Genomic DNA, 56,966 nt, shown 5'->3' on the forward strand with positions numbered 1-56,966 from the left:
GCGCGGCGCGCTTGCCCGGCATCGGCGGACGCCAGATCGTCGGACGCTTGCGGCGCGTGCCGTCGAGCGGCGCGGCGTCGCCGGTGCCCGAGCCGATGTTCGGTCCCGTGCCCGCGGCGAGGCCGCCGCCCAGTCCCTGGCCGATTCCCGGGCCGATTCCTGGGCCGATACCAGCGCCGACGCTTGAGCCGACGCCTGAGCCCATTCCTGCTCCGAGCCCTTGACCCAGTCCCTGGCTCAACCCCGCGCCGAGTCCGCCGCCGCCGAGGCTTGCGGGCATGCCGGTCGTTGGCGCGATGTCCGGGCTCGATTCGCGGCGGCTGCGGCGCGAGCGGCGTTCGCCGTTGTCATCGTCGTCGCGCGAGGGGCGGATGTTCAGGCCGAGGCCGAGCGAGATGTCGGCCCAGACGAGGAAATCGCGCCAGCGGAAATCGATGAGCCAGGGCAGGCTCACGATAAACAGCGCCGTCATGGCGAGCGGTGCGGCGACGTGGCCGATCAGCTTGCCGAGCCCGTCGGCGAGCGCGTGGCCGAGCGCATCGAAACCCACGATGTGCAGCAGCGACGCTTCGAGCGCGCAACTCGAGAGAAGCACGCAGAAAAAGCCGAGCCAGAGCCGGATCGTGCCGGGACCGCGCAGTCCCGCGCCGCCGGGCAGCACCGACTTCACGAGACGCCAGATCAGGGGGATGAACCAGACGGCCGACAAGCCGAACCAGCCAGGAACTACCGTGTGCATGCCAGAGATCAGTGATTAAAAGAGGTGCAACGTGTCGAGTGTTCGAGTGTAACCGCAAGGACCCCGCGCGCCGCAACGCGCGTTGTCGCCGCGCCGCAGTGGGCTTCGCGGCGGGCGTCTCGGCGAGCTTCACAGCGAGCTTCCCGGTGCGCTTCGCAGCGTGCCTGACGGCCAGCCGCGCCGCAAAAAAAGAGCCGCGCCGGGCGAGGGCGCGGCTGCCAGTCGATGCGGTCCGTCACTCGCCCTGCTTGGCGGGCTGCGCGCCCGAGGCCGGCGCGGCTGCCGCGCTGGCCGTGCTCGCGAAGGTCAGGCGGTCGCCGTTTTCCAGTACGAGCAGCAGCGCCTGCGGATCGCGCATCTGCACGCCGCTGCGCGCGACGTGCGAGAGCGCGTCGAGATAGGCGCCTTCGATTTCGCCGCCCGCGCCGACGCACGCCATGCGCGTGCCCGCGAGCTGGCCGAACGAGAGCAGGCCGTTCTTGAGGACGTAGCTGCCGGTGTAGCGGTTGCAGCCCGAGTAGCCGCTCGCGCGGCGCTGGCCGGTGGCGGTCGAGAGATCGAGCGTGACCGGACGCGCGCCGGGCGCGTTCGCGGCGGAGTTCGCCATTGCACCCGTGACCGCACCCGGCAGCGAGCGCAGCGAACCGTCGGCGTTCTTCCACTCGACGAGCTGCCAGTGCGAGTTGTCGAGCAGCTGCGTGGCGGCCGGATTGAACGGATCGGGCGGCGGCGCGGATGCGTCCTGGTGCACCGGCAGCTTGCACGCGGCCAGCAGCAGCGCGGCGGCCGTGGCGGCCGCGAGCGGCGCCGTGCGCGAAACGAGCGACGTGAGCGAAGCGCGCGAGGCGCGAGCCTGGCGCGCCGTGGAGCGTCCGGCAAGGCGGTGGCTCGATCGTTTGAGCATCGCGAAATTCCTGGTAAGCAGCGAGAAGGCGTAAGCGTAACGCACCCGCCCCGCACAAGCGAGCGCAAACCTCCAACTGGCGCGCCACGGATCTGTGTCCAGATGTATCTGCGCCGTGCCCGCGAAGTGTCCGCGATCCACGCGGCGATCTGTCCGCGTTCTATCCAGACGGCATCAGACGCCATGCGCGCGCGTGTTAACATCGGCGCTCTCTCGCATTCGTGCATCACCCGTGGCGCGCGCCGGGTCCGTCCGGCCGCCTCACCGTCATTCTCTGGAGACATCATGCAGACCGGCCCCCGCATCGGCACGCCGCTTTCCGCTTCCGCCACCCGCGTCATGCTGCTCGGCGCTGGCGAGCTTGGCAAAGAAGTGATCATCGCGCTGCAACGCCTGGGCGTGGAAGTGATCGCCGTCGACCGTTACGAGAACGCGCCCGGCCATCAGGTCGCGCACCGCGCGCACGTGATCGACATGGCCGATCCCAAGGCGCTGCGCGCGCTGATCGACGCCGAGCGTCCGCACCTGATCGTGCCGGAAATCGAGGCCATCGCCACCGATGCGCTCGCCGCCGTCGAAGCCGAGCGTGTCGCCGAGGTGATCCCGACCGCGCGCGCCGCGCAGCTCACCATGAACCGCGAGGGCATCCGCCGTCTCGCCGCCGAGGAACTGGGCCTCGCGACCTCGCCGTATGCGTTCGCCGACTCGCTCGACGAACTGAAGGCGGGCATCGCCAAGGTCGGTTATCCGTGCGTGGTGAAGCCGGTGATGTCGTCGTCGGGCAAGGGTCAGTCGGTGCTGCGCAGCGACGCCGATGTCGAGGCCGCCTGGCAATACGCACTCGCGGGCGGCCGCGTGAACCACGGCCGTGTGATCGTCGAGGGCTTCATCGACTTCGAATACGAGATCACGCAACTGACCGTGCGCGCCACCGATCCGTCGAGCGGCGAGGTGCAGACGTACTTCTGCGATCCGATCGGCCACAGGCAGGTCGACGGCGACTACGTGGAATCGTGGCAGCCGCAACCGATGAGCCCGAAGGCGCTCGAACGCTCGCGCGAGATTTCGCACAAGGTGACCGAGGCGCTGGGCGGGCGCGGCCTGTTCGGCGTCGAGCTGTTCGTGCGCGGCGACGACGTGTGGTTCTCGGAAGTGAGCCCGCGTCCGCATGACACGGGCCTCGTGACGCTCGCGTCGCAGCGCTTCTCCGAATTCGAACTCCACGCCCGCGCGATTCTCGGCCTGCCCGTCGATACGACGGCGCGCGGTCCGTCGGCGTCGGCGGTGATCTATGGCGGCATGGACGAGCGCGGCATCGCGTTCGAGGGCGTCGCGGATGCGCTGGCCGTGCCGGGCGCGGACCTGCGCCTGTTCGGCAAGCCGGAAAGCTTCACGAAGCGCCGCATGGGCGTGGCGCTCGCGACCGGCGTGGATCTCGAAGAAGCGCGTGCCCGCGCGCGTGCCGCCGCAGCGGCGGTGCGTCCGGTCAAGGGCTGAGCGGCGACTTCGGCTTGGGCCTGCGCTTCGGCGTGTCAGCATTGATCGAGGGTAAGCCCGTCACGCGCGGGACGTCCCATAATCGCCGGTCCTGCGCTGGGTAAGGCGGGCATCCGGCGGGCGGCGCAACGCGGCCCGGGTTATCGTGTCGGGCAACCGCGTAGAGGTCGGAACATGAAGTCGATGCTGGGCAAACGGGCGCGTCGTGCGGCCGTGCTGGTGAGTTTCGCGGTCTGCGGTCTGGCGCTGACGGGTTGCGGCGCGGTCGCCGCGCCGTGCCGCGTGGCGTCGGCGGGACTCAAGATCGTGCCGGTCGTCGGCCATCTGGCGGCGGCGCCCACCGACGCCTGCGCGGCCGTGATCGATCCGTGACGCCGCCGCGCGCCCGATTTCCGGCGCGCGCGGCGCGCTTCGCGGCAACTGCCGGAGAACCCGCAATGACAGCCGTTGGCGCAGCGCTTCGTTCGACGTTGTTTCCGAAGTTTTCTTGTTTCGCTCCCGCTCTTTTTCGCGCGCCGCTCGCGCTCGGTCTGGCCTGCGCCGCGCTGCACGCGAGCGCCGCGCCGCTCGAAGTGCGCGAAATCCAGACTCAGGCGCGCCACACGTTCAGCTACACCTGCGCGGACGGCACGACCTTCAAAGTGACCTACATCAACGGCACGAACGGCCAGAGCTTCGCGCTCGTGCCCGTCGAGGGCCGCCGGCTGCTGTTCGTCGGCGTGATCGCGGCCTCGGGTGTGAAGTACGTCGCCGACCGCTATACCTGGTGGACCAAAGGCCCGGGCGCCGATCTCTACGACGCCATGTCCGAGGCGAGTCCCAAGCCGCTGCTGAGCGGCTGCGCGACCATCATGCGCTGAGGCGGGCGCGCCGCATTCATCACGCCTTTGCCCGTCTAGCCGACGCATTCTCGCCCCCGGTAGTACCCTGTCGGGCGTAAAACCGGGCGAGCGCCTGCGCGCGCGCCGCACGCGAAATTCGAGCCGGTATCGCGCTGATATCGCGCTGATATCGAGCCGGTTTCAGGCAAACCGCAAGCGTAGCGAGGTGGCGATGAAAGCATCCGATCTGTTCGTGAAAGCATTGGAGGCGGAGGGCGTCGAATACGTGTTCGGCATCCCGGGCGAGGAAAATCTCGATCTGCTCGAATCGCTGCGGCGCTCGAAAATCCGCCTGATCGTCACACGCCACGAACAGGCCGCCGGTTTCATGGCCGCGACCTACGGACGGCTGACGGGGCGCACGGGCGTCTGTCTCGCGACGCTCGGCCCCGGGGCGACCAACTTCGTGACCGCCGCCGCCTACGCGCAGCTCGGCGGCATGCCGATGCTGATGGTCACCGGCCAGAAGCCGATCAAGTCGAGCAAGCAGGGCCACTTCCAGATCGTCGACGTGGTGCGCATGATGGAGCCGCTCACCAAGTACGCGCGCCAGATCGTTTCCATCGGCAATATTCCTGCGCTCGTGCGCGAGGCGTTCCGCCAGGCCGAGCAGGAGCGTCCGGGCGCGGTGCATCTCGAACTGCCCGAGGACGTCGCCGACGAAGAGGGTGACGGCAAGCCGATTCCCAAGAGCTTCAGCCGCCGCCCGGTCGCCGAGGAAAAAGCGGTCGCGCACGCGGTGGCGGCGATCTGCTCGGCGCGCCATCCGCTGCTGATGATCGGCGCGGGCGGCAACCGCAAGACCACGCGCAACGTGCTGCGCGAATTCGTCGACCAGACCGGCATCCCGTTCTTCACCACGCAGATGGGCAAGGGCGTGATCGACGAATCGCATCCGCTCTGGCTCGGCAACGCCACGCTGTCGGACGGCGACTTCGTGCATCGCGCGATCGAGCATGCCGACTGCATCATCAACGTCGGCCACGACGTGATCGAAAAGCCGCCGTTCTTCATGCGCAGCGCCGAGGAAAAGACCGTGATCCACGTGAACTTCCTGGGCGCGGAAGTCGATCCGGTCTATTTCCCGCAGATCGAGGTGGTCGGCGACATCGCCAATGCGGTGTGGCAGCTCAAGGAAAGTCTCAAGCCGCGCGAGCACGCGTGGGATTTCGCGCGCTTCGCGGAGATCAAGCGCCACTTCGACGCGCATCTCGCCAAAGGCCAGCACGACGCGCGCTTTCCGATGTATCCGGTGCGGCTCGTGCACGACGTCTACGGCGCGATGCCCGAGGACGGCATCCTGTGTCTCGACAACGGCATGTACAAGATCTGGTTCGCGCGCTACTACCGCGCCCGCGAGCCGAATTCGGTGCTGCTCGACAACGCGCTCGCGTCGATGGGCGCGGGGCTGCCCTCGGCGATCGCGACGCGCATCGTCCACCCCGAGCGCAAGGTCGTGGCCGTCTGCGGCGACGGCGGCTTCATGATGAATTCGCAGGAGCTGGAAACGGCGGTGCGCATGAAGCTCGATCTCGTCGTGCTGCTCTTGCGCGACGACGCCTTCGGCATGATCCGCTGGAAGCAGGAAAACATGAATTTCCCCGACTACGGCATGACGCTGCAGAACCCCGATTTCGTCGATTACGCGCGCAGCTACGGTGCGCACGGTCATCGCGTGACGGAAGCCGACCAGCTCAAGCCGCTGATGGAGCAATGTTTCGCGCAGCCGGGCGTGCACGTGATCGACGTGCCGATCGACTACTCGGACAACGAGCGCGTGCTCAATCGCGAGATCAAGCGTCTGAGCGCGCAGCTCTGAGCAATTCGCTGAGCCATTCGCTAAGCCATTCGTTGAGCCATTCGCGCGGGCGTGCGCATTGCGCGCCGTCCCGCATTGCCTGACTTCAGGCGCAGTGCAGGCGCGGCTGATCCGATGCGACCAGTCGTGACCCAATGGACCGCGCTTCCCCGGAGAACACGCCATGCTCAAGCCGACCTATCCGTACTATCTGGCGAACCAGGCCGTCGCCGCCAACACCGATCTCGACGTCACCGACAAATACAGCGGCGAAGTCGCCACGCGCGTCGCGCTCGCCGACGCGAAGGCGATCGATCAGGCCATCGCCGCCGCCGAAGCCGCCATGCCCGCCATGCGCGCGTTCCCGCCGTTCAAGCGCCAAGCCGTGATCGATCATTGCGTCGCGCGTTTTCGCGAGCGTTTCGACGAGCTGGCGATGGCGCTCTGCATCGAGGCCGGCAAGCCGATCAACGATGCGCGCGGCGAGGTCACGCGCCTGATCGACACCTTCCGCGTGGCCGCCGAGGAGAGCGTGCGCATCGACGGCGAGATTGTGAACCTGGAGATCGCGCCGCGCGCGAAGGGCTATCACGGCTACGTCAAACGCGTGCCGATCGGGCCGTGCTCGTTCATCTCGCCGTTCAACTTTCCGCTCAATCTGGCCGCCCACAAGGTCGCGCCCGCGCTGGCGGCGGGCGTGCCGTTCGTGCTCAAGCCCGCGAGCCGCACGCCGGTGGGCGCGCTGATCATCGGCGAGGTGCTGGCGGAAACCGATCTGCCGAAGGGCGCGTTTTCGATCCTGCCCGCGCACCGCGACGGCGCCGATCTGTTCACGACCGACGAGCGCTTCAAGCTGCTCTCGTTCACGGGCTCGCCGGGCGTGGGCTGGGATCTGAAGAAGAAGGCGGGCAAGAAGAAGGTGGTGCTGGAACTGGGCGGCAACGCGGCGGCCGTGGTCGACGCCGATCAGGGCGCGAAGCTCGATTACGTGGTGGACCGGCTGGCGTTCGGCGCGTATTACCAGTCGGGGCAGAGCTGTATCGGCGTGCAGCGCATTCTCGTGCACGCCTCGCTCTACGACGCGCTGCGCGAGAAGCTGATCGCCAAGGTCAAGACGCTCAAAATGGGCGATCCAAAGGACGAAAAAACCTTCGTCGGGCCGATGATCTCGGAGTCGGAGGCGAAACGCCTCGCGGGCTGGATGGAGCAGGCGGTGCTGGCGGGCGCGAAGATTCTCGCGGGCGGCCAGGTCGACGGCGCGATGTTCGAGGCCACGCTGCTCGAAGACGTGGGCCGCGGCACCGATCTGTATCGCAAGGAGGCGTTCGGGCCGGTGGCGATCCTCGAACGCTTCAAGGATTTCGGCCAGGCGCTCGACATCGTCAACGACAGCGACTTCGGGTTGCAGGCGGGCGTGTTCACCGACTCGCTGGCGAACGCACATCGCGCGTGGGACGAACTCGACGTGGGCGGCGTGGTGATCAACGATATTCCGTCATTTCGCGTCGATAACATGCCGTATGGCGGCGTGAAGGATTCGGGGCTGGGGCGCGAGGGCGTACGCTACGCGATCGAGGACATGACCGAATTGCGCCTGATGGTGATGCGCGAGACGTGGAAGGCCTGATGTCCGCGTGACGGATTGATGTAAAGGGTGGATGTAAAGGGCCGGATGCGGCGCGCCTGGCGCGCCGCGGACAATGCAGTGGTCAAAGCAGTGGTCAAAGCCGTGGCGCCCGTAGGCCAAGGTAAGCGCCGTTGGCAGAAGGCCGCCCCTGCGGCCATAGGGATTTATGCCAAGGTGCTACAATACCGGCCTTTCGCCGGATTGCGCCTGCAGGATTCGCAGGGGCAGCGCGGCGGGAACCCGAGGCGGCGCAGGTCTGCGCGCCCGGCACGCCGGCATGAACCGCCGGCATCGACTGAAACGGCCGCGCCCGAGCGCGCAGCCGGAAAGAGGGTACGAGCAAGCGTTCGAGCGGGATCGAGCGAATGGAACGGGTCGAGCGCGGTCAGAGCGCCAGCGCACCCCGCCACCGCCCCGCACGCCGCCGCCCCAGCGCTGCGAGCCGTCCGCCGGACGGCCCACGCGCTAGCGTGCTCCGCAGCCAGACCCGGCGCCAGGCGCCGTCAGGCGTACCCAGCAAGACCCACGCAACATCAGCAGTGATTATTTGAGGCGCGCCGCGCCTCGCGCGCATAGCGCCTTTATAGCGAAAGCCACCATGTCCGACACAGCCGTCACGCCCAGCACTGAGACCTTCGATCAGTTCGGCCTCGCGCCCGAGATCCTCAAGGCGATCCAGGAGCAGGGCTACACGACGCCCACGCCGATCCAGGCGCAGGCCATCCCCGTGGTCCTCACGGGCCGCGACGTGATGGGCGCCGCGCAAACCGGTACCGGCAAGACCGCGAGCTTCTCGCTGCCGATCCTCCAGCGTCTGCTGCCGCTCGCGAGCACGAGCGCATCGCCCGCCCGCCATCCGGTGCGCGCGCTGATCCTCACGCCCACGCGCGAGCTGGCCGACCAGGTCGCCAACAACGTGCGCACCTACGCGCAGCACACGCCGCTGCGCAGCGCGGTGGTGTTCGGCGGCGTCGACATGAATCCGCAATCGGACGAACTGCGCCGCGGCGTGGAAATCCTGATCGCGACGCCGGGCCGTCTGCTCGACCACGTCCAGCAGAAGACCACGAACCTCGGCCAGGTGCAGATGCTCGTGCTCGACGAAGCCGACCGCATGCTCGACATGGGCTTCCTGCCCGACCTCCAGCGCATCCTGAACCTGCTGCCGAAGGAGCGTCAGACGCTGCTGTTCTCGGCCACGTTCTCGCCGGAAATCAAGAAGCTCGCCGCGACCTATCTGCGCACGCCGCAGACCATCGAAGTCGCGCGCAGCAACTCGACGAACGCCAACGTCACGCAGATCGTCTATGAAGTCGCCGAAGGCGACAAGACCGGCGCGGTCGTGCAACTGATCCGCAGTCGCGGCCTCAAGCAGGTGATCGTGTTCTGCAACAGCAAGATCGGCGCGAGCCGTCTTGCGCGCCAGATCGAGAAGCAGGGCATCGTGGCCGCCGCGATTCACGGCGACCGCACGCAGAGCGAGCGCATGCAGGCGCTCGACGCCTTCAAGCGCGGCGAGATCGAGGCGCTGGTGGCCACCGACGTGGCCGCGCGCGGTCTGGACATCGCCGAACTGCCCGCCGTCATCAACTTCGACCTGCCGTTCAGCGCCGAAGACTACGTGCACCGCATCGGCCGTACGGGCCGCGCGGGCGCGACCGGCGACGCGCTGTCGCTGTGCTCGCCGAACGAAAAGAAGCAGCTCGCCGATATCGAAAAGCTGATCAAGCGTCCGCTGACCGTCGAGCATCTGACGGTCGATACGCCGGTTGCGCACCACGAGGGCGGCAGCCGCCGCCGCGAGCGCGACGGCCACGAAGGTCGCGAGGGCCGTGAAAGCCGCGAGGCGCGTGAAGGCCGCGAAAGCCGCGAAGGCCGTGGCGAGCGCGTTGGCCACCGCCGTCCGGGCGCGCACGAGCGTCCGCATCATCACCGTTCGTCGCAGCCCGTCGATGACTTCTTCCTGAAGCCCTACGAACCGTCGGCGGCCGCCCGCAGCAAGGCCGACGACAAGCCCGCGCCGTCCAACGCGTCGCAGAAGCAGTCGAAGCAGCCGCTCGCCGCGCTGCTCGGCGGCCTGGGCGCGGGATGGCGCAACAAGCCGACTTCGTCGTCGTCTTCGTAAGCTTTGCCCGGCGCTTGATCGACGTTTAATCGACGTTTGATCGGCGCATGAAAAAACGGCATGTCGTGTTGAGCGACATGCCGTTTTTGTTTGTGCGGCGCGTTTATTGCGCGCGTGAATGTTCCGGTAGTCGCGCGAGCCGCCGCTTCCAGGCGTCGATGGCGTCGGCCTGAAACGCTTCGAATGTCGTCGGCGCGGCGTCGTGCAGATCGAGCCCGAGATGGCGTGCCGCGCCCACCAGCGCCTCGATCGGACGCGCGACGTCGAGCGCCAGCGCGCCGGTCTGCTTCGAGAGCTTGTCGCCGTCCGCGTTGGTGACGACCGGCACGTGCAGATACGCGGGCGTCGGCACGCCGAGGCACTGCTGGAGCCAGATCTGGCGTGCCGTGGAGTCGAGCAGATCCGCGCCGCGCACGATGTGCGTGATGTGCTGATCGGCATCGTCGACGACGACCGCGAGCTGATACGCCCACTGGCCGTCGGCGCGCAGCAGCACGAAGTCGCCGACTTCGGTCGCGAGATCCTGGTGCTGCGGGCCTTGCCAGCGGTCGTCGAAGCGGATCAGCGCGGGATTCGCGCCCGCGTTATCGGCATCGTCGGCGGGAAGATCGGGCACGCGCAGCCGCCACGCGCGCGCGGGCTTGCCGTGCAGGCCGTCGCGGCAGGTGCCGGGATAGATCAGCGTGGTATTGCGCCGATGCGCGTGCAGTTGCGAATCGGCGATTTCCTTGCGCGTGCAGCCGCACGGATAGACGTGGCCGGACGCGATCAGCGCGTCGAGCGCCGCGCGATAGAGCGGAATGCGGCGGCTTTGCCACTCGGGCGGTTCGTCGGCGTGAAAACCGAAGCGTTCGAGCGTCGCCAGGATGTCTTCGGCCGCGCCCGGCACCGTGCGCGGCCCGTCGATGTCTTCGACGCGCACGAGCCACGTGCCGCCGTGTGCGCGCGCGTCGAGCCAGCTCGCGAGCGCCGAGACGAGCGAGCCCAGATGCAGCGGACCGGTGGGCGAGGGCGCGAAGCGCCCGCGATAGCCTTGCGGCGCCGCGCTCACGCGCTCGCGCACGTTACGCAGCTTGCACGCTGGCCGCGCGCTGCGGATGGCAGGCCGGGCAGCTCTTGCCCGCTTCGTAGAGCGGCGAGGCCTGTTCGTCGGGCGTGACCACGGCGCGGCAGGCGAAGCACTGCACGGTGTCGGTGGGTTCGAGCTGCGGGTTGAGCGCGGTGCGCTGGTCGAACACGAAGCAGTCGCCGGTGTAGTGCGCGCCGCCCACTTCCTCGAAGTACTTCAGGATGCCGCCTTCGAGCTGATAAACGTGGTCGATACCCACTTCCTTCATGTGGATCGCGGCCTTTTCGCAGCGGATACCGCCTGTGCAGAACGACACGACGGTCTTGCCTTCGAGGTCGGCGCGGTTCGCGGCGATGACTTCGGGGAATTCGCTGAACTTGTCGATGCGGTAATCGAGCGCGTTGTCGAAGGTGCCGACGTCGATTTCAAATGCATTGCGCGTGTCGAGCATGACGACCGGACGGCCTTCGTCGTCAAAGCCGCGGTCGAGCCATTGCTTGAGCACGACCGGCGCGACCGACGGTGCGCGGCCTTCCTCGGGACGGATGGCCGGCTTCTTCATCGTGATGATCTCGCGCTTGAGGCGCACGAGCATGCGGTTGAAGGGGCGCGTTTCCGAGAAGCTCTCCTTGAACGGCAGCGTCGCGAACTTGCCTTCGAACAGCGGATCGTTGTTGATGTAATCCATGAAGGCGCGCACGTTCGGCTCGTCGCCGGCGACGAACAGATTGATGCCTTCGGGCGCGAGCAGGATCGTGCCGCGCAGGTCGAGCGCCTTGCAGCGTTCAAGGATGAACGGGCGCCATTGCTCGGTCTTGTCGAGGGTCGCGAACTGATACGTAGAGAGATTGAGAATGCGCATGGCCAAACTGTAAAAGCAGGATCGGACGGGCCCGGCGGGTTGGCTCGACGCGGATTGGGGCGATTCCTGCGATTCGGGCGATGTCGTCCTTGAAAGACGAGGGCGCAGAACGGGGGAATCGGGGCGAGATCGGGTGAAAAAGCCGGGTCTCGCGAGGCGTCGGGCGCGGCGGGCGCAATCCGCTATTATCCCTCAATCGCGCGATGCGCCGCCCGTCCGATGTACGCACGCACCGGGGCCGTTGCCGCTTCGGCGTGATCTTGCGCAAAGCCGGCGCACAGCCCGCGCACAGCCTTATCCGAATGGCCAACGTGGTCCCGAAGCCGCCCGGCGCGGCAAAAATCGCGTGACCGTAGAGGTACAATCACGTCCATGTCAGATCCCCGCTTCGTCCATCTTCGCGTCCACTCCGAATTCTCGATTGCCGACGGCATCGTGCGCCTCGACGACCTCGTCAAGGCGGCGGCCAAGGACGGCCAGGGCGCGCTCGCGCTCACCGACCTCAGCAACGCTTTCGGCCTCGTCCGTTTCTATCAGGAAGCCCGCGGCAAAGGGGTCAAACCCATTGCGGGCTGCGACGTCTGGATCATGAATCCCGACGACCGCGACAAACCATCGCGCCTGCTGCTGCTCGTGAAGGACAAGCGCGGTTACCTGAATCTTTGCGAGCTGCTGTCCAAGGCGTGGCTCACGAATCAGTATCGCGGCCGCGCGGAAGTCGACGTCGCGTGGCTCGAAGCGGGCCTGGGCGAAGGGCTGCTGGCCATCTCGGGCGCGCAGCAGGGCGACGTGGGCCTCGCGCTCGCGGCGGGCAACGCCGAAAGCGCGAAGCGCCATGCGCAGCGCTGGGCGAAGCTGTTCCCGAACGCGTATTACATCGAACTGCAGCGCTGCGGCCAGCCGGGCGGCGAGCAATACGTCGAGCAGGCGGTGGGTATCGCCGCCGAATTGCAACTGCCGGTGGTCGCCACGCACCCCATGCAGTTCATGACCGACGAGGAATACACCGCGCACGAAGCGCGCGTGTGCATCTCGGAAGGCGACATCCTCGCGAATCCGCGCCGCCAGAAACGCTTCACGACCGATCAGCGTTTTCGCACCCAGGACGAAATGGCCGCGCTGTTCGCGGACATTCCCTCGGCCGTCGCGAACACCATCGAGATCGCGAAACGCTGCAATCTGACGCTCGAACTCGGCAAGCCCAAGCTGCCGCTGTTCCCCACGCCCGACGGCCTGTCGCTCGACGACTACCTCGTGCAGCTTTCCAAGGAAGGTCTGGAAACGCGCCTCGTGCAGCTGTATCCCGACGAAGCCGAGCGTGACAAAGAGCGCGCGCACTACTACGAGCGGCTGGATTTCGAGTGCGGGACCATCATCAAGATGGGTTTTCCGGGCTACTTCCTGATCGTCGCGGACTTCATCAACTGGGCGAAGAACAACGGCGTGCCGGTGGGCCCTGGCCGGGGTTCGGGCGCGGGCTCGCTCGTCGCTTACGCGCTCGGCATTACCGATCTGGACCCGCTGCGTTACAACCTGCTGTTCGAGCGTTTCCTGAACCCCGAACGCGTCTCGATGCCCGACTTCGACATCGACTTCTGCCAGCACGGGCGCGACCGCGTCATTCAGTACGTGAAGGACAAGTACGGCGCGGACGCGGTCTCGCAGATCGCCACGTTCGGCACGATGGCGGCGAAGGCGGCGGTGCGCGACATCGGCCGCGTGCTCGATCTCGGCTATATGTTCACCGACGGCGTGGCCAAGCTCATTCCGTTCAAGCCGGGCAAGCACGTCACCATCGCCGACGCGATGAAGGAAGAACCGCAGCTTCAGGAACGCTACGACAACGAAGACGAAGTCCATCAGCTGCTCGACCTCGCGCAGCTCGTGGAAGGCCTCACGCGTAACGTCGGCATGCACGCGGGCGGCGTGCTGATCGCGCCGGGCAAGCTCACCGACTTCTGCCCGCTCTACACCCAGGGCGACGAAAGCGGCGTCGTGAGCCAGTACGACAAGGACGACGTGGAAGCCGTCGGCCTCGTGAAGTTCGACTTTCTGGGCCTGACCACGCTCACGATTCTCGACTGGGCCGAGCGCTACATTCGCATGCTCGATCCCTCGAAGAAAGACTGGTCGCTCGCCCAGGTGCCGCTCGACGACGCGCCGTCGTTCCAGATCCTCAAGAAAGCGAATACGGTCGCCGTGTTCCAGCTGGAAAGCCGCGGCATGCAGGGCATGCTGAAGGACGCGCAGCCCGACCGCTTCGAGGACATCATCGCGCTCGTGGCCTTGTATCGTCCGGGCCCGATGGACCTGATCCCGAGCTTCTGCGCGCGTAAGCACGGCCGCGAAGTGGTGGAGTATCCCGATCCGCGCGTCGAACCGGTTCTGAAAGAGACCTACGGCATCATGGTCTATCAGGAACAGGTGATGCAGATGGCGCAGATCATCGGCGGCTACTCGCTTGGCGGCGCCGACTTGCTGCGCCGCGCGATGGGTAAGAAGAAGCCCGAGGAAATGGCCAAGCACCGCGAGATTTTCGCGGAAGGCGCGGCGAAGAACGGCCTCACGCGCGAGAAAGCCGACGAAACCTTCGACTTGATGGAAAAGTTCGCGGGCTACGGCTTCAACAAGTCGCACGCGGCCGCCTACGCACTGCTCGCGTATCACACGGCATGGCTGAAGGCGCACCATCCGGCGGAATTCATGGCGGCCAATATGTCGCTCGCCATGGACGACACTGACAAGGTGAAGATCCTCTTCGAGGACTGCCTCACGAACAAGATGGTCGTGCTGCCGCCCGACGTGAACGCTTCGGCGTATCGCTTCGAGCCGGTCGCGGACGCCCATGTGGCCGAAGGCAAGCGCTCGCGCACCATTCGCTACGGTCTGGGCGCGATCAAGGGCAGCGGCCAGAACGCCATCGAAGAAATCCTGCGCGCGCGTAAAGAGGGCGGTCTGTTCAAGGATCTGTTCGACTTCTGCGAGCGTATCGACCGCCGTCTGGTGAATCGCCGCACGATCGAAGCCATGATCCGCGCGGGCGCGTTCGACACCATTCACGCGAACCGCGCGCAGCTGCTCGCGTCGGTGCCGATGGCGATGGAAGCCGCCGAGCAGGCGAGCGCCAACGCCATGCAGGCGGGTCTGTTCGACATGGGCGACGCGCCGCTGGCCGCGCACGAACTCGTCGACGAACCGGCGTGGGGCGAGAAGCGCAAGCTCCAGGAAGAAAAGGGCGCGCTCGGCTTCTATCTGTCGGGCCACCTGTTCGACGCCTACAAGGACGAAGTGCGCCGCTTCGTGCGCCAGAAGATCGGCGAACTGAAGGAAGGGCGCGACAAGCTGGTGGCGGGCGTGATCGCCTCGCTGCGCACGCAGATGACCCAGCGCGGCAAGATGCTGATCGCGCTGCTCGACGACGGCACCGGCCAGTGCGAAGTGACGGTGTTCAACGAGCAGTTCGAGGCCCACAAGGCGCTGTTCAAGGAAGACGAGCTGCTGGTCGTGCAGGGCGGCGCGCGCAACGACGCGTTTACGGGCGGCATCCGCTTTACCGTCGATACCGTCATGGATCTGGAGCGCGCGCGCAGCCGCTACGCCCAGGCCGTGAAGGTGCAGATGAACGGCAACGCCAATGCGGGCGCGCTGCGTGCGGTGCTCGAAGCGCATCGCGCGAAGCCCGACGACTCGTTGCCCGCGCCGGTCGAGCAGGCGCGCGGCCGTGGCGGGCGCGAGGGCGGTGGATATGGCGGCGGTCGCGATCGCGACCGCGACCGTGTCCAGGCCGTGATCCCGAACGGGCTCGCGGTGCAGATCGTCTATCGCAACGAGCGTGCGGAAGGGGAAGTGCGTCTGGGCGACGCCTGGCGCGTGAAGCCCACCGACGACCTGCTCGTCGCCTTGCGCGGCGAGTTCGCGGACAGCTCGGTCGAAATCGTCTACTGAAGATTCACGCGGATGCGGTGCGCGGCGCGCGGTGTTTCGTCACCGCCGCGCCGCGCGCGCGATTGGCGTGTTGTAGCGCGTTTCAGCGCTTTTTCGCGACCTTGCCGTCGCGCGTGAGCAGCGCGAGTTTCGCGTAACGGTAGTACGTCGTTTCCGCGTTGTTGATGGCGAGCATCAGCCCTTCGGCGCCATCCAGAAAGCCCGCGCGGATCACCCACGTGCGGAAGAACGCCCAGAAGCCCTTGCCCAGCGCCTTCGCGAGCGACGAGCGCTTGCCGTTTTCGGCCATCGTCAGCGCGCCTGCCGTCGAATAGACGTTGGTCTTGTCGAGCGCTTCGTGCAGGTCGGGCATCGAAATATGGATGAACGGGCCGTCGAAGCGCCCAGTCGTGCCGTCGATTTCCAGATGCGTGTGCGTGCGCACGTCGGTGAAGCGCGCGCTGCCGCGGCGGAACAGGCGCACGATGCGATCGGGCCACCAGCCCGAGTGCTTCATGAAGCGGCCGCAGAAGCTCGAACGGCGCGGCGTGCTGAAGGCCGTGTGCGGGCTCCCTTGAGCGAGCAGCGTCTCGATTTCGGCGCGCAGCTCGGGGCTCAGGCGTTCGTCGGCGTCGAGGCAGATCACCCAGTCGCCACGGGCTTCGGCGAGCGCGCGGTTTTTCTGCGGGCCGTCGCCGGGCCAGTCGGTTTCGAACACGCGTGCGCCCAGCGCGCGGCAAATGTCGGGCGTGCCGTCCGTGCTGCCGGAATCGAACACGATGGTTTCCAGGGCGAGTCCGCGCACGGATTCGAGGCAGTCGCGAATGTCGTGCGCCTCGTTCATCGCGACCACGATCACGGAGAGCGTGGCGCGCGGCGTGCTGCTGCCGGCCTGGCTCGGATGGCTCGCGCGATTCGGGGAAAGTCCTTCGGACATGAAGATGACGCCTGTTCTGGAGAGATATCGAATGCGGCGCACCGTCCGGTGGCGGCCCGGCGCGCAGAGGTGCGTATTCTAGTCCATGTCCTGCGGGCGGCCAGGGGGCGCGCGGCCGGCATGGCCCGTGCGCGGCCTGCGGTCGCCACGCCACACCGGTCCGCCGCGCGCGTCGAGCCGCGGCGCCTAGCGTATACAATGCGATACCTTGTTGCCGCACCCGGGCCGAAGCCCACGCGCGGCGCGAGACGAGACCATATTTTCAGCATCCGCCTTTCCAGAGGATTCCTTGAGCGAGAAGCCAAAACAATCCACCCTCAGCAAGCCGATCGGTAACGGTGCGGCTTCGAATCCGGCATCGGTTGGCCGCCGGTTGTGGCCCTATCTTAAGCCGCTCTTCTGGGTCTCGATCGCCGCCATCCTCACGCTGGCGCTGGTGGCCGCGACCGAGGCCGGCATTCCCGCGCTGCTCAAGCCGCTGCTCGACCACGGCTTCGGCACCAAGGGCAGCCCGAGCGCGATGTGGATCGTGCCGGTCGCCATCATCGGGCTTGCGCTGGTGCGCGGCCTCGCGCAATACGCGTCGGGCTATCTGCTCCAGTACGTGTCGAACCGCATCCTGCTGGAACTGCGCCTCAAGATGTTCGAGCGCATGATCCACGCGAGCGTCGGCTTCTTCCAGCGCGAGACGGCCAGCACGGTCATCAACGCGATCGTGTTCGAGGTCAACCAGATCCTGAGCGTGCTGATGGGCGTGCTCGTGACGTCCGTGCGCGATTCGCTCACGGTGTTCTTCCTGCTCGGCTATCTGTTCATCCTCAACTGGCGTCTGACGCTGATCGTGGCCGTGCTGCTGCCCGCCATCGGCTGGCTGGTCAGCAAGATCAACCGCCGCCTGCGCCGCCTGAACCGCGAGCACCAGCTGTTGACCAACGAACTGTCCTACATCGTCGAAGAGACCGTGGGCGGCTACAAGGTCGTCAAGGTGCACAACGGCGAGCAGTACGAAATGAACCGTTTCGGCGAGATGAGCCGCCGCCTGCGCGGCTATCAGATGCGCATGACGGTGTCGGGCGGGCTCGCGCAGCCGCTCACGCAGTTCCTCGCGTCGATCGCGCTGGCCGTCGTGGTGACCATCGCCGTGGTGCAGGCCTCGCATGACCAGACCACGGTCGGCGGCTTCGTCGCGTTCGTCACATCGATGCTGCTCGTGATTTCGCCGCTCAAGCATCTGATCGACGTGAACCAGCCGCTGCAGCGCGGCATGACGGCCGCCGAGCTGATCTTCGGCCTGATCGACGAACCGGCCGAGCCGGAAGGCGGCGGCAAGCCGCTCGAACGCGCGCGCGGCGAAATCGAGTTCCGCGACGTGTCGTTCGCCTATGGGCCGGAAGGGCGTGCGATTCTCGAACACGTGCACTTCAGCGCGGCGCCGGGCGAGATGATCGCGCTGGCGGGTCCGTCGGGCAGCGGCAAGACCACGCTCGTGAATCTGCTGCCGCGCTTTTTCGATCCGAGCGGCGGTCAGATTCTGGTCGACGGCGTGCCGTTGCCGGAGTACGACATCCACGCGCTGCGCAGCCAGATCGCGATGGTGAGCCAGGACGTCACGCTGTTCAACGACACGGTCGCCAATAACGTCGCGTATGGCCAGAAGGCTGATCCCGCGCGCGTCGAGCACGCGCTGCGCGCCGCCAATCTGTGGGACACGATCGCCGCGCTGCCCGAAGGCATCGCCACGCTCGTGGGCGACAACGGCATGAAGCTCTCGGGCGGTCAGCGCCAGCGCCTCGCCATCGCGCGCGCGATCTACAAGGACGCGCCGATCCTGATTCTCGACGAAGCCACCTCGGCGCTCGACTCGGAGTCGGAACGCCACGTGCAGGCGGCGCTCGAAACGCTGATGAAGGGCCGCACGACGCTCGTGATCGCGCACCGTCTGTCGACCATCGAGCGCGCGGACCGCATCCTCGTGATGGAAGCGGGCCGTATCGTCGAGCGCGGCTCGCATCAGCAACTGCTGGAGCAGCGCGGCCTGTACGCGCATCTGCACAAGATCCAGTTCCAGCAGCACGCCGCGTAACGACGTCTCAAGGCTGCATCGAGGTAGTGTGAATCACCCGAAGGCACGCGAAGTTTGCGTGCCTTCGTCGTATTCGGATGCCTCTGCGTCATCGCGCGTCGCGTAGGGCGCGCAACGGGGCGAACCTCCGCGCACCGGTAGGGCGCGAAGCTGGCGCTATATAATCGCCGGCACCAGATTGCATTGAAAATCACGTCGGACGGGTCATGAAGGTCGGAATTTCCAGCAACGCGCTCAAGCACAGTGGCGGTCTCGAACGCTATGCGATGGATCTCGTGCGTGGTCTCGCCGCGCGCGACATGCGGCCCGCGTTCTTCGCGCGCAAGTTCGATCTGTCGGTGCCCGAATGCGCGCTCGTCGAGCGCTATCGCATCAACGTCGCCTTCCTGCCGGGCAAGCTGCGCGACGTGTGGTTTTCGTGGCGGCTCGCCGCGCTGCGCCGCCGCGCGGCCGTGGACGTGCTGATCGGCTGCAATCGGGTCGATTCGTCGGAGATCGCCATTTGCGGCGGCACGCATCGCGGCTTCCTGCGCGCGACCGGCCGGCCGATGCGCCGCTCCGATCGCCGTCAGATCGAGCTGGAGAGCCGCCAATATGCGCAATCGCGCGTGATCGTGGCGCACTCCGAGCTGATGCGCGACGAACTGCGCGAACTCTACGGCATCGATGACAGCAAGATCCGCGTGCTCTGTCCGCCCGTCGACGGCACGCGTTTTTCGCCCGTGGACGCCGCCGCGCGCGCCGCGCTGCGCAAGCAGTACGGTTTCGCCGAACACGAAACGGTGCTGCTGTTCCCGTCGAGCAGCCACGAGCGCAAGGGCCTGCCGCTGATCCAGTCGGTGGTCGAGGCGCTCGATCTGCCGGTCGTGGTGGCGGTGGCGGGGCGGCCGCCCGAGCGCGCCAGCGAGCGCGTGCGCTATATCGGTTACGTGAAGGATCTCGAGAACGCCTATCGCGCCGCCGACTATTCGATCCTCGCTTCGACCTACGAGCCGTTCGGCCTCGTCGGCATCGAGTCGGTGATGTGCGGCACGCCGGTGATCTTCTCGACCAACATCGGCTGCGCCGACGCCATCGCCGATTCCGCCAAGCAGCTTTTCGCGCCCGGCGACGCCGCCGGTTTGCGCCGCATCATCGAGTCGGCCGTCGCCGCGCGCGCGCCGCGCCTCGATGCGGCCCCGAGCGACGCCATCCTCTACGACGCCAGCGTGCCCGCGCACGTCGACGCGCTTCTCGCCCTCGCGGCGGACATCGTTTCCGCCCGATAGTTGCGCCCGTTTGGGTGTCGCGACCGCGTGTCGCGTCGTCCAAACGCCCGCCAGGCGGGGCTTCTCGCGACTTTTCCTGATTCTGGAAGGGTCTTCTGAAAGTACCGGGGTTAACCCTGGTCTTCTAGAGGACTAGGATGTGCACATCGGTCGCATGCACATACCGTCGCACGTCGGCCGTCTAGTCCAAACTGGAGGTCGTATCATGAAGTCCCTGATTCAAGCCGTTGCTGTTGCCGCCGCTCTCGTCGTTCCCGTCGCTTCGTTCGCGCAGCAAGCTCCCGTCACCCGCGCCCAGGTGCGCGCCGAACTCGTCCAGCTTCAGCAGGTCGGCTACCACGTCGGCGATGGCGATCAGGCTCACTATCCGCAAGCCATCCAGGCCGCCGAAGCCAAGGTTGCCGCGCTGAACGGCCAGAGCGCCTACGGCGGTGTGGCGAACGCGTCGCAATCGGGTGTGCGTGCCGCGACCGTGTCGCAGCAAGACTGGAACGCGATGTACTCGCGCTAAGCGCCAGCCCCGCAAGACAGAGAAGCAAGGAATACGCGTGATGCCGCTGGAGGGCGGCACAGCATGAGCTGACGCGGCGATGCGGGCCCGGCGTCCACGCCCTGTGACGGCGCCGGACGCATCGCAAGGAACCTCCACTATCGGCCCTGCCGATGGTTTAGCCCGGGCACGGATGGGTGCCCGGGCGCTTTTTCCCCGGGAGCGGCCGGCCGGTTTGCGAGGGCTTGGTGAGTTTCGTGAATCTGCGGCGGCCCGCGAGGCTGGCGCCGCGGGCGCTAGCGCCCCGGCATCTCGCCGATGAGGTCTGCGCCGCGCAGTTGCGCGAGCAACGAATGCGCCTCGTCGAGCGGATTCCCCGACATCGGATGAAAGGCAAAGCGCGGCGACTTCGCCAGCGTCGGAAAATGCTTGCGCGTGCTGCGCGCGTAGGCCGGATCGTAGTGTTCGGTCACGAGCGCCTCGGACAACGCCAGGCGGCTATCGTCGTCGAGCAGCTTGCACCACGATTCGATGCGCTCGCGCCCATGCAGCGGCGTGAGCCTGACCAACTGTTCCCGGAAGTACTCGCGTTCGTCGAGCAGATGCCCGTATTCCTCGAGCAGCAGCGCCACGCGTTCCTCGTGCGCCACGTCCACCACGACGCACGGCGCGCCATGCATGGTGTCGACGAGCGAAATGGGCAGCGTGATCGCGCCGATGCGCCGGCTCTCTGCTTCCACGAACACGGGCTGCGTGGCGTCGAAGCCGCGCAGCGTCTGCGCGAGCGTGGTGTCGAACCACTTCTGCGAAGGCTGTGCGCGCGAGGGCAACGCGCCGAGCAGCGAACCGCGATGCGCCGCGAGCGCTTCCAGATCGAGAATCTGCGCGCCGGCCCGGCCGAGCGCCTGCAGCAGACGCGTCTTGCCGCTGCCGGTCGGCCCCGTGAGCACGAGATAGCGGAACTGGGCGGGCAGGGCGTCGAGCGCTTCGAGCACGCTATGACGGTAGGACTTGTAGCCGCCTTCGAGTTGCCGCGCGCGCCAGCCGATCATGTTGAACATGGCCGTCATCGAGCCGGAGCGCTTGCCGCCGCGCCAGCAGTAGATGAGCGGGCGCCAGTTGCGCGGACGGTCGGCGAAGGTCGTGTCGAGATGATGCGCGATGTTGCGCGCGGCGAGCGCGGCACCCAGACGCGTGGCGTCGAACGGCGACTGCTTGTACAGCGTGCCGACGATCACGCGCTCCTCGTTGCTGAGCACGGGCGCGTTGATCGCGCCCGGCATGTGGTCCTCGGCAAATTCGAGCGGCGTGCGGACATCGACGACCTCTTCGAATTCGCCGAGCTGGGAAAGGGTGACGCGCTGGTGATTCAACTGCGGTGCTCCGGTGATGCGATGACTGCGTGCTGCGCTGCGGCTACATCAGCACGATATCGTACTGTTCCTGACTCAAATTCGATTCCACCTGCAACGACACCGGCTTGCCGATGAAATCGATCAGCATCGCGAGATGCTGCGACTCTTCTTCGAGAAACAGGTCGATCACCTGCTGCGACGCCACCACGCGGAACTCGCGCGGATTGAACTGACGCGACTCGCGCAGGATTTCACGCAGCACGTCGTAGCACACCGTGCGCGACGTCTTCACCTGACCCTTGCCCAGACACGTGGGGCACGGCTCGCACAGCACATGCGCGAGCGATTCGCGCGTGCGCTTGCGCGTCATTTCCACGAGACCGAGTTGCGAGAAACCGTTCACGGTCACGCGCGTGCGGTCGCGTGCGAGCGCCTTCTTGAGTTCGCCGAGTACCTGGTCGCGATGCTCCAGGTTCTCCATGTCGATGAAGTCGATGATGATCACGCCGCCCAGATTGCGCAGGCGCAGTTGCCGCGCGATCGTGTGCGCCGCTTCGAGATTGGTCTTGAAGATCGTGTCGTCGAAGTTGCGCGCGCCCACATAACCGCCCGTGTTCACGTCGATCGTCGTCATCGCCTCGGTCTGGTCGATCACGAGGTAGCCGCCCGACTTCAGGTCCACGCGGCGCGACAGCGCACGCTGGATTTCGGCCTCGATGTTGTAGAGGTCGAACAGCGGACGCTCGCCGGTGTAGTGATGCAGCTTCGGCAGCACGGCCGGCGTGAACTCGCCCGCGAATTCGCTGAGCTTCTGGAAGGTCTCGCGCGAATCGACCTGGATGCGCGTGGTCTCGTCGTTGACGAAGTCGCGCAGCACGCGCTGGCCGAGGTTCAGGTCCTGATAGAGCAGGCTCGTGGCAGGCAGGCGCTGCCCCTGCGCGAGAATGGTCGCCCACGTCTTGCGCAGATACGCGACGTCGGCGGCCAGTTCTTCACTCGTGGCGTCTTCGGCGATCGTGCGCACGATGTAGCCGCCTTTTTCATCGGCGGGCAGCACGGCCGTGAGGCGCGCGCGCACGGCTTCGCGTTCGGCTTCGCTCTCGATCTTCTGCGAGATGCCGATATGCGGCTCCTGCGGCAGATAGACGAGCGTGCGGCCCGCGATGCTCACTTGCGTCGAGAGGCGCGCGCCCTTGGTGCCGATCGGGTCTTTCACGACCTGCACCATCAGCGTCTGACCTTCGAACACGGTCTTTTCGATCGGCTGATGATGCGCGCTCGAATGCGTTTCACCGGCGATGCGCGGATGCCAGATATCGGCCACGTGCAGAAAGGCGGCGCGCTCCAGACCGATGTCGATAAAGGCCGACTGCATGCCGGGCAGCACGCGCACGACCTTGCCGAGATAGACATTGCCGACGCGCCCGCGCGACAGCGTGCGCTCGACGTGAAGCTCCTGTACTGCGCCCTGCTGGACCAGCGCGACGCGCGTCTCCTGTGGCGTAATGTTGATCAGGATTTCTTCGTTCATGATTGTTGTTTAAAAGTCGATGCTCGCGGCGCGCAGGAGGGCGGCCGTTTCGAACAGAGGCAAACCCATGATACCCGAATAGGAACCGTCGATTCGCTCGACAAATTCGGCCGCGCGGCCCTGAATGCCGTAGGCGCCGGCCTTGCCGAACGGCTCGCCGCTCGCCACATAGTGGGCGATCGCGGCGGGCAGGGCGGCCGCGAAACGCACATGCGAACGTGAGACCGCGACGGGCAGGCACACGCCTTCCGCGTTGACCACGGCCACGGCGGTGAGCACTTCGTGCTCGCGGCCTGCGAGGCGTTCGAGCATCGCGTAGGCGTCGGCGGCGTCGTGCGGCTTGCCGAGGATATGGCCGTCGATGCTGACGGTCGTGTCGGCGGTCAGGATCGGCGCGTGCGCATGCGCGCCCGCCACGAGCCGGGCGCGCGCGGCGTCGGCTTTCGCGGCGCACACGCGCTCGACGTAGACGGCGGCGCTTTCACCGGGCAGCACGGCTTCGAGCGCTTCGGCGTCTTCGTCGGGACGCGGCAGCAGCAATTCGAAACGCACGCCGAGCTGTTGCAGCAGCTCCTGGCGGCGCGGGCTCTGCGAGGCGAGATAGACGAACGGATAAGTCGCGGTGGTGGTCATCGGGGCGTCTTCACGGGGCGGAGTTCGGGTGGGAGCAGGCGTTGCGGCGTCGATGCGTGCGGCATCGCGCGGGGGCACGACGGGCGCGCTTCGGCATCCGCATGGGCTCCCGCGTTCGCTTACGCGTTGGTTCCCGCATGAGTTCCCGCATGAGTTCCCGATTGTGCCTGCTTCGAGCCTGCATTGCGCCAGCCATGATGACCGGCTGGCGGCCATCGAAGCAGCGGTCAATCGGCCATCAAGCCAGCATCAATCGGATTTCAGGCGGGTTTCAAGCGGGTTTCAAGCGCGTATTAAACGGGTTTCAAACGCGATGATAGGGGTGATTCTGCGTGATGGTCCACGCGCGGTAAAGCTGCTCGGCGAGCAGCACGCGCACCATCGCGTGCGGCAGGGTGAGGGAGGACAGGCGCAGCAGCGTGTCGGCGCGCGCCTTGAGCTGCGGATCGAGCCCGTCCGCGCCGCCGATCAGGAAGGCCACGTCGCGGCCGTCCTGCTGCCAGCCGGGCAGCGCCTGCGCAAGCTGCATCGTGGTCCAGTCCTTGCCGCGTTCGTCGAGCGCGACGATGCGCGCGTTCTTCGGCAGCGCCGCCTCGATGCGCGTGCGCTCGGCGGCCATCACGCTCTCGGCGGAGCGGCCCGACGAGCGCTGCTCGGGCTTCACCTCGCGCAACTCGATGCGCAGCTCGGGCGGCATGCGCTTCGTGTATTCCTCGAAGCCCTCGGCAATCCAGTCCGGCATCTTGTGGCCGACGGCGACGATATGCAGTTTCATCGTGCGGTGTTCGACGCGCCGCGCTTACTTCGCGCTCTTGCGGGCGGCCGTCTTGCGCGCGGTCTTCTTCGCGGCGACCGGCGCTTCGATTTCGTCTTCGTCCTCGTCGTCCATCGGCTCGCTCGGACGCGCGCCCACGAAGCCCGTATTGGTCCCGAGCTTCACGCGCACCGGCTTGTCGCCCCAGATCTCTTCGAGGTTGTAGTACTGGCGCAGCGCCGGTTGCAGGATGTGGACGATCGCGTCGCCGCAATCCACGAGCACCCATTCGCCGGTTTCTTCGCCTTCCGTGCTGACGATGTCGCCGCCGGCTTCCTTGACCTTCTCGCGCACGCTCGAAGCGAGTGCCTTGGTCTGGCGGTTCGACGTGCCGCTCGCCACGACCACGCGATCGAACAGCTCGGTCAGATGGCTCGTGTTGAAGACGCGGATGTCTTGTGCCTTGACGTCTTCAAGAGCGTCGATGATGGTGCGCTGAAGTTTGCGGATGTCCATATTTACCCGTGGTGCCTGTACAAATGATGTTGAAGAATATAGTCCCACACTGGCGCGGGAATCTTTTCGGCGATGTCGCCGGCGCGTTGCCGCGCCGCCACGCAGGCGGCGATATCGCGCCGGATTTCGGTCGCCGAGACGTCGAGTGCGAGCGTGTCGTCGATCAGCAGATGGCCGTTCGGCGTGCTCGCGAGCGTGGCTGCGCCGGCGCGGCGCGCGGCCACTTCGGCGGCCACGTCGGCGGGCAGCGCCGCGAAATCGAAGCCGGGGCGGCTCGCCACGCCCAGATGCGCGAGCGCGAACAGCTCGCGCCATTCGTGCCACGAATCCAGATGCAGCAGTTGATCCGCGCCCATCAGCAGCGTGAGCGCGGCCTGTGTGTTGCTGACGCCGTTCGCGTCGGACTTCGCACGCCAGCGGCGCAGCGTTTCGACCGTGTAGGTCGGGCCGTCGTGCTCGATCTCGTCGGTGTCGACCGTGACCGTCACGCCCGGCAGCGCGAGCGTGGCGGCGGCGGCGCGCGTCATCGCGAGCCGGTGCTCGGCGGGCGTCACGCCGGGCTTTTGCCACGGCTGGCCCGCGGGCAGCAGAATCAGCTCGGTCAGGCCGAGCACGCGCGCGAAATGGCGCGCGAGCGCCAGATGGCCCGCGTGGATCGGGTCGAAGGTGCCGCCGAGCAGGCCGACGCGCCGTGCGAGCGCGTGAGCCGGGGCGATGAACGCTTGCGTCACGGTGTCAGATCCAGTCGCGCACGGGCAGGAAGTCGGTGTAGAGGCGCGCTTCCGGCGTGCCCGCTTCCGGCTCCCAGTCGTAGCGCCAGCTCGCGCCGGGCGGCATCGACATCAGGATCGATTCGGTGCGGCCGCCGCTTTGCAGGCCGAAATGCGTGCCGCGGTCCCAGACGAGGTTGAATTCGACATAGCGGCCGCGCCGGTACGCCTGGAATTCGCGCTCGGCCTCGCCGTAGGGCAGGGTGCGGCGTTTTTCGATGATCGGCAGATACGCCTTCAGGAAGCCTTCGCCGACGCTCTTGAGCATCGCGAACGCCTGCTCGAAGCCGCCTTCGGCGTAGTCGTCGAAGAAGATGCCGCCCACGCCGCGCGCCTCGTTGCGGTGCTTCAGGAAGAAGTACTCGTCGCACCATTGCTTGAAGCGCGGATACAGATCCGCGCCGTAGGGCGCGAGCGCGTCGCGGCAGACGCGGTGGAAATGCTGCGCGTCTTCCTCGAAGCCGTAATACGGTGTCAGATCCATGCCGCCGCCGAACCAGAACACAGGCGCTTCGCCGGACTTGGTGGCCATCAGCAGGCGCACGTTCATGTGCACGGTCGGGCAGTACGGATTGCGCGGATGCAGCACGAGCGAGACGCCCATCGCCTCGAAGCCGCGTCCGGCGAGCTGCGAGCGCGCCGCCGTGGCCGAGGGCGGCAGCGCGTCGCCTTGCACGTCCGAGAAGCCGATGCCGCCGCGCTCGAAGAACTGGCCGTTCTCGATGATGCGCGTGCAGCCGCCGCCGCGCAGCTTTTCGCCGGGCGCGCGCTGCCAGGCGTCGGTCGCGAAGGGCGTGCCGTCGAAGGCGCCGAGCGTGTCGGCGATCTGCGTCTGCAGGCCCGCGAGCCAGGCGCGTACTGCCGCGCTATCGGGCGTGGCGCCGGTCTGGCCAGTCTGAATCGGTTCGTTCATCGGTGCTGAAGGGTGGTGCCGGCCTGGGGCCGGACAGTGCCGCGCCATGCCGCGCGGGTGTCTGGACGCTGCGTTGGCCAAGCCGCCAGGGCGGGGCCGCCGATAAGCGGCAGTGTAGCGCCGCCGCCGCCTGGCTTCGAGGCCCGTCCGCGCCGACGCCACAGGCGAAGAGGCAACGGACGTCGAAACGGCGGGGCCGACGGGACGACAGGCGCGGCGGCACGAAAGGGCCAGATAGCGCACGGGCGCCGCAAGGCGCCCGCCGTCGAGACGCGGCGCGCGAGCCGTGGCCCGCGCGCCGCGCGTGCTGCCTTACTGCTTGCGCCCTGCGGCGCGGTAGCCGATGTCGTGGCGATACTGCATGCCGTCGAACGAGATGCGGTTCACCGTCTCGTAGGCCACGTTCTGCGCGCTGCGCACCGAGTCGGCGAGGCCGACCACGCACAGCACCCGGCCGCCCGCCGTCACCAGCTTGCCGTCGACGAGCTGCGTGCCCGCGTGGAAGGTGACCGAGTCGTCGGTTTCCGCCGGGATTTCGCTGATGCGATCGCCCTTGCGCGGCGTTTCCGGGTAGTTGTACGCGGCCAGCACCACGCCCAGCGCGGTGCGGCGGTCCCATTCCAGCTCGACCTGATTGAGCGTGCCGGCGATGGCGTGCTCGACGACCTTCGAGAAGTCGCCCTTCAGGCGCGCCATGATCGGCTGCGTTTCCGGGTCGCCCATGCGGCAGTTGAATTCGAGCGTCTTCGGGTTGCCTTGCGCGTCGATCATCAGACCGGCGTACAGGAAGCCCGTGTAACGGATGCCTTCCTTCTCCATGCCCGCCACCGTCGGCAGGATGATTTCGCGCATCACGCGTGCGTGCAGCTGCGGCGTGACGATCGGCGCGGGCGAGTAGGCGCCCATGCCGCCCGTGTTCGGGCCCTGATCGCCGTCCTGCAGACGCTTGTGGTCCTGGCTCGACGCCAGCGCCAGCACGTGCTTGCCGTCGACCATGACGATGAAGCTCGCTTCCTCGCCCGCGAGGAATTCCTCGATCACGACGCGCGCGCCGGCGTCGCCGAGCTTGTTGTCGGCGAGCATCGAATCGATCGCCTGATGCGCTTCTTCCAGCGACATCGCCACGACCACGCCCTTGCCCGCAGCGAGGCCGTCGGCCTTGATGACGATGGGCGCGCCGTGCTGATCGACGTAGGCGTGCGCGGCCGTCGCGTCGGCGAAGGTCTCGTACGCGGCGGTCGGAATGTTGTGGCGCTTCATGAACGCCTTCGCGAAGTCCTTCGAGCTTTCGAGCTGAGCGGCTTCCTTGCTCGGGCCGAACACCTTCAGACCGCGCGAGCGGAAGACGTTGACGATGCCCGCGGCGAGCGGTGCTTCCGGGCCGACCACGGTGAGCGCCACCTGTTCGCGCTCGGCGAAATCGGCGAGCTCGTTGATGTCCGTGATGTCGACATTGGCGAGCCGCTCGTCCTGCGCGGTGCCGCCGTTGCCCGGTGCGACGTAGACGAGCTGCACGCGCGGCGACTGGGCGAGTTTCCACGCCAGCGCATGTTCGCGGCCGCCAGAACCGACGACGAGTAACTTCATGTAAATCCCCGAAAGACCAGAACCAGAAACAGTTGCGGCTGGCGCGACCTGCGCCAGCCGTGGAATTCGCGTGAGGGCGCGGGGCTGCCCGCGCCCGCGCCGATGCCGTTATTCGTCGGCGATCGACGCGTTGGTGTACACCTCCTGGACGTCGTCCAGGTTTTCGAGCGCGTCGAGCAGCTTCTGCATCTTCACGGCGTCGTCGCCGGTGAACTCGACTTCGGTCTGCGGCTTCATCGTGACTTCGGCCACTTCGGCCTTGAAGCCCGCGGCTTCCAGCGCGTCCTTGACCTTCTGGAAGTCGTTCGGCGGGCAGACCACTTCGATACTGCCGTCGTCGTTCGTCACGACGTCGTCGGCGCCCGCTTCGAGCGCGGCGTCCATCAGCTTGTCTTCGGGCGTGCCCGGCGCGAACACGAACTGGCCGATGTGATCGAACATGAACGACACCGAGCCGTCCGTGCCCATGTTGCCGCCGAACTTCGAGAATGCGTGGCGCACTTCCGCGACCGTGCGGGTGCGGTTGTCGGTCATGGTGTCGACGATGACCGCCGCGCCGCCGATGCCGTAGCCTTCGTAGCGGATTTCTTCGTAGTTCGCGCCGTCGACGCCACCCACGCCGCGCTGGATCGCGCGGTTGATGTTGTCCTTGGGCATGTTCGCGTCATAGGCCTTGTCGACGGCCAGACGCAGACGCGGGTTCGAGTCGATTTCGCCCCCGCCCATGCGCGCCGCCACCTGGATTTCCTTGATGAGCCGCGTCCAGACCTTGCCGCGCTTGGCATCAGCCGCGGCTTTCTTGTGTTTGATGTTGGCCCATTTCGAATGACCCGCCATACCTTTCTCCGTCGCACGCTCCGCGCGTGCATGGTGCTAGTGCAGTTGTCGTTGCTGCGTGTCGATGCCGCAGTGCTCAATGCTCAATACGATTGCCGGGCGCGGGCTCGCGCTGTCGAGCGGCGTGGCCGGTGTGCCCTTGAGTGTCTTGTCCGCCCTGGGTGGCTGGCGCCGAGGCGCCGATCGTTTCCGATCGTCCGGTTCAACGCGTTCGAGGCGTCCGGCGTGCACGGCTCACGCGTGCGGGACCGGCTTCCGGTGCGCGCGCTGGGGCGCATCGGGCGTGCATCGGTTCCGTCGCAGGTGGCGCCGCGTGCGGGACCGGCCGTGCTTCGGACCGTCGCGACCGTCAGGTGGATCTGAATTTTATCACGGCGGGACCCGTCGGCTTCGCCCGTCGCTGCGATTGCGCGCGTCGCGCGGGTCGTGATCGGCTGGCTGGGTGGAGCGGGTGAGGAATCGGCCGGGCCGGGCAGGGCGGATGGAAACGGGGTCAGGCGGGAAGCGCGGCAGGGAGCGAGGCGGGGAGTGCGGCAGGGCGGCCGGGCCCGGACGCGCGGTAACCGCCCGCGCGCCCGGCCCGGCCGCCCGGGTGCGTCTTAGTTCTTGGTGCCGAACAGGCGGTCGCCGGCGTCGCCGAGACCCGGGATGATGTACGCGTGGCTGTCGAGGTGCGAATCGAGCGAGGCCACGTAGAGCTTCACGTCCGGGTGCGCCTTCTGGAACACGTCGACGCCCTCGGGCGCGGCCACCAGCGCGAGGAACAGGATGCGCTCGCCGGGCACGCCGCGGCGCTTGAGCACGTCGATGGCATGCGCCGCCGAGTAGCCCGTGGCGACCATCGGATCGCAGAGGATGAAGGTGCGGTCTTCCAGATCCGGCAGGCGCACGAGGTATTCGACCGGACGGTGGTCGTCGGCGCGATAGACGCCGATATGGCCCACGCGCGCCGACGGCACCAGTTCGAGCAGGCCGTCGGACATGCCCACGCCCGCGCGCAGCACCGGCACGATCGCCAGCTTCTTGCCGGCGATGACCGGCGCGTCGACTTCGACGAGCGGCGTCTGCACGCGGCGCGACGCGACCGGCAGGTCGCGCGTGATTTCATAGCCCATCAGCAGCGTGATTTCGCGCAGCAGCTCGCGGAACGTGCGCGTGGACGTGTCCTTGTCGCGCATGTGGGTGAGCTTGTGCTGGATCAGCGGGTGATCGAGGATGAAGAGATTCGGAAAACGGCTGTCCTGTTTCATGGCGGGGCGCACAAGGCTGCAAGGGATATCGGGGGCGGCGGACGGCGGCATCCGGGGATCGGGCCCATCCGCGCTACAGCCGCAAGTATACGGGAACGGCGCGGGGAATCACGCGCGAATGCCTGGTCGCCGTCGCTCCGATGCGTGCTCGCCGCCTGGCCGCCGCACGGCCCCTGACGGTTCCCGACGGTTCCCGACCGCTCGCGCCAGCCGCCCGCCGACGCCCCGGATCGAAGCCGCGTCCCACGCGCGCGGCGCGATTCTTCTAGAATCGCAAAAATCGGACGCGGACATCGGCGCAGGTTTGCCGTCATGCCGCCGTCACGGATCGTTCATGCAGGCACGCAAAGAGGACACAAGAAGATGGACATGGGCATCGCAGGACGCAGCGCGCTGGTGTGCGCGGCGAGCAAGGGACTGGGGCGCGGCTGCGCCGAGGCGCTCGCCGCCGAAGGCGTGAACGTGACGATCGTCGCGCGCACGGCGCAGACGCTCGAGGAAACCGCCGCGCAGATCCGCGCCGCGACGGGCGTGGAGGTCAAGGCCGTGGCCTGCGACATCACCACCGAAGCGGGCCGCGCCGCCGCGCTGGCGGCGTGTCCGTCGCCGGATATTCTCGTGAACAATGCGGGCGGCCCGCCGGCGGGCGACTTCCGCAGCTACACGCACGAGCAGTGGATCGCCGCGCTCGAGGCGAACATGCTCACGCCGATCGCGCTGATCCAGGCCACCATCGACGGCATGAGCGCGCGCGGCTTCGGGCGCATCGTCAACATCACGAGTTCCTCGGTGAAGGCGCCGATCGACGTGCTCGGCCTGTCGAACGGCGCGCGCTCGGGGCTCACGGGCTTCGTCGCGGGCGTGGCGCGCCAGGTCGCGAGCACCGGCGTGACGATCAACAACCTGCTGCCGGGCGCGTTCGACACCGACCGCATCCGCGCGACCATCGTCGCCCAGTCGCAGAAGCAGAATCTCTCGCTCGACGAAGTGCGCGCGCGCCGCGTGAAGTCGATTCCGGTCGGCCGCTTCGGCACGCCCGACGAATTCGGCCGCGCCTGTGCGTTCCTGTGCAGCGTGCACGCGGGCTACATCACCGGACAGAACTGGCTGATCGACGGCGGCGCTTACCCAGGCACGTACTGAGCGGGCACGTAGTGAGTGAACGCGCTTCGTGCGCGTTCGACCCGCCGATCGACCCCGTAGCGACCTTTTCACCACCCCCAAGACGAACACCAAGGAGCAGAAGGCCATGCCCACCCGCGTCGCGCTGATCGCGCATGACCACAAGAAGGACGACATCGTCCGGCTGACCGGCGAATACGTCGACACGCTGCGCCGTTGCGCGCTGCTCGCCACCGGCACGACCGGCGGCCGCATCGAGGCGGCGCACGGCCTGAACGTCGAGCGCATGCTGTCCGGTCCGCACGGCGGCGACCTGCAGATCGGCTCGCAACTGGCCGAGGGCAAGGTCGACGTGGTGATCTTCCTGCGCGACCCGATGACCCCGCAGCCGCACGAACCCGACATCAACGCACTGGTGCGCGCCTGCGACGTGCACGACGTGCCGTGCGCGACCAACATCTCGACCGCGCGCATGATTCTCGACGTGCTCACGCTGCGCATGAAGGACGTGGTCTGAGCGGCGCGCCGCGCGCGCAGACTGAACAGATCGAATCCGACTTTTGCACGACTCAAGGAGACATGAGATGAGCAAGGCAATCCGATACGACAAGGCCGGCGGCCCCGACGTCATGAAGTGGGTGGACGTCGAAGTGGGCGAGCCGGGCGAGGGCGAGATCCGCGTGAAGCAGACCGCCTGCGGACTCAACTATATCGACGTGTATTTCCGCACCGGTCTCTATCCGCAGCCGCTGCCCGCCGGTCTGGGCATGGAAGCGGCGGGCGAGGTGACGGCGGTGGGCGCGGGCGTGACGAGCGTGAAGGTGGGCGAGCGCATCGCCTATGTCGCGCGTCCGCCGGGCGCGTATGCGCAGGAGCGCGTGCTGCGCGCCGATCAGGTGATTAGCGTGCCCGATTCGATCAGCGATGAGCAGGCCGCCTCGCTCATGCTGCAAGGCCTGACCGCGCAATACCTGCTGCGCCGCACGTATCGCGTGAAGGCCGGCGACACGATCCTGATCTCGGCGGCGGCGGGCGGCGTGGGCCTCATCGTCTGCCAGTGGGCGAAGGCGCTGGGCGCGACCGTGATCGGCACTGTGGGCTCGGACGAGAAGGCCGAGATCGCGAAGGCGCACGGCTGCGATCACCCGATCGTCTACACGCGCGAGGACTTCACGGCGCGCGTGCGCGAGATCACGAACGGCGCGGGCGTGCCTGTGGTCTACGACTCGATCGGCAAGGACACGTACACGAAGTCGCTCGACTGCCTCGCGCCGCTGGGCATGTTCGTGAGCTTCGGCAATGCGTCGGGGCCGCTGCCGCCGATCGATTCGTCGGAGTTCGCGGGACGCGGCTCGCTGTTCTTCACGCGTCCGACCTTGTTCACCTATATCGCCAAACGCGCCGACTATGAAGCGATGGCGGCCGAGCTGTTCGAGGTGGTCGCGTCGGGCAAGGTGAAGACGTCGATCAACCAGCGTTATGCGCTCCAGGACGTGGGCCAGGCGCACACCGATCTCGAAGCGCGCCGCACCACGGGCTCGACGATTCTGCTGCCGTAAAGACGCCGTTTAGTTCCGGCGTATTCAGCCTGAAACAAGGCGCGCATGCCCGCCATGCGCGCCTTTTTGTTTGCCTTTTACTTCCCGCCCGATTCGCCGCACCGGCCGCTGCGCCTTTGCCTGCAAGCCGGTGCGCGCGCATGCGCATACCGATGCGCCCCGCGTTTACGCGTTTTTTATACGCACGCCCCAAGCTTTGATCCGGATTTAACGCGATAAACCGTACCTTACCGCCATCCATCAATGGAGAACACGACAATGGATGTGCTGTATATCGGGGGGCTGGCGGCCTTCGCCGCGCTCATTTATGCATTGATCGCCGGCTGCGAGAAGCTCATGCAGTATCGCCGCGCCGATCAGGGCGTGAAGGGAGTGCGCTCATGAACTGGATTTTCTGGTTGTCGGGGGCGGCGACGCTGTTGCTGTTCGTCTATCTCGTCCATGCGCTGCTGCGCGCGGAGGATATCGAATGAACGCCAACAATCTGCTGCAAATGGGGCTGTTCATCGTCGTGCTGCTGGCGCTCGCAGTGCCGGTCGCGGGCTATATCACGCGCGTGCTCGACGGGCGCTCGCGCGTCGTGCGCCTGTTCGCGCCGGTGGAAAATCTGCTCTACCGCATCGCGGGCGTGGATGCCAGCGCGGAGATGAACTGGAAGCGCTATGCGTTCGCCACGATCTCGTTCAACGTGCTGGGCGTGGGTTTCCTCTACGTGCTGCTGCGCGTCCAGGGCTGGCTGCCGGGCAATCCGCAGGCGTTCAGCGCGATGACCGTGGATGGCGCGTTCAACACCGCCATCAGCTTCGTTACCAACACGAACTGGCAGGACTATTCGCCCGAGCAGACCGTGAGTTATCTCACGCAGATGCTCGGCCTCACGGTGCAGAACTTCCTTTCGGCGGCTACTGGCATCGTCGTGGTGGTCGCATTGATACGCGGGTTCGCGCGCCATTCGGTGCAGACCATCGGCAACTTCTGGGTCGATCTCACGCGCACGACGCTTTACATCCTCGTGCCGATGGCGGCGCTCATCGCGGCGCTGCTGATGAGCCAGGGCATGATCCAGAACTTCAAGTCGTATCAGGACGTGCCGACGCTGCAAACCACGACCTACGCCGCGCCGAAGCTCGATGCGCAGGGCAATCCGGTCAAGGACGCGAAGGGCAACGCCGTCACCGTCGATACGAAGGTGACGACGCAGACGCTCGCGATGGGCCCGGTCGCCTCGCAGGAAGCGATCAAGATGCTCGGCACCAACGGCGGCGGTTTCTTCAACGCCAACTCCGCGCATCCGTACGAGAACCCGACGCCGTTCTCGAACTTCGTCGAAATGTTGGCGATCCTGATCATTCCGGCCGCGCTGTGTCTCGTGTTCGGCAACATGGTGGCCGACCGCAGGCAGGGCGTGGCGGTGCTCGCGGTGATGACGATCGCGTTCGCCGTGGCGGTGGGCGTCGAATTGTCCGCGGAACAGAGCGGCAATCCGATGTTCGCGTCGCTCAACGTCGATCAGCAGGCGAGCGCCTTGCAGGCCGGCGGCAACATGGAAGGCAAGGAAACGCGCTTCGGCATCGCGCAGACGGGTCTCTTCGTCGTGACCACCACGGCGGCTTCGTGCGGCGCGGTGAATGCGATGCACGACTCGCTCACGCCGATCGGCGGCCTCGTGCCGATGCTCTTTATCCAGCTTGGCGAAGTGATCTTCGGCGGCGTGGGTTCGGGTCTCTACGGCATGCTCGTGTTCGCCTTGCTCGCGGTATTCGTGGCGGGCCTGATGATCGGCCGCACGCCCGAATACGTGGGCAAGAAGATCGAATCGTTCGAGATGAAGATGGTGTCGATCGTGATTCTGCTCACGCCGCTGCTGGTGCTGCTCGGCACCTCGATTGCCGTGCTCGCCGACGCGGGCAAGGCCGGCATCGCCAATCCGGGCGCGCACGGTTTCTCTGAAATCCTCTACGCGTTCAGCTCCGCCGCGAACAACAACGGCAGCGCGTTCGCGGGCCTGTCGGTCAACACGCCGTTCTACAACTGGCTGCTCGGCATCGCGATGTGGTTCGGCCGCTTCGGCACCATCGTGCCGGTGCTGGCGATCGCCGGTTCGCTCGCGAGCAAGAAGCGCATCGCCGTGACGGGCGGCACGCTGCCCACGCATGGCCCGCTGTTCGTCGTGCTGCTGCTCGGCTGCGTGCTGCTGGTGGGCGCGCTCACCTACGTGCCGGCGCTCGCGCTCGGTCCGGGTGTCGAGCATCTGATCATGCTCGGCGTGCATTGAACGGGGATCTTTCGAAATGACACAACATAGTGCAACACGGTCCATGTTCGATCCGGCGCTCGTGCGCCCGGCCATCGTGGACTCGTTCAGGAAACTCACGCCGCGCACCCAGTTGCGCAATCCGGTGATGTTCTGCGTCTACGTGGGCAGCGTGCTCACGACGATCCTCTGGATCGCGGCGCTGATGGGCCAGGCCGAGGCGCCCGCGGGCTTCATTCTCGCGGTCGCGTTGTGGCTCTGGTTCACGGTGCTGTTCGCGAACTTCGCCGAAGCGCTCGCCGAAGGCCGCTCGAAAGCGCAGGCCGCGTCGCTGCGCCAGGCCAAGCGCGACGTGATGGCGAAGAAGCTCAACGAACCGCATCCGAAGGCGCCGATCCGCATCACGACCGCCACCGATCTGCGCAAGGGCGACGTGGTGCTGGTCGAAACCGGCGACACGATTCCCGCCGACGGCGAGGTGATCGAAGGCGTGGCCTCGGTCGACGAATCGGCGATCACGGGCGAATCCGCGCCGGTGATCCGCGAGTCGGGCGGCGACTTTTCGTCGGTCACGGGCGGCACGCGCGTGCTCTCCGACTGGATCGTCGTGCGCGTGACCGCGAATCCGGGCGAGGCGTTTCTCGACCGCATGATCGCGATGGTCGAAGGTGCGAAGCGCCAGAAAACGCCGAACGAAATCGCGCTGACGATTCTGCTGGTCGCGCTGACCATCGTGCTGCTGCTCGCCACCGCGACGCTGCTGCCGTTCTCGATGTTCTCCGTCGAGGCCGCGAAGATGGGTCACGTGGTGACGATCACGGCGCTCACCGCGCTGCTCGTCTGCCTGATTCCGACGACCATCGGCGGGCTGCTTTCGGCGATCGGCGTGGCGGGCATGAGCCGCATGATGCAGGCCAACGTGATCGCCACGTCGGGCCGCGCCGTGGAAGCGGCCGGCGACGTCGACGTGCTGCTGCTCGACAAGACCGGCACGATCACGCTCGGCAACCGTCAGGCGTCGGCGTTCGTGGCCGCGCCGGGCGTGAACGAGGAAGCGCTCGCGGACGCCGCGCAGCTGGCCTCGCTCGCCGACGAAACGCCCGAGGGCCGCAGCATCGTCGTGCTCGCGAAGCAGCGCTTCAACATTCGCCAGCGCGACATGCACGCGCTCCAGGCCGCGTTCATCGCCTTCAGCGCGCAGACGCGCATGAGCGGCGTGGACCTGCCGGGCCGCGAAATCCGCAAGGGCGCCGCCGACGCGGTCAAGCACTACGTCGAGCAGCACGGCGGCCGCTTCCCGTCGGAAGTGAACACGGCCGTGGATGAAGTCGCGCGTCGCGGCAGCACGCCGCTCGTCGTGGCCGAGCATCAGGGCGACGAGGCGCGCGTGCTGGGCGTGATCGAGTTGAAGGACGTGGTGAAGGGCGGCATCAAGGAACGCTTCGCCGAGCTGCGCAAGATGGGCATCAAGACCGTGATGGTGACGGGCGACAACCGCCTGACCGCCGCCGCGATCGCCGCCGAAGCGGGCGTCGACGACTTCCTCGCGCAAGCCACGCCCGAGACCAAGCTCGCGACGATCCGCGAACATCAGGCCCAAGGCAAGCTCGTGGCGATGACCGGCGACGGCACCAACGACGCGCCCGCGCTCGCGCAGGCCGACGTGGCCGTGGCGATGAACACCGGCACGCAGGCCGCGAAGGAAGCGGGCAACATGGTCGATCTGGATTCGAATCCGACCAAGCTCATCGAGATCGTCGAGATCGGCAAGCAGATGCTGATGACGCGCGGTTCGCTCACGACCTTCTCGATCGCCAACGACGTCGCCAAGTACTTCGCGATCATTCCGGCCGCGTTCGCCACCACGTATCCGCAGCTGAACGCGCTCAACGTGATGCATCTCGCGACGCCCGCATCCGCGATTCTCTCGGCCGTGATCTTCAACGCGCTGATCATCGTGCTGCTGATTCCTCTCGCGCTCAAGGGCGTGAAGTACCGGCCGCTCGGCGCGGCGATCCTGCTGCGCCGCAATCTGCTGATCTACGGGCTCGGCGGGATTCTGGTGCCGTTCGTCGGCATCAAGCTGATCGACATGGTGCTCGCGGCGTTCGGCTGGGTTTGATCCGCGCCGGACACCCATGACGCTTCGCCAATGTCGCCAATGTCGCCAATGAACAGGAAGCCAAAATGAAATCGCAGTTTCGTCCTCTGATCGTGATCTTCGCCGTGCTCACGGCGATCACCGGGCTTGTCTATCCGGCCGTGATGACGGCGTTCGGGCAGGCCGTGTTCCACCGCCAGGTCAACGGCAGCCTCGTCGAAGCCGACGGCAAGGTGGTGGGCAGCGCGCTGATCGGCCAGCAGTTCGACGCGCCCCAGTACTTCTGGGGCCGTCTCTCGGCCACCGCGCCGATGCCGTACAACGCGCAGGGCTCGGGCGGCTCGAACCTCGGCCCGACCAACCCGGCGCTCGCCGATGAGGTCAAAGGCCGCATCGACGCGCTCAAGGCCGCGGGCAGCGACGTGTCGCAGCCGATTCCCGCCGACCTCGTGACTTCGTCGGGCAGCGGGCTCGATCCCGAGATTTCGCCCGCCGCCGCCGCGTACCAGGTCGCGCGCGTGGCGCAGGCGCGTCATCTCAGCGCGGGCGACGTGCAGGCGCTCGTGGACCGCTACACGAAGGGCCGTCAGTTCGGCCTGCTCGGCGAGCCGCGCGTGAACGTGCTGGAGCTTAACCTCGCGCTCGACGGTAAAGACGTAAGCTGAGCGCGCGAGCTGTCCGCGCGCCGCACGCCGCACCGCGCGGCGTGCGGTTTGCCATTTCGGCGCCACGGTGAGACGATCGGCGATGGCGTTCCGGCGCGCTCGCCGACGCGCATCGACGTGAGCCGAGCGCTAAAACACACCACGCGACACACCACGCGAAATCCGCATGAACCGTCCCGATCCCGACGAACTCCTCGACCGGCTGCAACGCGATGAAGAAAAACGCCGCCGCGGCAAGCTGAAGATTTTCTTCGGCGCGTCGGCGGGCGTCGGCAAGACCTACGCGATGCTGCAAGCCGCGCGCCGCCGCGCCGACGAAGGCGTGGACGTGGTGGTCGGCATCGTCGAAACGCATGGGCGCAGCGAAACCGCCGCGCTGACCCTCGGCCTCGACGTGATGCCGCGCCAGCACCTCGCGTATCGCGGCCGCATGCTCGACGAATTCGATCTCGACGCCGCGCTCGCACGCAAGCCGCAACTCGTGCTGGTCGACGAACTCGCGCATTCGAATGTGCCCGGCGCGCGCCATCTGAAGCGCTGGCAGGACGTCTACGAACTGCTCGACGCGGGCATCGACGTCTATACGACCGTCAACGTGCAGCACCTCGAAAGCCTCAACGACGTGGTGGGGCAGATCACCGGCATCCGCGTCTGGGAGACGGTGCCCGACCGCGTGTTCGACGGCGCCGACGAAGTCACGCTCGTCGACCTGCCCGCCGAGGAACTGCTCGACCGCATGCGCGACGGCAAGGTTTATTTGCCCGCGCAGGCCGAACGCGCGGTGCGCAACTTCTTCCGCAAGGGCAATCTGATCGCGCTGCGCGAACTGGCGCTGCGCCGCACGGCCGACCGCGTCGACGCGCAGATGCACGAATACCGCGCCGACCGCTCGATCCAGCACGTCTGGCAGGCGCGCGAGCGGCTGCTCGTCTGCATCGGGCCGGGACCGGAAGCGCCCGCGCTGGTGCGCGCGGCGGCGCGGCTGGCCGCGAGTCTCAAGGCCGACTGGATCGCCGTCTATGTGGAAACGCCGGCGCTTCAGCGCCTGTCCGACGCGATCCGCGAACGCACGCTCGGCGCGCTCAAGCTCGCCTCGGAACTGGGCGCGGAAACCGCGTCGCTCGCGGGCGAGGACGCCGCCGTCACGCTCGCGGGCTATGCGCGTCTGCGCAACGTCTCGAAGCTGGTGGCGGGCGCGTCGCTGCGCAGCGGGTTCTCGCGCTGGTGGCGCAGACCGTTCGGCGAGCGGCTCGCCGAAAAAGCCGGTGATGTCGATCTCACCCTGGTGCGCGCGAGCGGCAATGACGTCGACCGCCTGATCGGCCGTGGTGGTGGCGAAGGGCGCGACGGCCGTGATTCGGGCTCGCCCGCCGCGCGCGCGGCCAACGCGTGGCGCGCCGCCATCGCCGAGGGCGCCGCGCACCGCTCGCCGCCGCGCGCGTATGCGGCGGCGCTGGCGATCTGCGCGGGCATCACGCTGCTCGCGAACCAGTTGAACGACCGCATCGCGCTCGCGAATCTCGTGATGCTGTATCTGCTCGGCGTGATCTTCGCGGCCACGAAGCTCGGGCGCGGGCCGGGCGTCATGCTTTCTTTCGCGAGCGTGGCCGCCTACGACTTCTTCTTCGTGCCGCCGCGCCTGTCGTTCTCGGTCAGCGACACGCAATATCTGCTGACCTTCGTCGGCATGCTGCTGACCTCGCTCGTCATCAGCCATCTGACGTCAAGCCTGCGCCGCGAAGCGAGCGTCGCGCAGCGGCGCGAACAGCGCACCGGCGCGATGTACGCGATGGCGCGCGAACTGGCCGCCGCGCTCGCGACCGAGCAGATCGTCGCGATCGGCAGCCGCCACGTGAGCGAGGTGTTCAACGCGCGCGTGGCGATCCTCCTGCCCGATAGCGCCGACAAGGTGCAGCAGAAGATCGAGGACCCCGATCCGCAGATCATGCTCGACGCCGCGAGTCTCGATCTCGACGTGGGCCAGTGGGTCTACGACCAGCAAAAGCCCGCGGGCCACGGCACCGATACCTTGCCCGCGGCCGCCGCGCGCTATCTGCCGCTCCGGGCGCCGATGCGCACGCGCGGCGTGCTGGCCGTGGTCACGCGCGACGCGCGCGAACTGCAGGTGCCCGAGCAGCAGCGCATGCTCGACGCCTTCGCCGCGCAGATCGCGCTGGCGCTCGAACGCGTGCACTACGTGGAGATCGCGCGCGACGCGCTCGTCAACATGGAGTCCGAACGGTTGCGCAACTCGCTGCTCTCGGCGATTTCGCACGATCTGCGCACGCCGCTGACGACCATCGTCGGCTTTTCGTCGATGCTCGCGCAGACGCACGAGCCCGGCGCGCCCGGCGACACTCACAGCGCGCGCACCGGCGAGCTGATCGAGGCAATCCACGACGAGGCGCTGCGCATGACCGGCATCGTCACGAATCTGCTCGACATGGCGCGTTTGCAGGCGGGCAGTCTCAAGCTCAATCGGCAGTGGACGCTGCTGGAGGAAACCGTGGGCGCGGCGCTGGCCGCGTGCCGCCGCGTGCTGGCGCGCCATCCGGTGCAGGTGAAGCTGGAGGCGGGCTTGCCGCTGCTCCAGCTCGACGCCGTGCTGATGGAGCGGCTCTTTGCGAACCTGCTGGAAAACGCCGCGAAATACACGCCGCCCGACACGCCGCTGACGATCGCCGCGCGCCGCATCGAGGAGCACGGCCGGCCCTTCGTGCGCGTGAGCATCGACGACCGCGGGCCCGGCTTGCCGCCCGGCATGAACGAGCGCGTGTTCGAGAAGTTCACGCGCGGCGAGAAGGAGTCGGCGAAACCGGGCATCGGGCTCGGGCTCGCGATCTGCCGCGCGATCGTCGAAGCGCACGGCGGTACAATCGGCGCGGCCAATCGCGTCAATGCCGACGGTCATGTGGAAGGCGCGTCGTTCTGGTTCGCGCTGCCCGTGGAAGCGCCGCCGCCGCTGCCGAGCGACATCGCCGAGCCGGAAGAAGCCGAGGCGGAACATGACGCTCACGATGTCCGCGACGACGCTTCGGCGCCTTCAACCTTCGATCCGAAACCCGCATCGCATTCGAACCCGCATTCAAACCATGAGTGATCCGAGTCTTGCCGTTGTCCTGATCGAAGACGAAAAACAGATCCGCCGCTTCGTGCGTGCTTCGCTGGAAGGCGAGGGCATCACGGTCTACGACGCCGAAACGGGCAAGCAGGGGCTCGTCGAGGCGGCCACGCGCAAGCCCGATCTCGTGATCGTCGATCTCGGCTTGCCCGATACCGACGGTCTCGACGTGATCCGCGAGCTGCGCGGCTGGAGCGATCTGCCGGTGATCGTGCTGTCCGCGCGCACCCAGGAAAGCGAAAAGGTCGCCGCGCTCGACGCGGGCGCCGACGATTATCTGACCAAGCCCTTCGGCGTTTCCGAACTGCTCGCGCGCATCCGCGCGCATCTGCGGCGGCGCAATCGCGGCGGCGCGAACGAGGAGCCGCAGGTGAGCTTCGGCGCGGTGACCGTCGATCTGGGGCTGCGCCAGGTCACGCGCGAGGGCGCGCCCGTGCATCTCACGCCGATCGAATACCGCCTGCTCGCCACGCTCGTGCGCGACTCGGGGCGCGTGCTCACGCACCGCCAGTTGCTGCGCGAGGTGTGGGGGCCGTCGCACGTCGAGAGCAGCCACTATCTGCGCATCTACATGGCGCATCTGCGGCAGAAGCTGGAGCGCGATCCGGCGCAGCCCGAGCACATCGTCACCGAGACGGGTGTGGGGTATCGGCTGGTCGGCGTGCAGTGACGCGGGCGGTCCGATAGACGGGCGGCCAGCGGCACGCACCAGTCTGGTGCTATAATTACAGATGTGTAAGGACGACCTTGCACGTCATTTTTTCGGGGACGGCCCCATTTTTCAAGTGGAGCGTCCCAGATGCCCTGGTTCATTCTTCTCATCGCTGGCCTGCTCGAAGTCGCCTGGGCGGCCGGTCTCAAGTCCTCCGAAGGTTTCACGCGCCTGTGGCCGTCCGTGTTCACGATCGTGACCGCGCTCGGCAGTTTCGCGCTGCTCTCGTACGCCATGCGTCAGTTGCCGCTCGGCACGGCCTACGCCGTCTGGACGGGTATCGGCGCGGTGGGCGCGTTCGTGTTCGGCATCGTCATGATGGGCGAGGCCGTGAGCGTCGCGCGCGTGGCGAGCGCCGCGCTGATCGTGCTCGGCATCATCGGGCTCAAGCTCAGTTCGGCGGCCTGAGGGGACGCCTGAGCGGCGGCGCGTTTGCGCACGCGGGCTTTTGCCGCCCGATTGGCCACACGAGCGGCCGTCCGACTGGCCGTCCGCTGCCGCGCCGCCTTGCGCGCAATGGCATCCTGGCCGCGATCCAGCGCGCATTTTCCCCACATTTTCGGCAAAAATCGCGGGTTTTGGCGTGGCGCGCACGCGCAACACCGCTGCGGCGGCGCAGCGAGCGTGGCTATAATGGGACAGTCATCAACCGATAACACTCCGCGCCGCGGATAACGCGAGCGCCGCAGCCCGATGGCGCCGCGTCTGGCGAACCGGGCGCTGCGTTTGCGCCAGATTCGTGGGGGACGGCGCCGCGCGAGCCTCGCGCGAGGAGGCAGTCATGCTCGAACCGATTTCGATTGCCGCGGGCCTGTCCTGGGGCAGCGGCCTGCGCCTCTATCTCACGGTCCTCATGGCCGGCGTGCTTCAGCGCCTCGGCCTCATCCATCTGCCCGACACGCTCGCGGTGCTCGCTTCGCCCTGGGTGATCGGCATCGCCGCCGCGCTCACGGTGCTCGAATTCCTCGCCGACAAAGTCCCCGCGTTCGACTCGCTCTGGGACGCGCTGCACACTTTCATCCGCATTCCGGCCGGCGCCGTGCTGGCGGCGGGCGCGCTCGGCCACGCCGATCCGGCCGTGCTGACCATCGCCGCGCTCGCGGGCGGCACACTCGCGGGCACCGCGCATCTGGCCAAGGCCGGCACGCGCGCGCTCATCAACCTTTCGCCGGAGCCGGTCTCGAACGTGGTCACGTCGAGCGCCGAGGACGGCATGACCTTCGTCGGCGTGCTGCTCGCGCTGTTCGTGCCGCTGCTGTTCCTCGTCATGCTCGCCGCGTTCCTGCTGGTGGCGACGTGGGCGCTGCCGCGTCTGTGGCGCGGCGTGCAGGGCGGTTTTCGCGGCATGGCGACGCATATGGTCTCGCGTTTCTCGCTGCGGAGCCGTCACGATTGAACCTGCCGAATTCGTCCTCGCCGTCTTCTAGCCCCGTTTCCTCCCGATCCACCACGCGCGCCGCCCCAGGCTGGGGCGACCTCGTGCGCCTCGCCGCGCGCATGACCGCGCGCGACTGGCGCGCCGGCGAACTGACGATGCTGCTGCTCGCGCTCGTGCTCGCGGTGGCCGCGCTCGCGAGCGTGGGTTTTCTCGCCGATCGCCTGCAACGCGGACTGGAGCGCGACGCGCGCCGCATGATCGCCGCCGATTTCATCGTGCGCGCCGATCATCCCGTCGATCCGGCGTTCGCGCGCGAAGCGCAGTCGCTCAAGCTGCAAACCGCCAATACGGCGATTTTCCCGAGCATGGTGAGCGCGGTCGGCGATGGGGCCGGCGCCTCGGGTGTCCCGAATGCCGCTTCGGCCGCGCAGACGCCCACGCGGCTCGCGGCGGTGAAATCGGTGTCGGCGGGCTATCCGCTGCGCGGCGCGCTGCGCATAGCGAGCGGCCCCGGCGCGCCCGATCACGCGGCGCAGGGCATTCCGCCGTCCGGCACCGTCTGGGTCGACGATCAACTGCTCGACGCGCTCAAGGTCCACGTCGGCAGCCAGGTGCGCGTCGGCACACGCACGTTCACGATCGGCGCGCTCATCACGCGCGAACTCGACCGTGGCTTCTCGTTCGTCAACTTCTCGCCGCGCCTGATGCTCAACGAGGCCGATCTCGCCTCGACCGGCCTGACGGGCTACGGCAGCCGCGTGACGTATCGCCTGCTGGTGGCGGGCGCGGATCCGGCCGTCGCGCAGTTCGCGCAATTCGCGCACGCGCGCGTCGATGGCGGCAAGATGCGCGGCGTCGGCCTCGAATCGCTCCAGGACGGCCAGCCGCAGGTGCGCCAGACGCTCGACCGCGCGCGCCACTTCCTCACGCTCGTCTCGCTCTTGACCGCCTTGCTCGCGGCCGTGGCGATCGCGATGGCCGCGCACCGTTACACGCGCCGTCACCTCGACGGCTGCGCCGCGATGCGCTGCCTCGGCGCGAGCCAGCGCACGCTGCGCACGCTGTTCGTGCTCGAATTCGCGGGCCTCGGACTGGTGGGCGGCGCAATCGGCGTGGCGCTCGGTTACGCGGGCCATCTCGCGCTGCTCGCGTGGCTCGGCACCTTGATCGACGTCGCGCTGCGGTATCCGGGGCCGATGCCCGCGCTCGAAGGCGTCGCGGCCGGGCTGGTCCTGCTGCTCGGCTTCGCGCTGCCGCCGCTGTTGCCGCTCACGCGCGTGCCGCCGGTGCGCGTGCTGCGCCGCGAGTGGGGCGACGAAAGCCGCACGGCGTGGGCCGCGTACGCGGTCGGCATCGCGCTGTTCGCGGGGCTGCTCGTGATCGCGGCGGGCGAGGTGAAGCTCGGCGGCATCGTCGCGGGTGGTTTCGCACTCGGCCTGCTGGTGTTCGCGGCGCTCGCACGTCTCGCGCTGTGGGGCGCGGCGCGCATCGCGCGCAGCCAGCGCAACGGTCTGGAGGCACGCGCGGGCGTGGGCTGGCGCTACGCGCTGGCGTCGCTCGAACGGCGGCCCGGCGCGAGCGCGCTGCAGATCACCTCGCTCGCGATCGGGCTGATGTGTCTGCTGCTGATCGCCATGACGCGCAACGATCTGATCGAAGGCTGGCGCAAATCGACGCCGCCCGACGCGCCCAACGAATTCCTCATCGACATCCAGCCCGACCAGCGCGACGCGGTGGCCGCGTGGCTCTCGCAGCACGGCGTCGCGAGTCCCGATCTGGAGCCGATGGTGCGCGGCCGCCTCATCAGCATCAACGGCAAGCCGGTCGATCCGGCGCAGTACAAGAGCGAGGACGCGCGCCGTCTCGTCGACCGCGAATTCAATCTCTCGTACACGACGCAACTGCCCGACGACAACCGCATCGAGGCGGGCCAGTGGTACGGCGAGACGAGCGCGCCGCAACTGTCGATCGAGCAGGGCCTCGCGAAGATCCTCAACGTGAAGCCCGGCGACGTGCTGACCTTCGACGTGACCGGGCTCGAAGTGACCGCGCCCGTGACGAGTCTGCGCAAGCTCGACTGGGGCTCGTTCAAGGTCAACTTCTTCGTGCTGATGCCGCCCGCGCTGCTGCACGATTTTCCGGCCACCTTCATCACGAGTTTCCATCTGCCCGACGCGCAACGTAACGTGGTGGACGGGTTGGTCGCGAAGTACCCGAACGTGACGGCCATCGACGTCGGGCCGATTCTCGCGCAGATCCAGCGCGTGCTCGAACAGGTGATCGGCGCGGTGCAGTTCCTCTTTATCTTCACGCTCGCGGCGGGCGTGCTGGTGCTCTATGCGGCGCTCGCGGGCACGCGCGACGAGCGCATGCGCGAGTCGGCGCTGTTGCGTGCGCTGGGCGCGTCGCATCGGCAGGTGAGGTCGGTGCAGATCGCGGAGTTCGTCGCGGTGGGCGCGCTCGCCGGACTGATGGCGGCGGTCGGCGCGCAGGCCGTGGGCTACGTGCTGGCCACGCGCGTGTTCGATTTTTATCTCGCCTTCGATCCGTGGCTCATTCCCGCGGGCATCGCGGCGGGCGTGGCGTGCGCGGGCGTGGGCGGCTGGGTCAGTCTGCGTCACGTGCTGGCGCGGCCCGCGCTGCAATCGCTGCGGGACGCGTGAAGCGTGAAGCATGAAGTGGTCGTGCGCGGCGGCGTTTGTTTTGAGCCGGTGCCGTTCGCGCACGTTCCGTTATAGGATGCCGGTGCTTCTCACGCCGACACCATGACCACCGACTCGACTGACTCGACCCGCGCCGCGGCCGCGCCGCCGCTGCGCTTTCTCGACACCTATCTCGCCGCGCTGCTCGCGCGCGCGAGTGCGCTCATCTCCGACGAATTCCACGCCACGCTCGCGCGCAAGAAGATTCCGGCGCTGCAATGGCGCGTGCTCGCGTGTCTGTCCGATGGCCCGTTGCCGATGGGCGATCTCGGCCGCCTGATCCTCGCCAAGCAACCGACCGTGAGCAAGCTGATCGACCGCATGGAAGCGGCGGGGCTGGTCGCGCGTCAGGACGATCCCGCGAGCCGCCGACGCACGCTCGTTGCGCTCACGCCTTCGGGCCGCGCGCTCGCGGCGGAGCTGATCGCGCTGGCGCTGGAGCACGAGGCGTCGGTGCTGCTGCCGTTTCCGCCCGAGTCGGCGAAGCTGTTCGTCGAGATGCTGCGTCAGTTGATCGAGCAGCATTCGAAGTAACGCACCGACTTTCGCCTGCGCCCGATCGCCTTCGGCACGCCGCGTTACAGCGCGAGACTGCCCGTGCTCGTGCCGCCGCACACATAGAGCGTTTGACCCGTGACGAAGCCGTTTTCCGGCGCCGCGAAGAACATCGCGGCGCGCGCGATGTCGTCGGGCTGGCCGAGGCGGCCGACCGGAATGCCAGCTGCGATCTGCGCGACCTTGGGACTGTCGGCGGGGACCACCGCATGGAACATGTCGGTCTGCACCGGGCCGGGCGCGATGGCGTTCGCGGTCACGCCGAGCGGCCCGAGTTCGAGCGCCCACGTGCGCACGAGGCCGAGCATGCCCGCCTTGGTCGCCGAATACGCGGTGCGCGTGGCGAGCCCGAGCGCCGCGCGCGACGAGATCAGCACGAGCCGTCCGAAATGCTGCGCGCGCATCGCGGGCAGCATGGCCTGGGCGAGCGCGATGGGCGCATCGAGATGCAGATGCGCGAGCGCGAGCAGGTCGTCGTGCGTGACCTCGGGCAGCAACGCCGCGCGGATCACGCCCGCGTTGTGCACGAGCGTGGTGGGCGCGTGGCGCGCGGCGACCTCGGCGGCGGCCGCGCGTGTGGCGGCGGCGTCGCAGAGATCGACTTCGACGGTGTGCAAGCGCGCGTGGCCCGGCGCGTCGGCGCGCAGATCGAGCGAGATCACTTCGTAGCCCGCTTCGAGCAGATGCTCGACGATGGCGCGGCCGATGCCCGCGTTGCCGCCCGTAACGAGGGCGGCGCGGTGCGACGTGGCGTGTTGGCTCATGGCAGCAGTCATATCAGTCCTGGCGTTTTTTCAGGGCACGCGTATCGATGCAGCGCGAGCTGCCGGGCAAGGTGCGCGCGAGTTCCTTGAGCGCGGCGCGCTGCACTTTCTGCGTGCCGGTGAGCGGCAGCGCATCGACGAACGCGACGTAACCGGGCGCCTTGAAGTAGGCGAGCTGCGCGAGACACAGCTGCGCGAGTTCGGCGGCGAGCGGCGCGGCGGCTGCGTCGGCGACGGTTTCGCGCGCGATCACGCAGGCGAGCACTTCGTCGCCGCGCACGGCGTCGGGCGTCGCGGCCACGGCGACGTCGGCCACGCGTGGATGCTTGCGCAGCACGCTCTCGACCTCGACCGCCGAGATGTTCTCGCCGCTGCGCCGGATCACGTTCTTCTTGCGATCGACGAAATAAAGCTGGCCGTTGGCGTCCTGCCGGACGATGTCGCCGGTATGGAACCAGCCGCCTTCCCATGCGGCGGCCGTTGCTTCGGCATCCTTGAGATATTCGCGGAAGAAGCCGCGGCGCGGATGTTCGCCGCTCGCGCGCACGAGCAGTTCGCCGGGCGTGTTCACACTGACGTCGCGCCCGTCGTCGCCGACGATGCGCACGTCGAGCGCCGCTTCGGGCTTTCCGAAACACGACTGGCCGATATGACGCGGCTCGCGGTTGGCGATCACCACGGCGCCCGCGCCGGTTTCGGTCATCGCCCAGGCTTCGAGCAGGGGCAGGCCGAAGCGCGTTTCGAACGGCGCGTGCAGCGTTTTATCGACGCCCGCGCCGAAGCCGAAACGCACCGCATGTTCGCGGTCCTGTGCGCTTTCGGGCGCGCCGAGCAGCATCGCGGGCATCACGCCGAGATAGTGGACGATGCTCGCGCGCGCGGTCCGCACGCTGGCCCACCACGTTCGCGGATGAAAGCGGTCGAGCGCGACGATCGCGCCGCCCGCGAGGATCATCGCCATGGTCGAATAGGCCATCGCGTTCATGTGCGTCATCGGCAGCGGTGTGACGAGGCGCTCGACGCCGGGACGCAGCGCGCACAAGCCGCCGATGCCGTTGTACCACTCGCCCGCGAGCAGGAAATATTCGTTGGGCAGCACGCACGCTTTCGGGCGGCCCGTCGTGCCCGAGGTGTAGAGCAGGGCGCATTCGGTGTCGGCGTCGGGCGTGGCGGCTTCGGCTGACGTGGCCGCGCGCGCGATCGTTGCGGAATCGGCTTCGCAGATCGAGACACTGCGTTGCGCCGCGAGCGCCGCCGCGTGCAGATCGGCGTGACGCGCGGCGGGCGCGACGGCGAGATCGAGTTCGCTGTGGCCCGTGATGTACTCGAGTTCGGCGGCGCGCAATTCGGTCGAGAGCGGCACGACCGAGACGCCGAGCGCGTTGAGCGCGAGCCAGTGCAGGAAAAACGCGGGCCGGTTTTCGAGCATCAGTCCTGCGCGATGACCGGCGCCGAAGCCCGCTTCGCGATAGCGCGCGGCGAGCGCGTCGACGCGTGCGAGCGCTTCGCCGTAGCGCAGCGTTTGCGCGTCGATGCCGTAGATCGCAGCGGTTTCGGGCAGCACGACGAGAAAATCGTGATCGGGCCAACGCGCGGCGCTGGAGGCGAAGGCCGCATAAACGCTGGCGTGGCGAGACGTATCGGATGAAATCAAGGCGCGCCTCACAGGAACAGTTGCACGGACGGCAGCGCCGCGTCGCAGTTGAGCAGATCGACGCGCTTTTCGCGGATGCGCAGCGCGCCGTCCCGCTCGACGACGTGATGGCGCACGATGCCCGTGAACACCAGTTGCTCGTCGCCGCGCGCTTCGGCGTAGAAGAACGGTGTGCGCAGGCGATAGCCGTCGGCGTCGGCGGATTCGATTTCGGGGCGCTGCATGACGTGCTGGCAACGGCTCTCGGGCTGCTGCGAAAACGCACGCGGCTGCTTGAGGCGTTCGATGCGCAGCTTGAGCAGCAAGCGGTCCTCGTACATCAGCGAGGCGTGATTCAGGCCGTCCTGCTGGCCGTGCGCGAGCGGTATCCAGTAGAGGCCGTCTTCGGCGAACAGCGTGTACCAGGCGTCGAACTGCTTGTCGTCGATGAGGCGCGCCTCGCGATAGACGAAGTCGGCGAGCGTGTCGCGCAGCGCGGGATCGTGGGCGTGGGTCATCGCGGGGTTCCTGTTTGCTGGGGCTGCGCTTGTGACGTCGCTTGCGGCTCCATATGCCGCGCCCAGGCGCGGAACTGGTTGCGCATCGAGATTTCGCTCGTGCCGTTCACGGTGAGATCGGCGGCTTGCGCTTCGTCCGCGCGATAGTCGCGATGCAGGCTCACCCAGTCGTTGCCGTTGGCCGCGAGCCCTTCCTGGATCGCGCGATACGCGTGCAGATCGTCGTGGCCCACGACCGACATCGGCGAATTGATCAGCCGCGAGTAGGTGAGCGTGCGTTGCAGCAGCGCGTCGGGCGCGCCCTTGAGGCGGAAGGTCCACGACTCGATCAGCGTCTTGTCGGGCGCGATCGGACGCACGACGCGGATCGCCTGAATCGCGCCCTTGATCGTGAGGCTCGGGTAATAGACGGTGTTGTGGCGCGCGGTGCCGAGCACCTGTTTCGCCTTCTCCTCGCCCCACGCGGCGATCAGTTGCTGCTCGTAGTCGGGCACGGACGCGTAGCTCGAATGAATCGAGAAGTTCACGCCCGTATAGCTGTGGCCGTGCTCGAATACGCGCACGCCCATGCCGTCGAAGAAGCCGTAATCGGAGACGAAGGGCACGAACTGCTCGATCGCCATCGGCTTCGGTTCGTCGGCGGGTTTGCCTTCCCAGAGTTGCTTCGCCGTGCCCGCCGACGACTCGTGCGCCACCATCGGATGCATCGTGTCGTTGAGATTCTCGACGAACATCTTCCAGTTGCAGTTGTGCACGTAGCGCAGACAGCCGCCCGCGATTTCGAGTTCGCCTTCGGGCGAGCGGTCTGCCATGTTGTCGATGGACGACAGCGAAGCGCCGAAATACTCGCTGAACGTGGGGCCTTCATCGGCGAGCCGCACGAACACGAAGCCGCGATAGATCTCGACGTTCGCGACCGCCTTCAGACCTTGCCCCGAGGGACAGTCGGAAAGACGTGTGCCTTCGTAGCCGTTCTTCAGCGGAATCGCGAGCGGCTTGCCGTCGGTTTTATAGGTCCACGCATGATAAGGACAGCGGAAGAATTTCCCCGTGTTGCCGCTCGGCGCGCTGACGAGTTTCGCGCCCTTGTGCGCGCAGCGGTTCATCAGCACGCGTACGCCGCCGTTCGCCTCGCGCACCATCACGAGCGGCTGGCGCGCGATGTCGACGGTGAGGTAATCGCCCGCATCGGGCACCTGGCTCGTGTGGCCGAGATACACCCACGTGCGGCTGAACAGCCGCTCCATTTCGAGGTCGAAAATTTCCTGATCCAGATAGACGTCGCGATGAACCTGATCGGGTTCGACGAGCGCGGCGAGCGCTGCGGCGTCTTCGCGATAGCGGGGCATGCGGGGCTCCTTGGCGTGGGCGTTTGTGTTTGTGTCTGCGTTGGCGTGACGCGTGAGTGACGCGCGAGTGACGCGTTTCAGGCGTCGATGACGAGGCGCGCCGCGCGGGCGCGCGAGACGCAGATGTGCATGACCTTGCCCGCGCGCTTTTCGGCTTCGCTCAGGCAGTAATCGCGGTGATCGACGTCGCCTTCGATCACGCCGACCTGGCAGACGCCGCATTCGCCGCGCTTGCAGTCGTAGAGCGGATCGAGTCCGGCGTCGAGCATCGCATCGAGAATCGATTGCGCGGGCGCGACGCTCAGCGTCATGCCGGACTGACGCAACTCGACTTCGAAATGTGCGTCGCCGGATTTCGGCGCGGCGGCGGCGAACAACTCGGAGCGGATGCGCTCGCGCGGCCAGCCTTGCGCCGTCGCCTGCGCGATCGTCGCGTCGATCAGGCCTTGCGGGCCGCAGACGTAGAGCGGCTGGCCCGGCGTCAGCGAGGCGAGCAGGCGGGTGAGGTCGAAGCGATGCGCGGCGTCGGTTTCATCGTCGCCGTAGAGGTGGAGCGCGTCGCCCGCGAGCGTGCGCAGGGCATCGACGAAAGCAAGCTGCGCGATCGAGCGGCCCGTGTAGTGCAGTGCGTAGCGATGTCCGCGCGACGTGAGTTCGGCGGCCATCGAAGCGATCGGCGTGATGCCGATGCCGCCCGCGATCAGCACGGCGTCGTCGCGTCCTGCTGGCGCATCGTCGAGCGCGAAGGCGTTGACGGGTAACGCGATGCGCAGCGTGTCGCCCGCGCGGACCTGCGTGTGCATCCAGCGCGAGCCGCCCGCGCCGCTGTTCTCGCGGCGAACCGCGATCAGGTAACTTTCAGGCGCGGTGACCGAGGGTGCGAAGTCGATCAGCGAATAGGCGTTCCATGCGCCGCCGCCGGGCGTTTGCACCTGCACGCGCAGATGCGCGCCCGCGCGGTAAGCGGGCAGCGTGTGGCCGTCGGCGGCGCGCAGGCGAAAGGCGGTGACGTGTGCGGTGAGCGGCTCGACGGTCTCGACGATCATATCGAGTATTTCGGCATCCTGAAGGATGGACGCGGCACTCATATCGAGGCTCCTTGCGCGGCGGCGCTGCGGTGGAACGGGCTGCATGTCATGGGGCGTCTCCTGCCCCTCGCTCGTTCGGCGAGGGGGCGGTCGTCGGCGAAATTCCGGTTCTTCGAATCCCGGGTGTGGCCCGCTTAGGTATAAACCCTTTAGATTCGAAAATATGAAAATTCATGTGTTTTATTGGATAATGAAAAAAACCGGCTGTCAAGGCGGATGCGCCCGAGGCCAGAACAGGAGGTTCCATGGAGGCGGATTTCGAAGGCGCCGCGCTGGTCTGCGGCGTGGAAGTGCCGTATCGGCGGCAGGCGCCGGAGCACAGCACGGGCGATCTGCTCGCGCAGGCGTTCGACGCCGCGCTCGCGGAGTCGGGTTTCGCGGCGCGCGAGGTGGACGGGCTGGGCGTGGCGTCGTTCACGCTGGCGCCCGATCATGCGATCGATATGGCGTGGCGGCTCGGCATGAGCCCGCGCTGGTGCATGGACGACTGTCATGGCGGCGCGAGCGCGATCAACCTGCTGCAGCACGCGATCCGCGCGATCCAGCATGGCGACGCGAACGTGATCGTGCTGCTTTCGGGCGATCGTTTCGAGGCCGCCGATTTTCGGCAACTGGTCGAGCACTACAACCTCACGACGCGCACGTATCTGCGGCCGCTGGAGAACGGCGGGCCGAACAGCCTGTTCGCGATGCTCACGCAGCGTCACGCGCGCACGCATGGGCTCGACGCGCGCGATTACGGCGCGCTGTGCGTGGCGCAGCGCGAGTGGGCGGCGCTCAATCCGGGCGCGGTGTATCGCACGCCGCTGACGCTCGACGAGTATCTGAACGCGCCGCGCGTCGCGGATCCGCTCGGGCGTTTCGACTGCGTGCCGGTGGTGTGCGGCGCGAACGCCGTGGTGGTGGCGCGCGCGGATCTCGCGGCGCGGCGCGCGCAAGCGGGACATCCCGCGCCGCTGCGTGTGCGCGCGCTGCAATGCCGCTACAACGTCGATCATCAATCGGGCGACGGCTTGCAGACGGGCCTTGCCGCGCTCGCCGACACGCTCTGGCAGCAGGCCAACGCCACGCCCGGCGACATCGACGTGATCTCGGTCTACGACGACTATCCGGTGATGACGCTGATCCAGCTCGCCGATCTCGGCTTCGCGCCCGACGGCGATCTGCGCGCGCTGATCGCGCGCATCGCGTCGCGCGAACTGGCGGTCAATACCTCGGGCGGTCAGCTTTCGGCGGGGCAAGCGGGCGCGGCGGGCGGGATGCACGGGCTCGTCGAAACGATCCGCCAGTTGCAGGGGCTCGCGGGCGCGCGTCAGGTGGCCGGGGCGCGTCTCGCGCTCGCGAGCGGCTATGGCATGGTGCAGTACCGATACGGCATGTGCGCGAATGCGGTCGTGCTCGACAAGGAGACGTCATGACGCAGACCGTGCTGAATATCGAACGCTGCCGCGCCTGCGCTCAGGCGCTGTTTCCGGCGCGCTATCGCTGCCCGAATTGCGGCGCCGCCGACTGGGCGAGCGAAGCTGCGCCTCGGGGCGTCGTGGAGGAGAGCACGGTAGTGCGCCATCGCGTGGGCGCGCAGGGCGAGCAAGGCGCGGAGGGCGTGCACCTCGCGACCGTGCGCACGGAAGCGGGCGCGGTGGTGATCGCGCGCGCCGAAGCGCCGCTTGAGCGCGGCGCGGCCGTTGCGCTGACCATCGACGAAGACAATCGCGTCTGGGCGCGCGTGTCCTGAGCCTCGCCCGACCTCGCGCGCCTCGCTATGCGAAAATCGGCGTTATCCGGCGGGCGCGCGTGCGCCTTGCCGTCCCCGTTTTTCGTATCGAAACGCATCGAATTCACCCGAATCAACCGTATGACCGATCCAGCCGACGAAGCGCCGCAGCAACCCACGGCCTTCGAACTCGTCGGCGGCGAGGCGCGCGTGCGCGAACTCGTCGACCGTTTTTATGACCTGATGGACCTGGAGCCCGAATTCGCGGGCATCCGCGCGCTGCATCCGCAGTCGCTCGACGGTTCGCGCGACAAAACCTTCTGGTTCCTGTGCGGCTGGATGGGCGGCCCGGACCATTACATCTCGCGCTTCGGCCATCCGCGACTGCGCGCGCGCCATTTGCCGTTCGCGATCGCATCGTCGGAGCGCGACCAGTGGCTGCGCTGCATGGCGTGGGCGATGCAGGACATCGGCCTCGACGAACCGCTGCGCGAGCGCCTGCTGCATTCGTTTTTCGACACCGCCGACTGGATGCGCAACCGTCCGGGTTGAGTTTCGCGGCGGCGCGTTGGGCGTCGTCGTCGTGATCGGCGGATTGGCGGATTGGCGGATTGGCCCGGTGCCTGCGCCGATACAGTCCGGTGCAGGCTCGCGCGAGGCGTATTTTGCGACCGCGCGCGCCTCGCCATAATGGAGGCTCCCGCAGAACGACGAGGAGACGCTTCCCCATGACGACGACATCCGCCACCCGCGCGCTCTTTCGCGACGACGCCTATCTCACGCATTGCGACGCCACCGTGCTGGCCGTGGGCGAGGACGGCGTGCGGCTCGACCAGACCGTGTTCTATCCGCTCGGCGGCGGCCAGGCCGGCGACACCGGCGCGCTGGTGCTCGAAGACGGCACGCGCATCGCGATCGCCGACACCCGTAAAGCCAAATTCGAAGGCGCCACGCCCGACGACGCGCTCCATCTTCCCGCGCCCGGCCAGGACGCGCTGCTCGCGCGCCTCGCGGCGGGCCAGCGCGTGCGCGCCGAGATCGACTGGGCGCGCCGTCATCGGCATATGCGGCTGCATACGGCCAGTCATCTGATGTGTGCGGTGCTGCCATATGCGGTCGACGGCTGCAGCATCACGAGCGACTACGCGCGGCTCGATTTCGCGACCGTGGAGCCGATCGAGCGCGAGCATGTGGAGGCGCGGCTCGCGGAACTCGTCGCGGGCGCGCACGCGGTGGCGACCGAATGGATCACCGACGAAGCGATGGCCGAGCGTCCCGAACTCGTGCGCACGATGAGCGTGAAGCCGCCGATGGGGCTCGGGCGCGTGCGGCTGCTGCGCATCGAGAGCGTCGATCTTCAGCCGTGCGGCGGCACGCATGTGCGCAACACGCAGGAAATCGGCGCGCTGCGCGTGGCGAAGCTCGAAAAGAAGAGTGCGCGCACGCGTCGACTCGTGCTGGAACTCGTCGAATGACTGCGCTCGATCCGCGCGCGAGAGCGGTGCTCGACTTCTGGTTCGGCGCGCCGGATTCGGAGGACTTCGGCCGCGCGCGCAAGATCTGGTTTCGCAAACGCGAGGCGTTCGACGCGCAGTTGCGCGAGCGCTTCGGCGCGCTGCTCGACGCGGCCTGCGCGGGCGAACTCGACGCCTGGTGCGCGACGCCCGAAGGTGCGCTCGCGCTGATCGTCGTGCTCGACCAGTTTTCGCGCAACTGCCATCGCGGCACGCCGCGCGCCTTTGCCGCCGATGAACACGCGCTGCGCATCGCGCGCGAGCTGGTCGCGCGTGGCGACGACCTCAAGCTGCCGACGGCGCAGCATCGTGCGTTTGCGTATCTGCCGTTCGAACATGCGGAAAGCGCCGAGGCGCAGCGCGAATCGGTGCGGCTGTTCGGCGAGCTGGCGAAAGGCGGGGAAGGGGAGGATTACTACGATTACGCGCTCAGGCACGCGAAGGTGATCGAGCGCTTCGGGCGTTTTCCGCATCGCAATGCGTTGCTGGGCCGCGCGTCGAGCGAGGACGAAGCCGCGTTCCTCAGCGAACCCGGCTCGTCGTTCTAGGCAAAATCAGCGCAAAAAGCGTCAGCGCAGAAAATCAGCGCCCGCCGCTCACGTCGATCAGCGCGCCGGTCACATACGATGCCGCGTCGCTGATCAGCCAGACGATCGTTTCGGCGACTTCCTCGGCGCTGCCGGGACGGCCGAGCGGCGTTTGCGCGCCGAGCACGGCGGCGCGGTCGGGGCGTCCGCCGCTCGCGTGAATCTCCGTGTCGATGAGGCCGGGGCGCACCGCGTTCACGCGCACGCCCTGCGGCCCGAGTTCCTTTGCGAGGCCGAGCGTCATCGTATCGACGGCGCCTTTCGAGGCCGCGTAATCGACGTACTCGTTCGGCGATCCGAGCCGCGCCGCCGCGGACGACACGTTGACGATCGCGCCGCCGTCGCCGCCACGATCCTTCGACATGCGCCGCGCCGCTTCGCGCGCGCACAGAAACGCGCCGTAGACGTTCACGTCGAACAGGCGCTTCAGACGCTCGGCGCTCATGTCGGCCACCTGGCTCGACGGCGCGACGATGCCCGCGTTGTTCACGAGCGCGTCGATGCGCCCGTAGGCCTGTTCGAGCGTGTCGAACATCGACAGCACGTCCGCTTCGTTCGCCACGTCGCCGCGCACGAGGCGCGCGTGACCGCCCGCGCGGCCCACTTCGGCGGCGGTTTCCTCGGCGGCGGGTTCGTTATGCAGATAGTTGACGCCCACGGTCCAGCCGCGCGCGCCCAGCAGCCGCGCGCACGCGCGGCCGATGCCGCGGCTCGCACCCGTGATCAGGACGACCTTGCCCATCGGTATGTCTCCTTCGGGAAGGCGCGCGGCGCGCGCCGTGGTGTACGTCAGTCGAGTGCGCCGGAAGGGCGCCTTAAACGCGAATTAAGCGCGCGTTAGACGTTTTCGCGCAGCTCGGCCCACTTGTCCTTCGCGGGCGCGTGATAGCGCTGGAGCTTGCCGATCAGCGCCGTGGGATCGCTGTCGAATTGCAGCAGATCGAGGTTGGTCTCGCGCATGAAGCCTTCGCGCACGGTGTGCTGGAGCAGCGCGACGAGCGGATCGTAGAAGCCGTCGATGTTGAGCACGCCGACCGGCTTGTGGTGATAGCCGAGCTGCGCCCACGTGTAGACCTCGAACAGCTCCTCCAGCGTGCCGACGCCGCCGGGCATCGCGACGAAGCCGTCGGAGAGATCGGCCATCATCTTCTTGCGGTGGTGCATGTCGGGCACGACGTGCAGTTCGGTCAGGCCGTTATGGCCCACTTCCTTGTCCACCAGCAATTCGGGGATCACGCCGATCGCGCGGCCGCCTTCGCCCATCACCGTGTCGGCGATGA

General features: G+C 67.5%; 50 protein-coding genes and 1 pseudogene (1 of these 51 running past the window's edge). 29 read left to right on the forward strand and 22 right to left on the reverse strand.

The features are described from left to right. Together LDO54_RS34590 and LDO54_RS34595 are read right to left on the reverse strand one after the other, a co-directional pair. Positions 1–739: pseudogene (locus LDO54_RS34590) on the reverse strand (DNA translocase FtsK 4TM domain-containing protein); the annotation flags it as partial. Positions 740–974: 235 nt separating this feature from the next. Further along, a complete protein-coding gene (locus tag LDO54_RS34595) occupies positions 975–1,643 on the reverse strand; it encodes an META domain-containing protein (protein WP_224016881.1) in 669 nt (222 codons plus the stop codon). A gap of 285 nt (positions 1,644–1,928) precedes the next feature. On the opposite strand from LDO54_RS34595, the gene purT reads away from it, so the two are divergent. The 6 genes from purT (at position 1,929) to LDO54_RS34625 (ending at position 9,571) form a co-directional block, all read left to right on the forward strand. Then, the gene (gene purT / locus LDO54_RS34600) at positions 1,929–3,140 is read left to right on the forward strand and encodes a formate-dependent phosphoribosylglycinamide formyltransferase (protein WP_224016884.1); all 1,212 of its coding nucleotides are present in this window, start codon (positions 1,929–1,931) and stop codon (positions 3,138–3,140) included. Positions 3,141–3,323: 183 nt separating this feature from the next. Next, the gene (locus LDO54_RS34605) at positions 3,324–3,512 is read left to right on the forward strand and encodes a DUF6726 family protein (RefSeq protein ID WP_224017096.1); all 189 of its coding nucleotides are present in this window, start codon (positions 3,324–3,326) and stop codon (positions 3,510–3,512) included. Between the two features lie 65 nt (positions 3,513–3,577). Then, a complete protein-coding gene (locus LDO54_RS34610) occupies positions 3,578–4,000 on the forward strand; it encodes an MliC family protein (RefSeq protein ID WP_224016885.1) in 423 nt (140 codons plus the stop codon). 193 nt (positions 4,001–4,193) lie between these two features. Further along, on the forward strand, positions 4,194–5,840 hold the full coding sequence (locus LDO54_RS34615; protein WP_224016887.1) for an acetolactate synthase large subunit: 1,647 nt from the start codon (positions 4,194–4,196) through the stop codon (positions 5,838–5,840). 163 nt (positions 5,841–6,003) lie between these two features. After that, a complete protein-coding gene (locus LDO54_RS34620) occupies positions 6,004–7,446 on the forward strand; it encodes an aldehyde dehydrogenase family protein (RefSeq protein ID WP_224016889.1) in 1,443 nt (480 codons plus the stop codon). A gap of 598 nt (positions 7,447–8,044) precedes the next feature. Beyond that, positions 8,045–9,571 carry a DEAD/DEAH box helicase gene (locus LDO54_RS34625; protein ID WP_224016891.1) on the forward strand — a complete coding sequence of 509 codons (1,527 nt, stop codon included), beginning with the start codon at positions 8,045–8,047 and terminating at the stop codon, positions 9,569–9,571. Between the two features lie 103 nt (positions 9,572–9,674). Here LDO54_RS34625 and gluQRS read toward each other — a convergent pair whose 3' ends face one another. Both gluQRS and LDO54_RS34635 read right to left on the reverse strand, forming a co-directional pair. Beyond that, positions 9,675–10,634, reverse strand: coding sequence for a tRNA glutamyl-Q(34) synthetase GluQRS (gene gluQRS, locus LDO54_RS34630; RefSeq protein ID WP_224016893.1), 960 nt, complete (start codon positions 10,632–10,634; stop codon positions 9,675–9,677). 1 nt (position 10,635) lies between these two features. Next, a complete protein-coding gene (locus tag LDO54_RS34635) occupies positions 10,636–11,502 on the reverse strand; it encodes a sulfurtransferase (protein ID WP_224016895.1) in 867 nt (288 codons plus the stop codon). Between the two features lie 363 nt (positions 11,503–11,865). Here LDO54_RS34635 and dnaE point away from each other — a divergent pair, with 363 nt between their 5' ends. Further along, positions 11,866–15,447 carry a DNA polymerase III subunit alpha gene (dnaE, locus tag LDO54_RS34640; protein WP_224017098.1) on the forward strand — a complete coding sequence of 1,194 codons (3,582 nt, stop codon included), beginning with the start codon at positions 11,866–11,868 and terminating at the stop codon, positions 15,445–15,447. A gap of 82 nt (positions 15,448–15,529) precedes the next feature. Here dnaE and LDO54_RS34645 read toward each other — a convergent pair whose 3' ends face one another. Further along, entirely contained in the window at positions 15,530–16,363 is an 834-nt protein-coding gene (locus tag LDO54_RS34645; protein WP_224016897.1) for a glycosyltransferase family 2 protein, read from the reverse strand. A 289-nt stretch (positions 16,364–16,652) separates the two neighbouring features. Between LDO54_RS34645 and msbA the strand changes: the two genes are divergently transcribed. From msbA to LDO54_RS34660, 3 genes are all read left to right on the forward strand, one after another. Then, entirely contained in the window at positions 16,653–18,446 is a 1,794-nt protein-coding gene (msbA, locus tag LDO54_RS34650; protein WP_224016899.1) for a lipid A export permease/ATP-binding protein MsbA, read from the forward strand. 206 nt (positions 18,447–18,652) lie between these two features. Further along, on the forward strand, positions 18,653–19,714 hold the full coding sequence (locus LDO54_RS34655; RefSeq protein ID WP_224016901.1) for a glycosyltransferase family 4 protein: 1,062 nt from the start codon (positions 18,653–18,655) through the stop codon (positions 19,712–19,714). Between the two features lie 205 nt (positions 19,715–19,919). After that, positions 19,920–20,225 carry a DUF4148 domain-containing protein gene (locus LDO54_RS34660; RefSeq protein WP_224016904.1) on the forward strand — a complete coding sequence of 102 codons (306 nt, stop codon included), beginning with the start codon at positions 19,920–19,922 and terminating at the stop codon, positions 20,223–20,225. A gap of 275 nt (positions 20,226–20,500) precedes the next feature. Here the strand turns inward: LDO54_RS34660 and mnmH are convergent, their stop codons facing one another. From mnmH to upp, 10 genes are all read right to left on the reverse strand, one after another. Continuing rightward, a complete protein-coding gene (gene mnmH, locus LDO54_RS34665) occupies positions 20,501–21,577 on the reverse strand; it encodes a tRNA 2-selenouridine(34) synthase MnmH (protein ID WP_224016906.1) in 1,077 nt (358 codons plus the stop codon). Between the two features lie 43 nt (positions 21,578–21,620). Beyond that, positions 21,621–23,090 carry a ribonuclease G gene (gene rng, locus LDO54_RS34670; RefSeq protein ID WP_065064480.1) on the reverse strand — a complete coding sequence of 490 codons (1,470 nt, stop codon included), beginning with the start codon at positions 23,088–23,090 and terminating at the stop codon, positions 21,621–21,623. Positions 23,091–23,099: 9 nt separating this feature from the next. Beyond that, entirely contained in the window at positions 23,100–23,723 is a 624-nt protein-coding gene (locus tag LDO54_RS34675) for a Maf family protein (RefSeq protein WP_224016909.1), read from the reverse strand. Between the two features lie 304 nt (positions 23,724–24,027). Beyond that, the gene (gene rlmH, locus LDO54_RS34680; protein WP_103701478.1) at positions 24,028–24,498 is read right to left on the reverse strand and encodes a 23S rRNA (pseudouridine(1915)-N(3))-methyltransferase RlmH; all 471 of its coding nucleotides are present in this window, start codon (positions 24,496–24,498) and stop codon (positions 24,028–24,030) included. 24 nt (positions 24,499–24,522) lie between these two features. Then, entirely contained in the window at positions 24,523–24,993 is a 471-nt protein-coding gene (gene rsfS / locus LDO54_RS34685) for a ribosome silencing factor (protein WP_224016911.1), read from the reverse strand. 2 nt (positions 24,994–24,995) lie between these two features. Then, positions 24,996–25,724, reverse strand: coding sequence for a nicotinate-nucleotide adenylyltransferase (locus tag LDO54_RS34690; RefSeq protein WP_224016913.1), 729 nt, complete (start codon positions 25,722–25,724; stop codon positions 24,996–24,998). Between the two features lie 4 nt (positions 25,725–25,728). Next, on the reverse strand, positions 25,729–26,676 hold the full coding sequence (hemF, locus tag LDO54_RS34695) for an oxygen-dependent coproporphyrinogen oxidase (protein ID WP_224016915.1): 948 nt from the start codon (positions 26,674–26,676) through the stop codon (positions 25,729–25,731). A gap of 312 nt (positions 26,677–26,988) precedes the next feature. Then, the gene (gene purD / locus LDO54_RS34700) at positions 26,989–28,263 is read right to left on the reverse strand and encodes a phosphoribosylamine--glycine ligase (protein WP_224016917.1); all 1,275 of its coding nucleotides are present in this window, start codon (positions 28,261–28,263) and stop codon (positions 26,989–26,991) included. A gap of 108 nt (positions 28,264–28,371) precedes the next feature. Then, positions 28,372–29,100, reverse strand: coding sequence for a YebC/PmpR family DNA-binding transcriptional regulator (locus LDO54_RS34705; protein ID WP_224016919.1), 729 nt, complete (start codon positions 29,098–29,100; stop codon positions 28,372–28,374). Between the two features lie 599 nt (positions 29,101–29,699). Further along, positions 29,700–30,350 (reverse strand): uracil phosphoribosyltransferase, encoded by a 651-nt coding sequence (gene upp, locus LDO54_RS34710; protein ID WP_224016921.1) that lies wholly within the window; start codon positions 30,348–30,350, stop codon positions 29,700–29,702. A 363-nt stretch (positions 30,351–30,713) separates the two neighbouring features. Here upp and LDO54_RS34715 point away from each other — a divergent pair, with 363 nt between their 5' ends. From LDO54_RS34715 to LDO54_RS34780, 14 genes are all read left to right on the forward strand, one after another. Beyond that, a complete protein-coding gene (locus LDO54_RS34715) occupies positions 30,714–31,493 on the forward strand; it encodes an SDR family oxidoreductase (protein WP_224016924.1) in 780 nt (259 codons plus the stop codon). Between the two features lie 106 nt (positions 31,494–31,599). Then, the gene (locus LDO54_RS34720; RefSeq protein WP_224016926.1) at positions 31,600–31,989 is read left to right on the forward strand and encodes a methylglyoxal synthase; all 390 of its coding nucleotides are present in this window, start codon (positions 31,600–31,602) and stop codon (positions 31,987–31,989) included. Between the two features lie 67 nt (positions 31,990–32,056). Then, on the forward strand, positions 32,057–33,031 hold the full coding sequence (locus LDO54_RS34725; RefSeq protein WP_224016928.1) for a quinone oxidoreductase family protein: 975 nt from the start codon (positions 32,057–32,059) through the stop codon (positions 33,029–33,031). Between the two features lie 258 nt (positions 33,032–33,289). Further along, positions 33,290–33,415 (forward strand): potassium ABC transporter ATPase, encoded by a 126-nt coding sequence (locus LDO54_RS34730; protein WP_224016931.1) that lies wholly within the window; start codon positions 33,290–33,292, stop codon positions 33,413–33,415. Beyond that, the gene (gene kdpF, locus LDO54_RS34735; RefSeq protein WP_224016933.1) at positions 33,412–33,504 is read left to right on the forward strand and encodes a K(+)-transporting ATPase subunit F; all 93 of its coding nucleotides are present in this window, start codon (positions 33,412–33,414) and stop codon (positions 33,502–33,504) included. Before LDO54_RS34730 ends, kdpF begins: the two co-directional genes overlap by 4 nt. After that, a complete protein-coding gene (gene kdpA / locus LDO54_RS34740; protein WP_224016936.1) occupies positions 33,501–35,306 on the forward strand; it encodes a potassium-transporting ATPase subunit KdpA in 1,806 nt (601 codons plus the stop codon). Before kdpF ends, kdpA begins: the two co-directional genes overlap by 4 nt. 16 nt (positions 35,307–35,322) lie before the next feature. Further along, complete coding sequence (gene kdpB / locus LDO54_RS34745) at positions 35,323–37,407, forward strand: potassium-transporting ATPase subunit KdpB (protein ID WP_224016938.1); 2,085 nt, start codon at positions 35,323–35,325, stop codon at positions 37,405–37,407. A 65-nt stretch (positions 37,408–37,472) separates the two neighbouring features. Next, positions 37,473–38,051, forward strand: a complete 579-nt coding sequence (gene kdpC / locus LDO54_RS34750) for a potassium-transporting ATPase subunit KdpC (RefSeq protein ID WP_224016940.1) — start codon at positions 37,473–37,475, stop codon at positions 38,049–38,051. Between the two features lie 166 nt (positions 38,052–38,217). Next, positions 38,218–41,151: a sensor histidine kinase gene (locus tag LDO54_RS34755; RefSeq protein ID WP_224016941.1), complete on the forward strand. Its 2,934-nt coding sequence runs from the start codon at positions 38,218–38,220 to the stop codon at positions 41,149–41,151. Further along, positions 41,144–41,842, forward strand: a complete 699-nt coding sequence (gene kdpE, locus LDO54_RS34760; protein ID WP_224016950.1) for a two-component system response regulator KdpE — start codon at positions 41,144–41,146, stop codon at positions 41,840–41,842. Before LDO54_RS34755 ends, kdpE begins: the two co-directional genes overlap by 8 nt. Positions 41,843–41,971: 129 nt before the next feature. Next, on the forward strand, positions 41,972–42,292 hold the full coding sequence (gene sugE, locus LDO54_RS34765) for a quaternary ammonium compound efflux SMR transporter SugE (RefSeq protein ID WP_224016952.1): 321 nt from the start codon (positions 41,972–41,974) through the stop codon (positions 42,290–42,292). A gap of 373 nt (positions 42,293–42,665) precedes the next feature. Beyond that, positions 42,666–43,280 carry a DUF4126 domain-containing protein gene (locus LDO54_RS34770; RefSeq protein ID WP_224016955.1) on the forward strand — a complete coding sequence of 205 codons (615 nt, stop codon included), beginning with the start codon at positions 42,666–42,668 and terminating at the stop codon, positions 43,278–43,280. A 101-nt stretch (positions 43,281–43,381) separates the two neighbouring features. Continuing rightward, positions 43,382–45,925, forward strand: coding sequence for an ABC transporter permease (locus tag LDO54_RS34775; protein ID WP_224017100.1), 2,544 nt, complete (start codon positions 43,382–43,384; stop codon positions 45,923–45,925). Between the two features lie 102 nt (positions 45,926–46,027). After that, entirely contained in the window at positions 46,028–46,498 is a 471-nt protein-coding gene (locus tag LDO54_RS34780; RefSeq protein WP_224016957.1) for a MarR family winged helix-turn-helix transcriptional regulator, read from the forward strand. Positions 46,499–46,542: 44 nt separating this feature from the next. On the opposite strand, the gene LDO54_RS34785 is transcribed toward LDO54_RS34780, so the two are convergent. The 5 genes from LDO54_RS34785 to LDO54_RS34805 all read right to left on the reverse strand — a co-directional run bounded on the left by LDO54_RS34785 (position 46,543) and on the right by LDO54_RS34805 (position 51,871). Then, entirely contained in the window at positions 46,543–47,283 is a 741-nt protein-coding gene (locus tag LDO54_RS34785; protein ID WP_224016959.1) for an SDR family NAD(P)-dependent oxidoreductase, read from the reverse strand. A 13-nt stretch (positions 47,284–47,296) separates the two neighbouring features. Next, positions 47,297–48,937 (reverse strand): AMP-binding protein, encoded by a 1,641-nt coding sequence (locus tag LDO54_RS34790; RefSeq protein ID WP_224016961.1) that lies wholly within the window; start codon positions 48,935–48,937, stop codon positions 47,297–47,299. 8 nt (positions 48,938–48,945) lie between these two features. After that, a complete protein-coding gene (locus tag LDO54_RS34795) occupies positions 48,946–49,434 on the reverse strand; it encodes an aromatic-ring-hydroxylating dioxygenase subunit beta (RefSeq protein ID WP_224016963.1) in 489 nt (162 codons plus the stop codon). Further along, the gene (locus tag LDO54_RS34800) at positions 49,431–50,783 is read right to left on the reverse strand and encodes an aromatic ring-hydroxylating dioxygenase subunit alpha (protein WP_224016965.1); all 1,353 of its coding nucleotides are present in this window, start codon (positions 50,781–50,783) and stop codon (positions 49,431–49,433) included. The genes LDO54_RS34795 and LDO54_RS34800 overlap by 4 nt, the downstream gene beginning before the upstream one ends. Positions 50,784–50,860: 77 nt before the next feature. After that, positions 50,861–51,871, reverse strand: coding sequence for a PDR/VanB family oxidoreductase (locus LDO54_RS34805; RefSeq protein WP_224016967.1), 1,011 nt, complete (start codon positions 51,869–51,871; stop codon positions 50,861–50,863). 245 nt (positions 51,872–52,116) lie between these two features. On the opposite strand from LDO54_RS34805, the gene LDO54_RS34810 reads away from it, so the two are divergent. From LDO54_RS34810 to LDO54_RS34830, 5 genes are all read left to right on the forward strand, one after another. Next, on the forward strand, positions 52,117–53,289 hold the full coding sequence (locus LDO54_RS34810; RefSeq protein WP_224016969.1) for a thiolase family protein: 1,173 nt from the start codon (positions 52,117–52,119) through the stop codon (positions 53,287–53,289). After that, positions 53,286–53,606, forward strand: a complete 321-nt coding sequence (locus LDO54_RS34815) for a Zn-ribbon domain-containing OB-fold protein (protein WP_224016971.1) — start codon at positions 53,286–53,288, stop codon at positions 53,604–53,606. Before LDO54_RS34810 ends, LDO54_RS34815 begins: the two co-directional genes overlap by 4 nt. A gap of 120 nt (positions 53,607–53,726) precedes the next feature. Continuing rightward, complete coding sequence (locus LDO54_RS34820; protein WP_224016973.1) at positions 53,727–54,137, forward strand: group II truncated hemoglobin; 411 nt, start codon at positions 53,727–53,729, stop codon at positions 54,135–54,137. 176 nt (positions 54,138–54,313) lie between these two features. Beyond that, positions 54,314–55,060, forward strand: coding sequence for an alanyl-tRNA editing protein (locus LDO54_RS34825; RefSeq protein ID WP_224016975.1), 747 nt, complete (start codon positions 54,314–54,316; stop codon positions 55,058–55,060). After that, positions 55,057–55,647 carry a DUF924 family protein gene (locus LDO54_RS34830; protein WP_224016977.1) on the forward strand — a complete coding sequence of 197 codons (591 nt, stop codon included), beginning with the start codon at positions 55,057–55,059 and terminating at the stop codon, positions 55,645–55,647. The genes LDO54_RS34825 and LDO54_RS34830 overlap by 4 nt, the downstream gene beginning before the upstream one ends. Positions 55,648–55,681: 34 nt before the next feature. Here the strand turns inward: LDO54_RS34830 and LDO54_RS34835 are convergent, their stop codons facing one another. Together LDO54_RS34835 and LDO54_RS34840 are read right to left on the reverse strand one after the other, a co-directional pair. Then, the gene (locus tag LDO54_RS34835) at positions 55,682–56,428 is read right to left on the reverse strand and encodes an SDR family oxidoreductase (RefSeq protein ID WP_224016979.1); all 747 of its coding nucleotides are present in this window, start codon (positions 56,426–56,428) and stop codon (positions 55,682–55,684) included. 95 nt (positions 56,429–56,523) lie between these two features. Beyond that, positions 56,524–56,966, reverse strand: partial view of a TIGR00730 family Rossman fold protein gene (locus LDO54_RS34840; RefSeq protein WP_224016981.1) — the 3' portion only. Its footprint extends 142 nt past the window's final position; only the last 443 of its 585 coding nucleotides appear in the window; its start codon lies off the right edge, out of view; its stop codon occupies positions 56,524–56,526.

Source organism: Paraburkholderia tropica (assembly GCF_914484835.1).
Taxonomy (GTDB): domain Bacteria; phylum Pseudomonadota; class Gammaproteobacteria; order Burkholderiales; family Burkholderiaceae; genus Paraburkholderia; species Paraburkholderia tropica_A.

What these genes read in the sequence shown, in the direction of transcription:
- LDO54_RS34595 (WP_224016881.1), bottom strand. Translation starts at nt 1,643, where the DNA reads ATGCTCAAACGATCGAGCCACCGCCTTGCCGGACGCTCCACGGCGCGC.
- purT (WP_224016884.1), top strand. Translation starts at nt 1,929, where the DNA reads ATGCAGACCGGCCCCCGCATCGGCACGCCGCTTTCCGCTTCCGCCACC.
- LDO54_RS34605 (WP_224017096.1), top strand. Translation starts at nt 3,324, where the DNA reads ATGCTGGGCAAACGGGCGCGTCGTGCGGCCGTGCTGGTGAGTTTCGCG.
- LDO54_RS34610 (WP_224016885.1), top strand. Translation starts at nt 3,578, where the DNA reads ATGACAGCCGTTGGCGCAGCGCTTCGTTCGACGTTGTTTCCGAAGTTT.
- LDO54_RS34615 (WP_224016887.1), top strand. Translation starts at nt 4,194, where the DNA reads ATGAAAGCATCCGATCTGTTCGTGAAAGCATTGGAGGCGGAGGGCGTC.
- LDO54_RS34620 (WP_224016889.1), top strand. Translation starts at nt 6,004, where the DNA reads ATGCTCAAGCCGACCTATCCGTACTATCTGGCGAACCAGGCCGTCGCC.
- LDO54_RS34625 (WP_224016891.1), top strand. Translation starts at nt 8,045, where the DNA reads ATGTCCGACACAGCCGTCACGCCCAGCACTGAGACCTTCGATCAGTTC.
- LDO54_RS34635 (WP_224016895.1), bottom strand. Translation starts at nt 11,502, where the DNA reads ATGCGCATTCTCAATCTCTCTACGTATCAGTTCGCGACCCTCGACAAG.
- LDO54_RS34645 (WP_224016897.1), bottom strand. Translation starts at nt 16,363, where the DNA reads ATGTCCGAAGGACTTTCCCCGAATCGCGCGAGCCATCCGAGCCAGGCC.
- LDO54_RS34655 (WP_224016901.1), top strand. Translation starts at nt 18,653, where the DNA reads ATGAAGGTCGGAATTTCCAGCAACGCGCTCAAGCACAGTGGCGGTCTC.
- LDO54_RS34660 (WP_224016904.1), top strand. Translation starts at nt 19,920, where the DNA reads ATGAAGTCCCTGATTCAAGCCGTTGCTGTTGCCGCCGCTCTCGTCGTT.
- rng (WP_065064480.1), bottom strand. Translation starts at nt 23,090, where the DNA reads ATGAACGAAGAAATCCTGATCAACATTACGCCACAGGAGACGCGCGTC.
- LDO54_RS34675 (WP_224016909.1), bottom strand. Translation starts at nt 23,723, where the DNA reads ATGACCACCACCGCGACTTATCCGTTCGTCTATCTCGCCTCGCAGAGC.
- rlmH (WP_103701478.1), bottom strand. Translation starts at nt 24,498, where the DNA reads ATGAAACTGCATATCGTCGCCGTCGGCCACAAGATGCCGGACTGGATT.
- rsfS (WP_224016911.1), bottom strand. Translation starts at nt 24,993, where the DNA reads ATGGACATCCGCAAACTTCAGCGCACCATCATCGACGCTCTTGAAGAC.
- hemF (WP_224016915.1), bottom strand. Translation starts at nt 26,676, where the DNA reads ATGAACGAACCGATTCAGACTGGCCAGACCGGCGCCACGCCCGATAGC.
- purD (WP_224016917.1), bottom strand. Translation starts at nt 28,263, where the DNA reads ATGAAGTTACTCGTCGTCGGTTCTGGCGGCCGCGAACATGCGCTGGCG.
- LDO54_RS34705 (WP_224016919.1), bottom strand. Translation starts at nt 29,100, where the DNA reads ATGGCGGGTCATTCGAAATGGGCCAACATCAAACACAAGAAAGCCGCG.
- upp (WP_224016921.1), bottom strand. Translation starts at nt 30,350, where the DNA reads ATGAAACAGGACAGCCGTTTTCCGAATCTCTTCATCCTCGATCACCCG.
- LDO54_RS34715 (WP_224016924.1), top strand. Translation starts at nt 30,714, where the DNA reads ATGGACATGGGCATCGCAGGACGCAGCGCGCTGGTGTGCGCGGCGAGC.
- LDO54_RS34720 (WP_224016926.1), top strand. Translation starts at nt 31,600, where the DNA reads ATGCCCACCCGCGTCGCGCTGATCGCGCATGACCACAAGAAGGACGAC.
- LDO54_RS34725 (WP_224016928.1), top strand. Translation starts at nt 32,057, where the DNA reads ATGAGCAAGGCAATCCGATACGACAAGGCCGGCGGCCCCGACGTCATG.
- LDO54_RS34730 (WP_224016931.1), top strand. Translation starts at nt 33,290, where the DNA reads ATGGATGTGCTGTATATCGGGGGGCTGGCGGCCTTCGCCGCGCTCATT.
- kdpF (WP_224016933.1), top strand. Translation starts at nt 33,412, where the DNA reads ATGAACTGGATTTTCTGGTTGTCGGGGGCGGCGACGCTGTTGCTGTTC.
- kdpA (WP_224016936.1), top strand. Translation starts at nt 33,501, where the DNA reads ATGAACGCCAACAATCTGCTGCAAATGGGGCTGTTCATCGTCGTGCTG.
- kdpB (WP_224016938.1), top strand. Translation starts at nt 35,323, where the DNA reads ATGACACAACATAGTGCAACACGGTCCATGTTCGATCCGGCGCTCGTG.
- kdpC (WP_224016940.1), top strand. Translation starts at nt 37,473, where the DNA reads ATGAAATCGCAGTTTCGTCCTCTGATCGTGATCTTCGCCGTGCTCACG.
- LDO54_RS34755 (WP_224016941.1), top strand. Translation starts at nt 38,218, where the DNA reads ATGAACCGTCCCGATCCCGACGAACTCCTCGACCGGCTGCAACGCGAT.
- kdpE (WP_224016950.1), top strand. Translation starts at nt 41,144, where the DNA reads ATGAGTGATCCGAGTCTTGCCGTTGTCCTGATCGAAGACGAAAAACAG.
- sugE (WP_224016952.1), top strand. Translation starts at nt 41,972, where the DNA reads ATGCCCTGGTTCATTCTTCTCATCGCTGGCCTGCTCGAAGTCGCCTGG.
- LDO54_RS34770 (WP_224016955.1), top strand. Translation starts at nt 42,666, where the DNA reads ATGCTCGAACCGATTTCGATTGCCGCGGGCCTGTCCTGGGGCAGCGGC.
- LDO54_RS34775 (WP_224017100.1), top strand. Translation starts at nt 43,382, where the DNA reads ATGACCGCGCGCGACTGGCGCGCCGGCGAACTGACGATGCTGCTGCTC.
- LDO54_RS34780 (WP_224016957.1), top strand. Translation starts at nt 46,028, where the DNA reads ATGACCACCGACTCGACTGACTCGACCCGCGCCGCGGCCGCGCCGCCG.
- LDO54_RS34785 (WP_224016959.1), bottom strand. Translation starts at nt 47,283, where the DNA reads ATGAGCCAACACGCCACGTCGCACCGCGCCGCCCTCGTTACGGGCGGC.
- LDO54_RS34795 (WP_224016963.1), bottom strand. Translation starts at nt 49,434, where the DNA reads ATGACCCACGCCCACGATCCCGCGCTGCGCGACACGCTCGCCGACTTC.
- LDO54_RS34800 (WP_224016965.1), bottom strand. Translation starts at nt 50,783, where the DNA reads ATGCCCCGCTATCGCGAAGACGCCGCAGCGCTCGCCGCGCTCGTCGAA.
- LDO54_RS34805 (WP_224016967.1), bottom strand. Translation starts at nt 51,871, where the DNA reads ATGAGTGCCGCGTCCATCCTTCAGGATGCCGAAATACTCGATATGATC.
- LDO54_RS34810 (WP_224016969.1), top strand. Translation starts at nt 52,117, where the DNA reads ATGGAGGCGGATTTCGAAGGCGCCGCGCTGGTCTGCGGCGTGGAAGTG.
- LDO54_RS34815 (WP_224016971.1), top strand. Translation starts at nt 53,286, where the DNA reads ATGACGCAGACCGTGCTGAATATCGAACGCTGCCGCGCCTGCGCTCAG.
- LDO54_RS34820 (WP_224016973.1), top strand. Translation starts at nt 53,727, where the DNA reads ATGACCGATCCAGCCGACGAAGCGCCGCAGCAACCCACGGCCTTCGAA.
- LDO54_RS34825 (WP_224016975.1), top strand. Translation starts at nt 54,314, where the DNA reads ATGACGACGACATCCGCCACCCGCGCGCTCTTTCGCGACGACGCCTAT.
- LDO54_RS34830 (WP_224016977.1), top strand. Translation starts at nt 55,057, where the DNA reads ATGACTGCGCTCGATCCGCGCGCGAGAGCGGTGCTCGACTTCTGGTTC.
- LDO54_RS34835 (WP_224016979.1), bottom strand. Translation starts at nt 56,428, where the DNA reads ATGGGCAAGGTCGTCCTGATCACGGGTGCGAGCCGCGGCATCGGCCGC.